This is a genomic window from Fibrobacter sp. UWT2 (assembly GCF_900142545.1).
Classification (GTDB): Bacteria; Fibrobacterota; Fibrobacteria; order Fibrobacterales; family Fibrobacteraceae; genus Fibrobacter.
The window spans coordinates 57,672-114,780 of the sequence record NZ_FRBF01000011.1 but is presented as its reverse complement, the minus strand read 5'-3'; the positions used below and the strand labels follow the sequence as shown (position 1 = coordinate 114,780).

The 57,109-nt window shown below is 50.4% G+C and carries 42 protein-coding genes (1 of these 42 running past the window's edge); 8 read left to right on the top strand and 34 right to left on the bottom strand.

Annotated elements, in window-relative coordinates; translation table 11 throughout:
• Nucleotides 1-323: 323 nt before the first annotated feature.
• Complete coding sequence (gene glmM, locus BUA40_RS09295) at nucleotides 324-1,664, bottom strand: phosphoglucosamine mutase (RefSeq protein ID WP_072800366.1); 1,341 nt, start codon at nucleotides 1,662-1,664, stop codon at nucleotides 324-326.
• Between the two features lie 116 nt (nucleotides 1,665-1,780).
• Here glmM and BUA40_RS09290 point away from each other — a divergent pair, with 116 nt between their 5' ends.
• Entirely contained in the window at nucleotides 1,781-2,932 is a 1,152-nt protein-coding gene (locus tag BUA40_RS09290) for a diguanylate cyclase domain-containing protein (RefSeq protein ID WP_072800365.1), read from the top strand.
• A 15-nt stretch (nucleotides 2,933-2,947) separates the two neighbouring features.
• On the opposite strand, the gene BUA40_RS09285 is transcribed toward BUA40_RS09290, so the two are convergent.
• The 12 genes from BUA40_RS09285 to BUA40_RS09230 all read right to left on the bottom strand — a co-directional run bounded on the left by BUA40_RS09285 (nucleotide 2,948) and on the right by BUA40_RS09230 (nucleotide 20,122).
• Complete coding sequence (locus tag BUA40_RS09285; RefSeq protein ID WP_072800364.1) at nucleotides 2,948-5,674, bottom strand: helicase C-terminal domain-containing protein; 2,727 nt, start codon at nucleotides 5,672-5,674, stop codon at nucleotides 2,948-2,950.
• Nucleotides 5,675-5,698: 24 nt separating this feature from the next.
• Entirely contained in the window at nucleotides 5,699-7,480 is a 1,782-nt protein-coding gene (locus BUA40_RS09280; protein WP_255369270.1) for an Ig-like domain-containing domain, read from the bottom strand.
• Nucleotides 7,480-8,883 carry a signal peptidase I gene (gene lepB / locus BUA40_RS09275; RefSeq protein ID WP_072800363.1) on the bottom strand — a complete coding sequence of 468 codons (1,404 nt, stop codon included), beginning with the start codon at nucleotides 8,881-8,883 and terminating at the stop codon, nucleotides 7,480-7,482. Before lepB ends, BUA40_RS09280 begins: the two co-directional genes overlap by 1 nt.
• 74 nt (nucleotides 8,884-8,957) lie before the next feature.
• Nucleotides 8,958-9,725, bottom strand: coding sequence for a LytR/AlgR family response regulator transcription factor (locus tag BUA40_RS09270; RefSeq protein WP_072800362.1), 768 nt, complete (start codon nucleotides 9,723-9,725; stop codon nucleotides 8,958-8,960).
• A gap of 3 nt (nucleotides 9,726-9,728) precedes the next feature.
• Entirely contained in the window at nucleotides 9,729-10,274 is a 546-nt protein-coding gene (locus BUA40_RS09265; RefSeq protein WP_083585349.1) for a copper resistance protein NlpE N-terminal domain-containing protein, read from the bottom strand.
• Nucleotides 10,275-10,308: 34 nt separating this feature from the next.
• Nucleotides 10,309-11,205: a formylglycine-generating enzyme family protein gene (locus BUA40_RS09260; protein ID WP_072800360.1), complete on the bottom strand. Its 897-nt coding sequence runs from the start codon at nucleotides 11,203-11,205 to the stop codon at nucleotides 10,309-10,311.
• Between the two features lies 1 nt (nucleotide 11,206).
• Entirely contained in the window at nucleotides 11,207-14,587 is a 3,381-nt protein-coding gene (locus tag BUA40_RS09255) for an FG-GAP-like repeat-containing protein (protein WP_255369269.1), read from the bottom strand.
• Between the two features lie 15 nt (nucleotides 14,588-14,602).
• The gene (locus BUA40_RS09250; protein ID WP_143149754.1) at nucleotides 14,603-15,319 is read right to left on the bottom strand and encodes a hypothetical protein; all 717 of its coding nucleotides are present in this window, start codon (nucleotides 15,317-15,319) and stop codon (nucleotides 14,603-14,605) included.
• A 67-nt stretch (nucleotides 15,320-15,386) separates the two neighbouring features.
• Nucleotides 15,387-17,303 carry a tetratricopeptide repeat protein gene (locus BUA40_RS09245; RefSeq protein WP_178299596.1) on the bottom strand — a complete coding sequence of 639 codons (1,917 nt, stop codon included), beginning with the start codon at nucleotides 17,301-17,303 and terminating at the stop codon, nucleotides 15,387-15,389.
• A 13-nt stretch (nucleotides 17,304-17,316) separates the two neighbouring features.
• Nucleotides 17,317-18,090 carry a PASTA domain-containing protein gene (locus tag BUA40_RS09240; RefSeq protein WP_072800357.1) on the bottom strand — a complete coding sequence of 258 codons (774 nt, stop codon included), beginning with the start codon at nucleotides 18,088-18,090 and terminating at the stop codon, nucleotides 17,317-17,319.
• Nucleotides 18,091-18,101: 11 nt separating this feature from the next.
• Nucleotides 18,102-18,812, bottom strand: coding sequence for a Crp/Fnr family transcriptional regulator (locus BUA40_RS09235; RefSeq protein ID WP_072800356.1), 711 nt, complete (start codon nucleotides 18,810-18,812; stop codon nucleotides 18,102-18,104).
• A 26-nt stretch (nucleotides 18,813-18,838) separates the two neighbouring features.
• Nucleotides 18,839-20,122 carry an adenylosuccinate synthase gene (locus BUA40_RS09230; protein WP_072800355.1) on the bottom strand — a complete coding sequence of 428 codons (1,284 nt, stop codon included), beginning with the start codon at nucleotides 20,120-20,122 and terminating at the stop codon, nucleotides 18,839-18,841.
• A 247-nt stretch (nucleotides 20,123-20,369) separates the two neighbouring features.
• Here BUA40_RS09230 and BUA40_RS14685 point away from each other — a divergent pair, with 247 nt between their 5' ends.
• On the top strand, nucleotides 20,370-23,213 hold the full coding sequence (locus BUA40_RS14685; RefSeq protein WP_072800354.1) for a hypothetical protein: 2,844 nt from the start codon (nucleotides 20,370-20,372) through the stop codon (nucleotides 23,211-23,213).
• Between the two features lie 91 nt (nucleotides 23,214-23,304).
• On the opposite strand, the gene BUA40_RS09220 is transcribed toward BUA40_RS14685, so the two are convergent.
• Entirely contained in the window at nucleotides 23,305-24,315 is a 1,011-nt protein-coding gene (locus BUA40_RS09220) for a hypothetical protein (RefSeq protein ID WP_143149752.1), read from the bottom strand.
• 177 nt (nucleotides 24,316-24,492) lie between these two features.
• Here BUA40_RS09220 and BUA40_RS09215 point away from each other — a divergent pair, with 177 nt between their 5' ends.
• On the top strand, nucleotides 24,493-25,923 hold the full coding sequence (locus BUA40_RS09215) for a hypothetical protein (protein ID WP_072800352.1): 1,431 nt from the start codon (nucleotides 24,493-24,495) through the stop codon (nucleotides 25,921-25,923).
• A 66-nt stretch (nucleotides 25,924-25,989) separates the two neighbouring features.
• Here BUA40_RS09215 and BUA40_RS09210 read toward each other — a convergent pair whose 3' ends face one another.
• From BUA40_RS09210 to BUA40_RS09195, 4 genes are all read right to left on the bottom strand, one after another.
• Nucleotides 25,990-26,973 carry an AAA family ATPase gene (locus tag BUA40_RS09210; RefSeq protein ID WP_072800351.1) on the bottom strand — a complete coding sequence of 328 codons (984 nt, stop codon included), beginning with the start codon at nucleotides 26,971-26,973 and terminating at the stop codon, nucleotides 25,990-25,992.
• Nucleotides 26,974-27,111: 138 nt separating this feature from the next.
• The gene (locus tag BUA40_RS09205) at nucleotides 27,112-28,170 is read right to left on the bottom strand and encodes an HNH endonuclease family protein (RefSeq protein ID WP_072800350.1); all 1,059 of its coding nucleotides are present in this window, start codon (nucleotides 28,168-28,170) and stop codon (nucleotides 27,112-27,114) included.
• Nucleotides 28,157-29,182 (bottom strand): adenine-specific methyltransferase EcoRI family protein, encoded by a 1,026-nt coding sequence (locus tag BUA40_RS09200; protein ID WP_072800349.1) that lies wholly within the window; start codon nucleotides 29,180-29,182, stop codon nucleotides 28,157-28,159. Before BUA40_RS09200 ends, BUA40_RS09205 begins: the two co-directional genes overlap by 14 nt.
• A gap of 428 nt (nucleotides 29,183-29,610) precedes the next feature.
• Entirely contained in the window at nucleotides 29,611-29,934 is a 324-nt protein-coding gene (locus BUA40_RS09195; RefSeq protein ID WP_072800348.1) for a TfoX/Sxy family protein, read from the bottom strand.
• A gap of 92 nt (nucleotides 29,935-30,026) precedes the next feature.
• Here BUA40_RS09195 and BUA40_RS09190 point away from each other — a divergent pair, with 92 nt between their 5' ends.
• Nucleotides 30,027-30,359: a DMT family transporter gene (locus BUA40_RS09190; RefSeq protein ID WP_072800347.1), complete on the top strand. Its 333-nt coding sequence runs from the start codon at nucleotides 30,027-30,029 to the stop codon at nucleotides 30,357-30,359.
• A 2-nt stretch (nucleotides 30,360-30,361) separates the two neighbouring features.
• On the opposite strand, the gene BUA40_RS09185 is transcribed toward BUA40_RS09190, so the two are convergent.
• The 4 genes from BUA40_RS09185 to BUA40_RS09170 form a co-directional block, all read right to left on the bottom strand.
• A complete protein-coding gene (locus BUA40_RS09185; RefSeq protein ID WP_072800346.1) occupies nucleotides 30,362-30,793 on the bottom strand; it encodes a GNAT family N-acetyltransferase in 432 nt (143 codons plus the stop codon).
• A gap of 12 nt (nucleotides 30,794-30,805) precedes the next feature.
• Nucleotides 30,806-31,690, bottom strand: coding sequence for a BatD family protein (locus tag BUA40_RS09180; protein WP_178299594.1), 885 nt, complete (start codon nucleotides 31,688-31,690; stop codon nucleotides 30,806-30,808).
• Between the two features lie 76 nt (nucleotides 31,691-31,766).
• The gene (locus BUA40_RS09175; protein ID WP_072800345.1) at nucleotides 31,767-33,269 is read right to left on the bottom strand and encodes a glycosyl hydrolase family 8; all 1,503 of its coding nucleotides are present in this window, start codon (nucleotides 33,267-33,269) and stop codon (nucleotides 31,767-31,769) included.
• Nucleotides 33,270-33,424: 155 nt separating this feature from the next.
• Nucleotides 33,425-34,333, bottom strand: a complete 909-nt coding sequence (locus BUA40_RS09170) for a T9SS type A sorting domain-containing protein (RefSeq protein ID WP_072800344.1) — start codon at nucleotides 34,331-34,333, stop codon at nucleotides 33,425-33,427.
• Nucleotides 34,334-34,727: 394 nt separating this feature from the next.
• Between BUA40_RS09170 and BUA40_RS09160 the strand changes: the two genes are divergently transcribed.
• Nucleotides 34,728-36,962, top strand: coding sequence for a cellulase family glycosylhydrolase (locus tag BUA40_RS09160; RefSeq protein WP_072800342.1), 2,235 nt, complete (start codon nucleotides 34,728-34,730; stop codon nucleotides 36,960-36,962).
• A 274-nt stretch (nucleotides 36,963-37,236) separates the two neighbouring features.
• Here BUA40_RS09160 and BUA40_RS09155 read toward each other — a convergent pair whose 3' ends face one another.
• From BUA40_RS09155 to BUA40_RS09130, 6 genes are read right to left on the bottom strand one after another with little or no spacing between them, the layout of a single operon-like run.
• Complete coding sequence (locus BUA40_RS09155) at nucleotides 37,237-38,292, bottom strand: glycoside hydrolase family 18 protein (protein ID WP_072800341.1); 1,056 nt, start codon at nucleotides 38,290-38,292, stop codon at nucleotides 37,237-37,239.
• A gap of 14 nt (nucleotides 38,293-38,306) precedes the next feature.
• A complete protein-coding gene (locus BUA40_RS09150; RefSeq protein WP_072800340.1) occupies nucleotides 38,307-39,272 on the bottom strand; it encodes a hypothetical protein in 966 nt (321 codons plus the stop codon).
• 11 nt (nucleotides 39,273-39,283) lie between these two features.
• Complete coding sequence (locus BUA40_RS09145; RefSeq protein WP_255369268.1) at nucleotides 39,284-41,464, bottom strand: hypothetical protein; 2,181 nt, start codon at nucleotides 41,462-41,464, stop codon at nucleotides 39,284-39,286.
• A gap of 15 nt (nucleotides 41,465-41,479) precedes the next feature.
• Complete coding sequence (locus BUA40_RS09140) at nucleotides 41,480-43,819, bottom strand: hypothetical protein (RefSeq protein WP_072800338.1); 2,340 nt, start codon at nucleotides 43,817-43,819, stop codon at nucleotides 41,480-41,482.
• Nucleotides 43,820-43,834: 15 nt separating this feature from the next.
• Nucleotides 43,835-46,444: a hypothetical protein gene (locus BUA40_RS09135; RefSeq protein ID WP_178299592.1), complete on the bottom strand. Its 2,610-nt coding sequence runs from the start codon at nucleotides 46,442-46,444 to the stop codon at nucleotides 43,835-43,837.
• Between the two features lie 9 nt (nucleotides 46,445-46,453).
• Entirely contained in the window at nucleotides 46,454-47,197 is a 744-nt protein-coding gene (locus BUA40_RS09130) for a CIA30 family protein (RefSeq protein ID WP_255369267.1), read from the bottom strand.
• 263 nt (nucleotides 47,198-47,460) lie between these two features.
• Between BUA40_RS09130 and BUA40_RS09125 the strand changes: the two genes are divergently transcribed.
• Entirely contained in the window at nucleotides 47,461-48,633 is a 1,173-nt protein-coding gene (locus tag BUA40_RS09125) for a glycoside hydrolase family 5 protein (protein WP_255369266.1), read from the top strand.
• Nucleotides 48,634-48,642: 9 nt separating this feature from the next.
• Here BUA40_RS09125 and lpxA read toward each other — a convergent pair whose 3' ends face one another.
• The gene (gene lpxA / locus BUA40_RS09120; RefSeq protein ID WP_072800369.1) at nucleotides 48,643-49,410 is read right to left on the bottom strand and encodes an acyl-ACP--UDP-N-acetylglucosamine O-acyltransferase; all 768 of its coding nucleotides are present in this window, start codon (nucleotides 49,408-49,410) and stop codon (nucleotides 48,643-48,645) included.
• Between the two features lie 34 nt (nucleotides 49,411-49,444).
• Between lpxA and BUA40_RS09115 the strand changes: the two genes are divergently transcribed.
• A complete protein-coding gene (locus tag BUA40_RS09115; protein ID WP_072800335.1) occupies nucleotides 49,445-50,548 on the top strand; it encodes a glycosyltransferase in 1,104 nt (367 codons plus the stop codon).
• Here the strand turns inward: BUA40_RS09115 and BUA40_RS09110 are convergent, their stop codons facing one another.
• Genes BUA40_RS09110 through BUA40_RS09095 form a run of 4 tightly spaced genes read right to left on the bottom strand, consistent with a single transcriptional unit; the run spans nucleotide 50,549 to nucleotide 55,085 of the window.
• Nucleotides 50,549-51,841, bottom strand: coding sequence for a CCA tRNA nucleotidyltransferase (locus tag BUA40_RS09110; protein ID WP_072800334.1), 1,293 nt, complete (start codon nucleotides 51,839-51,841; stop codon nucleotides 50,549-50,551).
• A gap of 14 nt (nucleotides 51,842-51,855) precedes the next feature.
• Complete coding sequence (locus tag BUA40_RS09105; RefSeq protein WP_072800333.1) at nucleotides 51,856-52,302, bottom strand: hypothetical protein; 447 nt, start codon at nucleotides 52,300-52,302, stop codon at nucleotides 51,856-51,858.
• Between the two features lie 14 nt (nucleotides 52,303-52,316).
• Entirely contained in the window at nucleotides 52,317-54,428 is a 2,112-nt protein-coding gene (locus tag BUA40_RS09100) for a T9SS type B sorting domain-containing protein (RefSeq protein ID WP_178299591.1), read from the bottom strand.
• 36 nt (nucleotides 54,429-54,464) lie between these two features.
• Nucleotides 54,465-55,085 carry an RNA polymerase sigma factor gene (locus tag BUA40_RS09095; RefSeq protein WP_072800331.1) on the bottom strand — a complete coding sequence of 207 codons (621 nt, stop codon included), beginning with the start codon at nucleotides 55,083-55,085 and terminating at the stop codon, nucleotides 54,465-54,467.
• 180 nt (nucleotides 55,086-55,265) lie between these two features.
• On the opposite strand from BUA40_RS09095, the gene BUA40_RS09090 reads away from it, so the two are divergent.
• Nucleotides 55,266-57,044 carry a protein-disulfide reductase DsbD family protein gene (locus BUA40_RS09090; RefSeq protein WP_072800330.1) on the top strand — a complete coding sequence of 593 codons (1,779 nt, stop codon included), beginning with the start codon at nucleotides 55,266-55,268 and terminating at the stop codon, nucleotides 57,042-57,044.
• A 1-nt stretch (nucleotide 57,045) separates the two neighbouring features.
• Here BUA40_RS09090 and glgA read toward each other — a convergent pair whose 3' ends face one another.
• On the bottom strand, nucleotides 57,046-57,109 hold the 3' end of the coding sequence (gene glgA, locus BUA40_RS09085; protein ID WP_072800329.1) for a glycogen synthase. Its footprint extends 1,166 nt past the window's final position; only the last 64 of its 1,230 coding nucleotides appear in the window; the start codon falls outside the window, past its right edge; the stop codon is at nucleotides 57,046-57,048.

Below are 57,109 nucleotides of genomic sequence, written 5' to 3'. Positions count from 1 at the left end.
TCATATTTTAGAAAACCTTGCAATATTTTCACAGGGTAGAAATCAGTTTTTCCCAATAGTTATGCGGGCTGGGCGGGATTTTAAGGGACGACTACGTACCCCGAGCGCTCGCTCTCGCCATCACGCCTCGTCAATACAAGGCGCTTATGGCTCACAGAAGACCGTTCGCGCCCAAACGCAAAAAAAAGCCCGCATAAAGCGGGCTCAAAATTATCATATACATGAATCAAAGAAAAACTTAGAGAGTCGAGCTAGGCAAGACGCGAGCCCCCGTAGCGTACTAAGTCGTACGTGAGGGGGCGAACAACGCCGCATAGCGAAGACTATATAAGTTTTTCGACTTTAGTGCAGAGGGCTTCGGCCTCTTCAGCTGTCGGAGCTTCGGCAATCACGCGGATAACCGGTTCCGTGTTGCTGGCGCGCACATGCACCCAGGACTTTTCGTGACCGAGCCACAGGCCGTCTCGTTCATCCATATCCCAGCCGGCAAATTCTGCCTTGACCTTAGGCAAGATGTCTGCAACCTTCTTGTCGCCAAGTTCAAACTTCTTCTTAGGCATAGCGTAAGACGGATTTTCGGCGACGAACTTTTCGGGGCCACCGTTATGGTGTGCCATCCAGCTGAGCACGAGAGCAGCAGCCACCAAGGAATCGCGGCCATAATGCAGAGCCGGGAGAATCACGCCTCCGTTACCTTCACCACCGATAACGCAGCCCTTTTCGATCATCTGCAGGCTCACATTGATTTCGCCGACCTTAGCGCGGCTAAATTCGCAGCCGTACTTTTCGGCGACATCCTGATTCATGCGGCTAGTAGAAAGGTTCACGCAAACGCCACCCTTCTTCTGGCTAAGCACTTCTTCGGTCGCAATGGCGAGCGTGTATTCTTCACCAATGCTCTGGCCAAGGCCATCGACGAGTGCGCAACGGTCTGCATCGGGATCGACTGCGAAACCGACAGCGCAGCCGTTATCCTTCACGGCCTTACGGAGGTCACCCAGGTTTTCAGGAATCGGTTCGGCACCGCGGGGGAACGTGCCATCGGGTTCGCAATGCACACGTACGACTTCACAGCCCAACTGTTCCAACAAACGGGGCACAATGTAAGACCCTGCGCCATTCACGGCATCCACAGCCACCTTGAAGTGCTTAGCCTTGATAGCTTCCACATCGACAAACGGAATCTTGAGTGTACCATCCACATGCACGCCGTCGGCATCCTTCATGAACTCGTACTTGCCCATGTTGCGGTAGTCGGGGTATTCAAAGTTGTCGGCATCGGCAAGTTCAAACAGTTTCTTCACGTCGGCGGGACCGAGGAAAAGGCCCTTGTTGTTCAAGAACTTGAGAGCGTTCCATTCAAGCGGATTGTGGCTTGCGGTAATGATGATACCTGCATCGGCCTTCAGTTCGGTCGTAAGGATTTCTACAGACGGAGTCGTAGAGAGGCCTACTTCTACCACGTCCACGCCGGAAAGGCGGCAAATACCCGCCACGAACTGGCTAATGGCATCGCCGGTGGGGCGGCTGTCGCGGCCAATCACCACGCGCTTGGCATTGGTAATCTGCAAAAAAGCGCTCACGTGGCTTTTGAGAACCTGGGGGGTAAGGGTATCACCCACGATACCGCGGATACCCGAAATAGAACGCATCAGTTTGGACATAAAAATCTCCGTTTTTTGCGCATAATTATAAAAAAATTTAGACCCACTTCTCCATTTTTGTACACAAATTATAAACTTTTTGCATTTTTTTAATTATATTAAGGAAGGGGATAATTATGGAACCGACTTTTGAACTGACAGCGGTTTATGCTACAAATATATTCGGCATAGTCCTGCTAGGCGTTTTGCTGGCAGGCAACATTTGGCGATTTAAAGAAAAAGGTTCAGAAAACGCCTATCTCCAATTGCTGTTACTTTTCACGTTCTGCACATGCGTACTGGACCCCATCGCATACACCGCTGACGGTCGCCCCGGAACGATTGCCCGCATATTCGTTTACGGAGGCAACGATCTCCTGTACCTCACCAATATGTTCAGCTGTTTCTTCTGGCTCATGTTCCTTGCCGAACACCTGAACTACCGATTTTCGACAGCCCACCGCAACACTCTCGGTTTCGCCATCGTTCTTGGGTTGGTACTTGTCATTCTCAACAATTTCATTCCGATCATATTCGATGTCTCTGCAAACAACGTCTATACCCGCAGATACTTCTGGATCTACACCATTATAGATTACGGGCTCTTGCTGGACAGCCTTATCATCTACTTCATCTGCAAGCACAAGGGTGGTCCTCTCAAGTCCTTCCCCATCTGGATTTTCTTTGCCCCGATTATCGCAGGCACTATCGCACAATCGCTTTTTTACGGCATCTCCGCCATTTCTTCGTGTACAGCAATCGCTATCGCGGGAGTATTCTCTTCGATCCACGGCGAACGCGTCTATAGAGACAAGCTCACCAACGTATACAACTTCGCCTACCTGGCAATCCTGGGGCGCGAATACAAGAAAAAGAAAGACCTGCATGTTACAGGCATTCTCGTAAACATCAACGGTTTCAAGAAAATCAACCAGGACTACGGCAGAGTCACGGGCAACAAGGTCCTTGTGCAAATGACCAAAATCCTGAACCGTGCTGTCGGCGGATTGGGACTCATCGTCCGCTATTCCAGTGACGAGTTTATCGCATTCATCAACACCACCAACGAAATGGCGGTGAGCATGTGCATTACCCGCATCCGGTCAAGCCTGAACGAACTCAACACCTTCAGCAATTCCTACAAGCTCACCACTTGCATTTGCAGTCAAAGTTTCGACCCCTCTAAAAGCATGGATGATTTCATTGACGAAATCACAAGATCCATGCAAGAAGAAAAGACCAGCTACTACACGCAGTTGCAATATAACCGTCGCGACGGCAATCTCTAATTTAAAGATTTGAGGCTACTTCAAGGCTGCCTTGATTTCTTCGATAGAATTTACCACAGTCTGCTTGTTGTTCCAGATACGGGCAAAGCTTTTGCCGTAGTGTTCAACTACGATGCGGTTGTCCAGAATCAATACCTTGCCGCAGTCTTCTTCGGAACGGATCAGGCGACCGAGTCCCTGGCGCAATTCCATGTAGGCTTCAGGAACGAAGTATTCCTTGAAAGCATTCTTGCCTTCGGCCTTCATCTTGTTGCTAATGCCAGCCACTAGCGGATCTACCGGGTTCGGGAACGGAAGCTTCGGGATCACCAGGAGCTTGAGAGCATCACCCGGGAAGTCCACGCCTTCCCACAGGCTCTGGCAACCCAGCAGGCACGCACCACGGGACTTGCGGAACATCGCCACGAGGCCATCCAAGGAACCGTCTACATGCTGACACAGAAGCAGCTTGTTCTTTTCGGCAAAGAGCGGAGCCAAGGCGGTCTGCGCCTTCATCATCGCAGAAATACTGGTAAAGAGCACCATGGTATTTTCTTCGACTTCGGGGAGTACCGCGCAAAGGGTTTCATTTACCGCATCGTTGTATTCCGGCAGCGAGGGCTTGGGCAGGTACTTTGCAAGAATGACCGAGCGACGATCATCCTTATTGGCAGACTCGGTATAGACTCTCAAGAAAGGCGCCTTCTTGCCGTCCAGGGAATCCATCCCCATCTTCTGTACAAAGTAATTCAAATCGCCTTGCACTGAAAGTGTTGCCGACGTAAACGTGGCCGACTTGATCCACGGATAAAATTTTTCTTTCCAAGTTGCGCTAGCATCGAGAGGCGAAGCATGCAACTTGATAGTATGGGGATTGAAGGGCTCTTCCATGTAGAAGGCCCAATCTTCACGGCCCGCCTTCACCACGAATTCAAAATCCTGCAAGAAGCGGGAAAGTTCCGTCATGCGGCCGTTAATATCACTCAGCAGTCCCGAAAGGCTCTTGTCGGCAGAAAGGGACGACGCCAGGTTTTCAGCCTGCTTAATAGCATTCAGGCCCTGGTCCATAAAGGTAGCCGGATCGGCTTCGTATTCGGCCATGATGCCCGAAGTGTAGGTAAAGCCGTTGCGGGCATTTTTCTGCTTGGCCAGTTTCTTGCCAATCTTCATGAAGAAACGGTGCAGCGCCTTTTCCGTTTCAGAAAGGGATTCCGTCAAGTTCACGCAGCTTGCATGGAGTTCCGTTTCTTCGACGGGGATACGCTTTTCCAATTCAGCCACAAGGCCGTCACGATTTTCCACTTCGTGGCCCTTAGAAGGAACCAGCGTCTTGATAATGTTGCGCAATGCAAAGAACGAAACGGTACGGCCAAAGGCTTGGCGACTCACCTGCGGAAGTCTATGGGCTTCGTCGAATACGATATGTTCGTACAACGGAAGCAGTGCAAAATCCAGAGCCATATCGGCCAGGAACAACGAATGGTTCACCAGCACCAAGTTGGAATTCATGGCGCGGCGCTTGGCGGCCAGCGCAGGGCACTTGGTGTAATGAGGGCACTTTTCGCCCAGGCAGGATTTTGCAGAACTTGCCAACTTGGACCAAAGTACACGATTGCGCCCCTGGCTAAAGGAATTGCATTCATTCACGTCGCCAGTTTCAGTGGTATACACCCAAGGGATAATCGCCATGAAAGAATCCCGCTCGTCGGCAAGCAAAAGGTTCTGCGGCGCCTTCAGGATTTCTTCGAACTTGCGCAAGCAAAGGTAATTTTCGCGCCCCTTGAGTACAGCGCTTTTCAACTTGCCATCGAACAGGCTTGCCACCAGCGGGATATCCTTGCCCCAGAGCTGTTCCTGCAATGCCCGAGTCGCGGTGCTTATCACCACGCGCTCCCCCGACACCGCCTTGCAGGCGGCCGACACCAGGTAGGCTAGCGATTTGCCGGAACCGGTAGGTGCTTCCAAAACGCAGAGGCCGCCCTTGTGCATGTTGCGTTCCACGACAGAGGCGTAATCCTGCTGGTTGTGGCGGGACTGGTAATTTTCCACCTTGGTAGAAAGGAGGCCGCCCTCTTTAAAGAACTCGCTTACGCGAGGAGCGCGGTCCTTCGCCGGGACATCTTCAAGAGGTACATCCGGCAAATTGAACGCCGGCAATTCGGAAGCAGCCTCCGACTCCTTCCAAAGCAGCGACCAATCCGAACCCCTGGCCACCTTCGCAAGGGCATCAACAAGCCACGGGTCCGAATTTGCAATCTTGTCCAGCGCCATGACAAACAGCTCGCCACACGCAATGGCATCCGGTAAAGCGCGATGCGCGCGGCTCCGCTCAATGCCCAACTCCTGCACCAAGGTATCGAGGCGATGGTTCGGCACATTCTGATAGGCAATGCGAGAAACCGTCAGGGAATCCCACACCGGATGATTCTCAAAAGAAATGCCGACCTTGGCAAAAGTCTGCTTCAAGAACTTGGAATCAAACATGGCGTTGTGCGCCACAATCGGCAAGTCGCCAATGAACGCATAAATCTTCTGAGCCACGGCCGCAAAGGGTTCCGCATTTTCCAAGTCAGCGTTGCTAATGCCCGTAAGGCTTTCGATAAAGGGGCGGAGCGTTACACTCGTCGGCTTCACCAAATAATCGACCGATTCACTTTCGACGCCGTTTTCAAAGCGTACCAGCGCCACCTCGATGATTTCGTCCTTTTCAAAATCGAGGCCCGTTGTTTCCAGGTCAATTGCAACAAATGATTTGTTTTCCATTTGATTCCTCGTAAAACTTGACCGCTACAGCGCAGGGATTTCTTTTACCAAACTATCCAACGCATTTTCGCCGTTCTTGACCTTGAGCGTATCGCTAATGGCACGCCAAGCCGATCCGTAACGCAGCGGTTCTACAGAGCCCGCATCGGGCAAATCCTTGCCTTCTTCGGGGAAGTAATAATCCATCAGGTAATTGCCTTCTACAAGGTCGCCAAAGCTAAAGCTTCCGTCAGCATTGCAGTATTGCTGATAATACTGATTCGTTTCAGCAGAAAGCAGGCGCACCATGGTTTTCGGATTCGCATTGGGAATTCTTCCCTTCAGCTTCGCGAGCTTGAGCTTGCTTACCGTTTCAAACTTTTGCAGTTTCGTGTACTTGAGTTCGATTACCGTATCGCGCTTTCCGTTGCTATCGGCAGCGGCCAGCGTCGTATCCATATAACCCATCAAGAAATTCACCGACATATCGGTTTGCCAAGGAGCGGTCTTTTCGACGGCAAAGCGTACCGGGTCAAGTTGCTTGACTTGCACCTGGGTCGTGTCCTTGTTGATGGCGATGTAGAAAGTCTCCGTCAGCGAATCCAGTTTCGGTTTGTTAAAGTACACGATCAAGGAATCATCCGGGAACAGCGACTTTGCCTTGGAATTTGTCTTTACGCCAGAAACTTTAGGCGGCAATGTATCGGCTTCCATCTTCTTCCATTCCCATTCCACTTCGTTGCGCAGAGTATCCAGCGGGCGGAACAGAGAGTCCTTTGCGGCGTCACACACGAACTTGTACAAGACTTCACTCTTGGGGGCCGGATCAAAGTAGAACTGCGGACGACTGGAACTTGCACCTAAGTAAACCAGCTTCGGATAAAGTTTCTTGTTTTCGGGAGAAGTCAAATGGCAGTTGGCCGTATCTGCAAAGGCAGAATCGAAATACACGCCACGGGTAAAGCTAGCTTCCAACACATTCGCAAAAGGCTGGTTCACCGATTCCAGTTCCAGCTTGGTGGTATCCATATCGGCGACGGCAATCCACAGCGTATCGGTCGTTTCGGCAGTCAGATTCAAGTCGCCCGTCCAGAGACCCACCTGTTCCGTGGAAAGTTCAATTTTCTGGTTTCCGTTACCATCTACAAAGGCGACCACGCGATAATGCCCCGCCTTAAGGCCCGTAAGCGTAAAGTGGCCAGCACTGTCGGCGCGAGTCACGTACAGCGGAGGCTCCTTCAGCAGCTGCGGTTCCTTGCTGATTTCCTTAGTCGTGGTGTCGCGATACTTTTCAAGGTAATGCTTAGAGGCTCGATCTTCGCCCAGCAAAAACAGGCCGATACTCGGGTATTCCTTTTTGCGGGCCATCGCCTGGTTCACCAGCACGCGGCCAGAAACCGTCAGCGAATCGATAATCGCACCCGTCGAGAACACCACCTGGAAAGGCTTCGCCAAGGCGTTGCCGTGCAAGTCCTTGATACCACCGGCAAAAGTAATCGTGTAAGTAGTACCCGTATCAAGTACCGCCCGCGACGAAAGCACGAGCGTTTTACCACTCACTTCAAAACGCAATTTCTTGTCGATAGGTGGCGAAATCGAAACTGCACTGCGAGGAATCGACGCATTAATCCACTCGTCGAATTCCAGCTTCACCATGAGTTCGTTCGGATGGTTCGTTGTATACGGCGCAGGGTAAACGCCCGCTACACGCGGCGGCAGCTTGTCTTCAGGGCCGCCACTAGGCGCCACCTGGGTGGCGCAGGCCACCAACAGAGCCGACACCAAGCCAGCAACAACGGCACCATATTTCAACAACGAAAACTTCATCAATCAATCATCTGGATAATCTTGCCGAGGCGTCCCCAACGAATGCGGAACGGGAGTCTCCACCACGTAAACGGATTCTTGAGGGCAAAGGCTTCATCATCGTTTTCAAACGAGAAATAAATCACGAACGCCTTCGCACGGATATTGCGGAGCGAAACAAAGCCCCAATAGCGGCTGTCGGCGGAATTGTCGCGGTTATCGCCCATCATAAAGAACTGGGGCGTCTTGACCACATAGCTTTCAATAGGCTTGCCACCTACGAGCAGCTGACGGCGGATTTCAAACTTGGACTTTGCAGGAGCATCAAGGGTATCGCCTGCAACACCTTCCACGGTCTTTGCTCCGTCTTGCGGAGCGTCAACATCTACAAGTTCCACGGTTCCGGCATTGTCTTCTTCAGCTTTGTTCAGCAAAGCTACGTTGCCTTCAAGGTCTCGCAGCAATGAGCCTTCAAACGCCATGTAGCTTACCGGACGCATGAATCCACCCTGAACATTCGGGTCAATCATCGGCAAGTACGCCATACGGGCCAGTTCCTTAAAGTAGTTGAACGACATCACGCCCGAAATCGTATCGCCTTGGGTAAGGCGTTGCTGCAGCACCATACGGTTCCTGCTAAAGAATTCATTCAAGGCTAAGCCGCGATCGTTTTCAACCGGAATCTTGAAGTTTTCAAAATCATAATTGTTGATTTCTACGGAATCCTTCCACAACGAAATATCCAGCGTCACCGTTTCGTCAGGATTTTCCTGAGCTACCAGGGAGCGCAGCCACCACAGCTTTTCCAGCGACATTTCGCTTACCGTAAAAGAATCACCCACGGACGGCACCACAAACTCTTCGCGTTCATCGCGGGGAGAGAAGGTTCGGGCCGAAGCCGTATACTTGCCACGACCCGGCAAAGAGATCTGCATTTCTCCATTCACAAAGAGACGGCCCTTGTGAACAGCAACCGTATCGCCACTCACCGCAACACAACGCTTGATGTAATCCTTCGGGCCATCGGCGTAGTGAATCAGGTGCGGTTGACCGGCACCGGGCTGATGGTCCCAATAAAGGTTGCCGAACATGAGCGCGTTAAACAAGTGCGTATAACGCTGCGGATTGCCATCAGGATATTCCGGCTCGCCCGGGTAGCGGAAAATCACCACGTCGCCCTTGGCAGGGTATGCATAGCCGGGGAACTTCTGGTTGCTGAACGGAATGGGCGAACCATAAGTGAACTTGAGGCCCAGCAAAAAATCACCCGTATGCAAAGTATCTTCCATAGACCCGCTAGGAATCTGGAAAGCCTGAATCACATACTGGATTACAATCAACGCAAGCGCCACCGGGACGATGATTTCCCGGAGCAGGCCCTTCAAAAATTTCTTCGCCGAAAACGGCTGTTTATCTTTTTCCATAAAATTCAACGTTAAAGACTAGAATTATAGAAGCAATTTAGAAAAATTGCCCCATCCACAACTTTTATCAAATTTTAAAGCGTTCTAATCTTCTTGACCAAGGAACGGCTAACCACCAACTGGGTGGCGGCCTTGTCGCGAAGCACCATCACCATACGGCCAGCGTCGCCTTTACGGCATTCGGCAATGTAGTCAATCGCCACGATATGGGAACGGTGAACGCGGGTAAAATGCTTCGGGTCCAGTTTCTTTTCCAGTTCCACCAGCGGCGTGTCAATCACGTACTGTCCGTTCACGGTGTAGACGGTCGTGTACTTTTCTTCGCTATGGAAACGAATCACTTCGTCAATGTTCACGAACACGATACGATCACCCACTTTCACCTGCAAACGCTGCAAGTAGAGACCGCTCATATCCACCAGGTTACGCAGCTTTTCCCAGTTCAAGTCGGCAGGAATCGTCGTGTCGTCGACCTGCGGAATTGCCTTGCGCAGCTTTTCAATAGCGGCAGCCAAACGTTCAGGAGCCACCGGCTTCAAAAGGTAATCCACCGTGTTTTCTTCGAAGGCCTTGAGCGCAAAGTTGTCGAAGGCCGTGGTAAAAATCACCAGGGGAACATCGTCACCCTGCAAGGAATGCAGCACTTCGAAAGCATCCATGTCCGGCATCTGGATATCCAGAAACACCACGTCAGGAATCATCTCATGAATCATCTTGACCGCCTGGGCGCCAGAACCTGCTTCGCCTAAAATTTCAATCTCAGAAGAATAAGGTTCCAAAAGCGAAATCATGCGCTTGCGGGCAAGCGGTTCGTCGTCAATGACAAGTGCTGTACACTGCATAAGTTACTCCTTGGGCTGTTCTTCCTTCTTCACCGTATCTGCGGCTGTAGAATCCGTTATCACTTCTTTAGCGGAATCCTTTGCAGCAGGCCTCGGCTTCACCTTAAAAATGCGAATCATTTCAGCCTTCATGCCGTCCTTGTCTTCGTAAACGGTACCGGCAGCCGTCATGTATTGCAAATTGCCAAACTTGGCACGCTTAAAATTCCAATGTCCCTTGTCACCTGCAAGAGTCACCTTGATGGTGCTATCGGAAACAGTGTACGTACCCTTCAGGGAATCCGTCTCCATGGTATCGCGCAACACCAGCTGGATCGCTTCTACGGTACTGTCTTCGCCCAGCGTCATACGCACCATACGGCTCGTACAGTCATCGCAGGGCAAGCTACCGGAATAAAGTCCCGGCACTTCTTTCGGAATTTCGATAGGCGGAAGATTCGGAAGCGGATCCGACTTTTCATCTTCTTCGCAGGCAGTCATTGCCAAGACAGCAAGAATCGGCAGCACCACTCTTGCAACAGGGGAAACCATAGATTTAAGCATCTTCATGGTTTACAATGTAGCAAAAACAAAAGAGTTTATATTAAATGCCTTCAGAATAGACAATTCTAAAGCCAATTGTCTGGCTATGGTGCTTAGGGGCTTTCTTATCGCGTTCTCCCGAGGCCAGCGCCGGAGCCTTGTCGGACCATCCCCCGCCACGAATCACCTTGTAGTCCCCCTCGGCAGGGCCCGCATAGTTTTCCTGCGACACCGTCGGGTAAGCGTAGTACCAGTCGTTCACCCATTCGGCCACGTTTCCCGCCATATCGTAAAGGCCTGCGGCGTTGGGAATGAATCCGCCCACTGCCACGGGGCCTTTACTTTGTGCATAATACGCATACTTGGAGGCCACATCGGTATCCCAATAATAGGTGGTCAGCGTTCCGGCACGAGCGGCAACTTCCCATTCCATTTCCGTCGGAAGTCGCACCGACTTGGCGGCATAATCGATAGACAACTTGTTCAGCTCCACACCGCCGACAATAGACTCGTACACATAAGCCGTATCTAGTCCTACCTTTTTAGAAAGGGCGTTGCAGAACAAAACCGCATCGTACCAGCTCACGTTAAAAATCGGGTAATCATCGCCTAAAGAATCATCTTTAGCCACAGAACCCATCACCTTACGGTACAAGCCCTGGGTCACTTCGGTCACGCTTATGGAATAGCTGCTCACCGTAAATGTCGCCTCGCCGCGGATAAAACTCATGGCCGGGATATTCGCCATTTCTACCAAATCAGACAAGTCTTCATTTTCTTGAGGGTCTTCAGACGAAGAACTAGAATTTTCCTTGTTGCCAGAATTCTTATTGCCGGAATTACCGCCATCAGAACCACCATCCAAATCAGAAGGCGAATCCTCTACGGAATCCCCCGTAGCCGTGCAAGCTACTAGAGAAAAGACAATAAGCAATGTTGCAAACAAACGGAACTTCATATTACTTCACCACACCGACGCGGTAGAGTTTCTGCTTGGTCTTGCCGCTTTCAAACTTAACCTTAAGGCGAGCCGTGTAAACGTCAGAACCAAGGTGCTTCAGGTCCAGTTTTTCAAACTGATTGCGTCCCTGTTTCACGTCACTCATCTTGGCCTTGAATACGCAAAGGCCCGTAATGTCGTAGAGTTCAAGTGTTGCATTCTTCGCTGCCGCACCGATTTCAAAGCGAGCCTTGGCGACACCGCCGCGAACCGGATTCGGGAACATAAAGAACTCCGAAATCTCATCCTTTGCAGATACCTTCTTCACGTCACCCAGCTTAGAAGCATCGAAGTAGCCCGTACGTTCGTTGCCTCCGGCCGGGAGCAGCCATGCCGCATTAGAGGAGGCAGCATCGGTTTTTGCATTGCGCAGGCGGAATGCAGTCAGGTTATTGCGATGCAAGGCGTAAAGTTCCGGACCAGCAGACTTCTTGTCAGACACGGCGTTCGCCACAAAGATGCTCATCGGCTGAATCACGTTTGTTGAATCCATGTCTTCGTAGCTGCCTGCCGCCATCGGGAAACCGTCGGTCAAGAGTTTACCATTGCCCGTAACGGCATACACCAAGCCTTCGCTACTCGGCACCAGAATTTCAGGAGTGTCATCGCCATTGACGTCTACGAGAATCGGGTCGCTAAAGAATCCGTAAACAGGTGCACCGCGACTAATCTTCACCGGGAAACCGGCAATCGGAAGTCCCGAACGGTCAAGAGCGTACACCAGGTTGTCACCGAGGAACACGATTTCAGGATAGCCGTCACCGTTAATGTCACCGATAGCAATGCCGGAGGTTTCATCCTTCAAGCCACTCGTGCCACCAGCGCCGCGCTTGTAGTTTTTACTCCATTTCAAGGTCATCACTGTTCCGCGACTGCCGACTGCGATCATTTCTTCCCTGCCGTCACGATTCAAATCGGTACAGGCAATGCGGAATTTTTCATCGCTGCGACTATTCAATTTCACTCCGATTCCACGTAAATACACCGAGCCATCCAAAGCCGCATAATAAGCAAAGGCAGGCTTACCATCTTCGGTTCCACAGTAAGCCAAATCGGTAATATTATAAAGACCGCCGTACGCACCTTTTTCAAGTTGAACAGTAGCCTTACCGTCTTTCATATTATAAGCAAAGGGTCCTTTTGTCGTCGTGTAGTAAACGTTTCCGTCAACAATAACGGGTCCAGCCAAGGCAGAATCAATAGCAATCGCTTCTTGCGTCGGCATTCCGCCCACAAAGCTCGTCTTCACAAGCTTATTCGTATGCAGACTATACACATCCTTGCCGTCGCTCGCCATGCCTACCAACGGACCGTAACTTGCACCCACACGGTACAGAGGCACCTCGCGTTCGACGCTGTTGCGGGTCAAAGTCTTCTGCTTGATGACCGTATCCGCCGGGAACAGTGTATCGCCCAAGGCATTGAACACCTGCAGCGTTCCATCCATGGCGCCCACCACCAAAAGCTTTTCGCCATCGTTTTCAGGGTCATCCACGAACACGGCGCCACGCACCGCAGAAGCAAGGCCAATATCGCGCGGGAACTGGGAGCCATCAATGCTTCCGTCATCAATGCTGATGGTCACGCTAATCTTTTGCGCACCAAAATTCACCACGCTATCGCCCATGAACGAATTCGATGTCTTTTCGATGCGGGCATCCTTCGGCACATTCACCGAAATCTTAATACCGGTATAGCCGCCCTGAGTCGTCTTAGTATTCGCATAACCGGTAGAACCGATCGTCTTGACCGTATCGAACTTCTGCTTGGAATCCTTGTCGGGCTTGCGCAAGTGCGGCAACAAGTCTGTACCCGAACCGTAATCGTAAGTATCTTCGCCAAGCGCATTCTTGAACGTCTTGCCGATACTCAAGATGCCGTCGGCTTCCACCATCGCGATACCGAACTGGTGGTCTCGCAAAGTGTCACCACCCCAGAAGTTTGCAATACCGTATTCCAGGGTTTCGCGCAAGTACCAGTCATTCACGCGCCACACGACAATGCCGCTAGCAGGAATTCCCGCATCAAAGCTGCTCACGTCCACAATAATGCCCGACGCCTTTTTACTATTCGACTTGCATTTCTTTTCGCAGCCGACACTATCTTCAAACACCAGGTTCAAGCTGTCTACTGGAACCGTCTTGACAATGGTATCGGAACTTTCGTCGGCTTCACCGAGCGACACGCTCACCTCGCCGTCCTTATTCCAACTACGTTGGCGGTTTTCGATCAGCAAATATTCACTGGCGGAGAGCGGGACCTTCACAATTTCCGTTCCACTGCCGGTTCCCGCCGCCGAAATTTCAACCGTCACAGGTTTGCCAGCCACAGGGCGCACTTCCTTCACGGCGCTCCAGCCCATGTAGGCTCGTTCCCACGCCGCAGGCATCGAAGGCAAGAAACCATTACCCGCATTGTAGCCCGCAAAATCCATTACATCGTAATAACCCAAGCGGCTAATTCCCTTCACCACATCATAGGTGTTCGGGAGTCCGAGTTCGCGGGCAATCTGATTCACCAGAATACCGTTCACGCCCCAATTCAAGCCATCCTGCGAAGCGGTTTCGCTAGTGACCATAATCGACTGCAGCGTATCGATGGTGGCACCTTCCAGCGAGAGACCTTCCACAACCGTAGAATCCTTGCCCGCAGAATTCTTGCCCACCTTGCGAACGATCGTACCATCAAGGGTATCCGGCAGATACTGCCAATAATCCTTCTCGATATAAACATCCATGAAGTCACCCGGCGTATCAGCGCCGCGGGTACCCATGCTACCGCCATCAACAAGGCGGCTCGCACCTGCGTGAATGATCATATAGGCGCGTTTCGTATTCGGATTTTTCGACAGCGGTTCACTAAAAGGCGACTCACCCGATTCATGGGCCGCCATCACCGCATCATAAACAAAGCGCAAATAATCGCGACTGCGGGCTTCATCAAACTCCGCCGTCTTTTCGCCTTTCATCTTGCTTGTGCGGTTATAGTCAATAATCTGCTTTTTAAGCTTATAGGCACTCGAGGACTTCGGGAAAATATGCGCATCAATCACCACTTTCCCGTTACTTGCCTTGTTAAAATAAGCGTTCACAAAATCAAAATGCTTTTTCCAGTAAGACACGCTGTTGCGCATGCCCGAAGGGTCCAACTTGTAGTCCCCCTTTTTCGACCTGTCAGAATCAAACAGACCTGTTCCAGTCGTCAAACTATTGTCCGGCTTTTCTTCCTCAAACTGCACGCGAATCGCATACACCTGCAACGTGTCTGCCGCAAATAACGGGGCACAACAGAATAGCCCAAAAACCAATGCAAAAATCTTAGCATTCAACTTCATAGCCATAATTTACAAATTTTACTATTCCCCGACGCGCTTGAAGCTCTTGGGAATGTTCAAGCGCCAGGTTCCCGAGCTGAATGACTTGTTGCGGGCAACTTTCTTGATGCGAATTTCAAGGAATTTCGCACCGTCCAGTTCGAATTCAATTCGGGACGGCGTTTCTACGCCTTCAAATTCCTTAAAGTCATAATAGCGGATGACTTCGGTCTTACCGCCACGACCCGCGCGCGAAAGCCAAGAAACATGGTCCCCGTCCTTTACAAAATGAAAGGAGCGACCCATTTTTTCACGGGCATAAACGGCGCCCGCCACCTTTGTCGAATCTTCGGGCGGAGCAACTTCTTCATAGCCTTCGGGCAACAGGCGACCATCAAAAATGTCCGCCACCTGGTGAATGTGCACCATCGGAAGCGCATCGTTATTCAAGAGTCCCACCATATAGCCCACACCCTTCATGTAAAGCTTTTCCGTGGGGAATGTCATCTGCCAGCCTTCTTCTTGCCACAGGAGCGAAGCCACGCCGATTCCCAGCGGACCCGTAAGTTCCATACGGTAACGCTTGCCCGGCACCGAGAAAAGTACGGCGTCCAGTTCCTGCGTTTTTCCCTCTTCATAAATCGTCAGTAAAAACTTGGCGCGCAAGCTATCGCGGGGAGTTTCTTTTTCAACAGTCGTGTCTGCAGAAACCGGCTCTACTACAGGCTTTTTACCTGCGCATCCGACAAGAATGCACATCGCAAACAAGACAAATATGGAACAGATAAACTTCAACGGCACCCTAACCACTGTCACTTCCTACCGTCTACTTCTTATAGAACTTCTTCACGGCGGGGTGATGCGGCTGCAGCTTTTTCAGTTTCTTGTAAGCGGCCTTGGTTTCGGCCTTCATGCCAAGCGCATCATAAATGGCAGCCATATGTTCCCAGTAAACGTAATCGTCGTCAAAGTGAGGGCTCTTGATGAGCTTCATTACCGTAAGTGCATCTTCAAATTTTCCCTTGCGGTAAAAGCCCCAGGCTCTCGAATCCAAATAAGCTTCCGACGGTTGGCCATTCTTTTCCATCAACAGGGCCTGATCGACCATGGCAATTCCCTTGTCCAATTCAGCGGCATTGCGGTTCAAGTCAATCAGCGTGTAGCCGTAATAGTTCAAGACCTCAGCGCGATCGATTGTAGCGTTTTTGATTTTCAGGATCTTTTCGAACAAGGCAAAAGCTTCTTCGTAGCGGTCCATGCGTTCCAAGTTCATGGCCATCAGTACCAGAACACCCGCATCTGAAGTATCCTTTGTGGCAAGTTCCTTGTAGAATCCATCAGCCTTTTCACGCAAGGCAAGCGCCTTTTTAATCCGGGCGGAATCCGCAATGTCCTTCTGCCAGACTTCCTGGGCTTCCACACATAAAATGCGGGCATACACGCTGCGGAACTGACGTCTGTTGCGTTCAACATCCACTTTCATCCGCTGAATCGAAGCGGAGTCGGCGATTCCTTCCATGGGCGTCCACTTGTCCCACACCGCAATCACCGAATCAAGCATCTTGTAAGCCTTGCTGTACAGCCCTGCCGTGCCGTAGGTCAAAGCGAGAGCAGCCTTGTCGCTACCCAGCGCCACAGAGTCCGCCTTTTCGGCATAGCGTACGGCATCCTTATTCTTCTTTTCTTTAAAGGCTATAGCCGAAAGCGCATGATAGGCATTGGTCGCATAAACCCGCTGGTCACCCAACTGTTCTGCGGCAATCTTCAAATGCTTCTTCGCACTGTCCAGGTCATCGAACATATGTTCGTAATGGCCCAAGAAATTCGCAAGCATCGGTGTACGCACCTGGTCCACGTAATACTTTTTCTTGAGCATGGCATAAGCCGAATCGCGACTTGTTTCAGCCAGTGCGCTCATCAAAAGCACAATCATGGATTCGTCATCTTGAGTTGATTCCGTAAGGGTGTCCACCACCGCCTTGGCTTCTTTCAAGCGCTGCTGGAACACGAGTCCCTGCACCATCTGCAAAAGCATTTTCTTGTCGCCGGTAGCTTCGTGACCTTTTTCGAAAAGTTCCACGACAGCGGAATCCTTGCCCTGGTCCAAAAGCAACTTGAGCTGACGCTGGAAAAGCGTCGGCATGTAATTCACCTGCGGTAAAAGCAGGTCATAGACTCGGGTCAGCTCCTTCGTGTCTTGAACCGCTTCCAGGAACAGGCTGTAATCGTACAGCAGCGTCATATCCTGATAGCGGGAGGTATCCAGAGCCGCATTGAAATACTTGCGGGCAGAATCGGCGCGGCCGTCTTTCACATACAAATGGGCAAGCATCCCCAGCTGGCTGGCCGTCGGGCGACCTTTCAACTTATGCGCACGCTGCGCCTGAATCAGGGCGAGAGAATCAGAGCCCTGCGACATCATGATTTCGGCAAGTTTAAAAGCCAGGTATCGGCTGTTGGGGTCCGATTCTGCAGCATGCTGCCAGAACACATTGGCCAACGCCTTCTCGCCACGCAATTCCATTTCCTGGGCACGAATAAAGGATTCATGGGCGGCATCCACATTCTGGGACAAATCTTCAGCCGCTCTCTGTATAGAATCCAACTTTGCATTCACCGCCATGGCAATCGCAGCAGAATCCGCTGCCGTCAGGGCACCACCCTTTTTCGACGAAGCGCACGCTCCGAGCGAAAGCGACATCGTAAAGAGAGTCGCCACCATTGCAAGTGAAACAAACAACACCCTCATGTGCATTTTAGTCCGCAATCACGAAATCGATCTTGGAATCAGGCGGCAGATAATCGCCATGTCTCGGAGATGTTTCAATGACGGTGCCAGGAGCACGGCCTTCTTCATCTTTCTTGCGCTTGACCTTTCCGACTCTAAAACCGAGAGCATCGATTTTGGCATACACATTATCGATCTGTTCGCCGCTAAAATCGGGAAGAAGCGTCTTGCCCTGAGTTGCGCCAGCCGAGATAACGACCTTCACCGTATCGCCGACACGAACCTTCTGGCCTGCAAACGGGATTGTGCGAATCACGACACCGCGGGGAATGCTCTGGTGAGCGCCCTTCACGATCGCGCCTTGCACAAGGCCTGCACGACTCAAAGAAATTGCGGCCTGTTTCTGGCTCTTACCACGCAAGTCGGGAATTTCCACTTCGCGAAGTCCCAAGCTCTTGGTGAGTTTGACGGTACGGCCAAGCTTTGCGGTACGGCCGGCTGCAGGCATCTGCACAAGCACCAACCCTTCCGGGATCTGGGCGTTATAGCGGCCTTCTGCAAGCCATTCATACTTAAAGCCCGCTTCGTCCAGCGCCTTTTCTGCCGCTTCCTGGGTCATACCTTCCAAATTCGGAACTTCACCCGTAGAGGCAAAATGGCCCGAGAAAATCGGCATCACCAACTTGTCCACCGCAAAAGCGAGAATAATCAAAAGGACGACCCAAATACCAATCGCCTTCACAACCGGCGCCGTCTTGAGCCAAGCCAGAACTTTGTTCGCAATATTCTTTACTTTATCCATATTAGGTAAAACTACCCTTTAGTTGCTTTTTCCTGCAAGGCGTTCTCGTCAAAGATAACGATATCCTTGCCGGTCATGGCAATTGCATTCGCCTTTACAAGCATGGAGCAAATGCGGCTCACGGTTTCGCGCGTGGTACCCGACATGTCCGCCAGCTGCTGTTGCGTCGGACGATTGTGAATCACCGTCACCATCTGGCCGTTGTCGGTGTGAATGCGCATACCGCGTTCTTCCATCAAGTTCAGGAGAGTGCCCGCCACGCGGCCGCTCACAGACATGGTGGAAAGGGAACCGATCTGCTTATTCGCCTTGCGGAGTCGCTTGCTCATTTCAGAAAGCAAGGACATTGCAATTTCAGGAGTCTGACGAATAAGAGTAAGGAACGGTTCCCGGTGAATGATCATCAACTGGGCGTCGGTCACGGTGCGCACCGAGGCGGACCTCGGTTCGCCGTCGATGAGCGACATTTCACCGAAGAAGTCTCCGCGTTCCAAGAAACTGAGGATCGTCTCGCGACCATCGACGCCGGTCATGTAGACCTGCACCGTTCCCGATGCAATCAGGTACAAGGCCTTCATCGAGCAGTCGCCTTCGAGCACCACCGTTTCGTCGCGGTTGAAGTCCTGGACAACAACCAAATTGGCAAGCAAGCCAAGTTGTTCTTCCGTCAATTCTGAGAAAAGGTCAACCCCTTTCAAGAGTCCACATACATTGCTGTCCATTTCCTTCTCCTTCTTCTTTTAGATTCCTAGTCCAAATCTACGATAATGCTCTGGTCGCGCTTAGCACCGATAGAGATCATACCGATCTTCACGCCAACAAGTTCTGCCATGCGGTTCAGGTACTTGCGGGCATTTTCCGGCAGTTCTTCAAGCTTGCGGCACTTGGTAGTATCGCACTTCCAGCCCGGCATTTCTTCGTAAACCGGCACGCAGCGGCCGACCTTGGAAAGCTGGTTCGGGAAGTTTTCGATCTTTTCGCCGTCGCATTCGTAGTGAGTGCAAATCTTGATAGAATCAAAGGTATCGAGCACGTCGAGCTTGGTGATGGCCAAGTGAGTGAGACCGTTCACCACGGCAGCCTTGCGGACCACCGGAGCGTCGAACCAACCGCAGCGGCGGTTACGGCCCGTGGTAGCACCGTATTCGTTACCAATCTTACGGAGCGTGTCGCCCGTTTCATCCAAAAGTTCAGTCGGGAACGGACCGTTACCCACGCGAGTCGTGTAAGCCTTCACCACACCCACCACCTGGTCAATGGCAGTCGGGCCAATGCCTGCGCCGCAGCTAGCATAGCCGGCAACGGTGTTGCTGGAGGTCACGAACGGGTAAGTACCCTGGTCCACGTCGAGAATGGTGCCCTGGGCGCCTTCGAACACCAAACGCTTGCCGGACTTCACGGCTTCATAGAGCATAGCGCTCACGTCGCGCACGAACGGCTTGATCTTCTGACCGAGTTCGAGGTAATCCTTGATGACCTGTTCCGGATCAATTTCGGGAACATCGTACATCACCTTGAATTCTTCGTTGTGGACCTTGGCCATCGCTTCGACACGGGGGCGCAGTTCACGTTCGTCCATGAGGTCACCCACGCGAACGCCGATACGGTTCACCTTGTCGCTATAGCAGGGGCCAATACCGCGGCCCGTTGTACCGATAGCGCCCTTGCCAGCCTTCTTTTCCTTGGCCTTGTCGAGGGTGGAGTGGTACGGAAGCACCACGTGTGCGTTGTCGGCAATGAACAGGCGACCTTCCGGGTTGATTCCCTTCGTGTGGAGGTCTGCAATTTCTGCAAGCGTCTGCACCGGGTCAAGCACCACGCCGTTACCGATCACGCAAATTTTGTCTTCGTGCATAATGCCCGAGGGAATCAAGTGGAACACGAACTTCTTGTCGCCCACTTCTACGGTATGGCCTGCGTTTGCGCCGCCCTGGAAACGCACGATGTAGTCTGCGTCCAGAGTCAGAAAATCAACAACCTTGGCCTTGCCTTCGTCACCCCATTGGGAACCGATCACAACACGATTTGCCATATATCCTTCGTTTTTTTAAGCTAGTTAAACACGAAAATAAGCTACCCAGGGAATTTCCCTGAGCCCTTTTTCGCCCTAAAGATAAAAAAGTGAATGGCAGACGACAGCCGACACTCCGCCACCAATTGCGGAAATCAGGTCAAAAAAGCCACAAAATGTTACAAAAATCTTACAGCTTTTATACAAACTACGTATTGGAATGTTTACACATATAAACTAAATTTGAGGCTCACTTCAAGGAGCTAATATGAATCATCAATTCACAAAGGTTGCCGTATTGGCGGCAATTCCCTTATTCATGTCAGTCATTCTTTCTGGTTGCGAGGACGAAACCCTCAGTGGCGTCCAAGGCGAACTGAGTTCCGGCGGTAGCGACGGCAAAGACGGCAAGGATGGTAAAGATGGAAAAGACGGCAAGGATGGTAAAGACGGAACCAGCTGCACCGTTGCCGACACGACTGGATTAAGCAACAGAACTGGCTACAAGCTCATTTGCGCCGACACGCTCAAAGGTGTCGTGTGGGACGGCTTGGATGGAGAAGATGGCGTCGATGGTAAAGACGGTATCGACGGCAAGGACGGCTCCAACGGTAAAGACGGTTCCTCCTGCACAGTGATTGAAAATCCCGACATCAACGGCTACGACATTCTTTGCGGCAGCAAGAAGGTCGGTGAACTCCGCAACGGCGAAAAGGGCGACACCGGCGACAAGGGTGCCGACGGCAAAGACGGTACCGATGGTAAGGACGGAAAAGACGGTATCGATGGTAAAGATGGTAAGGACGGCATCGACGGAAAGGATGGCACCAATGGTAAAGATGGTGTCGACGGTAAGGATGGTACTAACGGTACCGATGGTAAAGACGGTAAGGACGGTTCTTCTTGCCGCGTCGATGTCAACAAGGATATCAACGGCTACGACGTCATTTGCGACAACGTGAAAATCGGTGAACTCCGCAATGGCGAAAAGGGCGCCGACGGTAAAGACGGAAAGGATGGCAAAGACGGTATCGATGGTAAAGACGGCAAGGACGGCTCTTCCTGCACAGTCATCGCCAACAAGGATATCAACGGATTCGACGTTTACTGCGGCAGCGAAAAGGTCGGCGTACTGATGAACGGCGAAAAAGGCGCTGACGGTAAGGATGGTGTCGATGGTAAAGATGGTACCGATGGCAAGGATGGCAAGGACGGTAAAGATGGCAACGATGGTAAAGACGGGGCCTCTTGCACCGTAGCTGAAAACGACAACGGCTATGACGTCATCTGCGGCGGTAAAAAGGTCGGTGAACTCCGCAACGGCGAAAAGGGCGCTGACGGTAAGGATGGTGCCGACGGTAAAGATGGCGCTGATGGTAAAGACGGCGAAGACGGTAAGGACGGTAAAGACGGTACTTCTTGCTCTGTCGTAAAGAACGACAAGATTAACGGATACGAAGTCTACTGCGGCACCGAAAAGATTGGCGAACTTTACAACGGTAAAGACGGCAAGGATGGTGCCGACGGTAAGGATGGCAACGACGGCCATGACGGCAACAACGGTAAGGACGGTACTTCTTGCTCTGTCGTAAAGAACGACAAGATTAACGGATACGAAGTCTACTGCGGCACCGAAAAGATTGGCGAACTTTACAACGGTAAAGACGGCAAGGACGGCGCCGACGGTAAAGATGGTAACGACGGTCATGACGGCAACAACGGCATTGATGGTAAGGATGGTACATCTTGCCGCGTTGAAGCCAACGACGACATCAATGGTTACGACGTCTACTGCGGTAAAGAAAAGGTCGGCGAAATTCGCAATGGTGAAAAGGGTGCTGACGGCAAGGACGGTAAAGATGGTAAGGATGGCAACAACGGTAAGGACGGAACGTCTTGCCGCGTTGAAGCCAACGAAAACATCAACGGTTTCGATGTCTACTGCGGCGAGCTCAAAGTCGGCGAACTCCGCAACGGCGAAAAGGGCGCTGACGGTAAGGACGGTGTCGACGGTAAAGATGGCACTTCCTGCCGTATCGAAGAGAACCAGACCAACAACGGCTACGACATTTTCTGCGGCAACATCAAGGTCGGTGAACTCAAGAACGGTGAAAACGGCAAGGATGGTGCCGACGGTAAAGATGGTAACGACGGCAAGGATGGTGACAACGGTAAAGATGGAACCTCTTGCTATGTCGTAAAGAATGATGCCATCAACGGTTACGACATCTATTGCGGCACCGAAAAGATTGGCGAACTCAAGAACGGTGAAAACGGCAAGGATGGTAAGGACGGAAAAGACGGCGAAGACGCACCTGGCGTTCAGCCTCTCAGCGACGAATGCAAGGCTCTCCGCTCCACCACCGACCAGTTCTCTTCTATCTACGATGTATTCGGCTGCCTCCGCCCCACTGAAAAGGTGACCTTCATTCTCCGCCACGCCGCACGTCCCAGCGACAAGTACGGACCGAACGATCCGCTGAACGATACGGGCATACAACAGTGCGCCACCGTCGGCAACAGGCTTAAAGAAATGGGCCTCGACGACTTCTCTTACATGCACACCTATTATTTCCGTGCCAAGCAGTCCGCGTGGATTATCGGCAACAACAAGAGTCAGTACATGGGCGATAGCCTCACCTGGTTTAGCGAAACCGATAACAGCTTCCAGACCACAAACAATGACCTGCTAGAAAAGGTGTACGTCAAGAACGAAAGCAAGCGTAACTCCTGCAAATCCGGCTGGGGCGGATTCTCTAAAGCTGCCTACAGGGATTACAGCAACAGCACCGAAAAAAGCAACTGCGAAGCCGCCTTCTTCGATGTCGACAGCATCGTAGACGTAATCGTCCATAAGTACTTCACCTATGACAAGATGAAGCCGGGCGTCACCTTGGCCATTTCGCACGACCAATTCCTGGTTCCGTTCGTCATCTCCATCAGCAAGCGCCAAATCCATGGTGCAGACGGACGCGACTTGCGTTATCACAAGTATTCCTCCGATGACAAGCATTGGATCAACTACCTGACCGGTGTTGCCATCATCACAGATATGGCCGACAACATCAGAATCATCCCGGTCACGGCTATGGATCGCGGTTTCTTGAAGTAAGCAGCTACGAACCTATACAAAAAGAACGCTCCGAAAAGAGCGTTCTTTTTTTATATCCTTTTGAACGGACAATAAAGAACCATATTCTCTGTTAAGGTTCCTTCTGGAAAACGGCGAAGTAGTTTTCTCCGTAAATTGTCGCTACATACTTTCCATTGCCGTAAACAACCCGTTCAATATCTCTATACGCGACCCTGTCTTGTTGTACCCAGTCCTGGCCATTCTCAGAAACAAGCAAATACGAAGTTGAGCCGGCCATCATCCCGCCTCCATAGGCAAGAAAGATCCCTCCCCCAAAAATGACACCCTCGTAGAAAATAGAAGAAGGGTTGCTATTCATAAAATTCGCCCGGTGCCACTCAAGACCATCTCTCGACCACTGCAACGCATCGCCTCCATTATAGGTGCCCCTTACATAAACGCCATTACCAAAAGCAATCTTATATCCGTTAAGAGTACCACTCGTACTTGTAGAATCCCATATAATACCATCATCCGAATACTTAATTACACCACTTCCGCTCGACATTCTATAGCCAGGTTCACCCCAAGCCACATTGTTTCCACATGCAGATCCACCGTCACGCAGCTTCATCTCTTGCCACGTTTCCAAGTCAGATGACACATAACAAGGATCGACACCTGTCGCAAAGACTTTATTATTGGCCACATGGAAATCGGCCTTTTGCAGCACCTCATCTTTCAGAAATTCCGCAGGGAGCCCCACCACAGGAATAGAATCCCATTGGGAACCATCTTCCGAACTGAAAAAGAAGGTTGTTTCCTCATCTACATGAAATAAATAATAAAAACGACCATTCCATGTAAAAGCCGATGTTATATTGTCGTGGCGGTTACACCTTAGCGTATCCGTTTTTTCCCATGTAGCCATATCATCTTTGGACACGAAGAAAACGTAATAACTATCATATACAGGCACTCCATTTTCATTCAGTCCCAGCCTTTCTATTTCAAAACGGCCCATTACCCACTTTCCATCATTATACAGAGGAGGAGCAAGCTGCTCAATAATCGCATTAAAATCCGGATTGTATTCTCTACCCGATAATTTAGGGGGCTCAACATATTCCAAGGAATCCAAAGACGAACTACTTTCTCCTTCATATGACGAGGATGATATATCGTTATCTGCGCTAGAGTTTGCGGAACTATCATCACACGCGATAAACAGAAGCGTCATCACGAATAACATAAGAATATTTATCATAAGAATTTACCCCGTATTGCAACCAACAATATATATATTTATCTTTAGCTTATGACAAACAAGTTCTTTATTTTCACTCCTATTACTCTTTTTTTATTAGCAGCACTTGTCGCTTGTAGCGACAAGCCGTCTTCATCAAACAATCAAGAAGAGCAAATTATTTCCCAACCCCAATGGTGGGAACTACAAGACCAGACTAGATATATGTTCCAAAGCGGCTCCTTGATTTCATTTACCAAGGACAGCGATACTGGTTTAAGAATGTTTTTTTGGGATAATTTAAATTGGTTCGGTGACGCGTATAATATACTGGACACAACCTTCACTCTAAATGATTTCCGATACATCCTACTGGACTACACTATCGCAGACACGAGTTCTTGTACTGTAGATAAAATGAAGCTATACATGGATGACGAACCCATCGCCTTCAACTTGGACTCCACCCAAGAATCACCCCTAAAACATTTCCGAGGCACATTTGATTTTCCCGATTTCGTCAACGACCATGTTTTCAAAATTCATTTTGATTCAGAAGAATGTCGAAACGTCCTAATGACATTCAAAGCCTCCATGAGCAAAGAGCCCGGTACCTGCTGGATGGCTACGGACATTCAGTCAAATCCAAGAGAAAGAGGGGCTTTCAACAAAGGTGACCTCATTCTTGGATTCCAGCCGATACTTTGGTACACTTTCGGTGAATTTCTCATTCCCGACACAACCTACTCCCATTGCATCTTGGTAAAGGCCGGAATGCCCCCTGACACACTTCGGCTTCCACTCCAATTCACAGAGCCATCAGACCATGACATTCCCGAAGCTTACCTCAGTTACCACAACAGCGAAGAACTTTCCAGTTTTCTGGGAACAGATTCTGTAGCTCAACTTTCCTGCGCCCTTTTCTACCAAAAATGGCTTGTACCATCCACACCCAAAGACACAAATCATTATACTTTCTCAAAGAAATTGAATTTCTCCTCCCAAAGGACCGCTCCACCTGAACGAGAAATTGTAAAGCTGGATAGCGTCAAATTCCAAATTACTTCTGAAAGAAACTTAGGTTTCGACTATTTCATAGCGAAGTACAAATTGAAGGGAAACGACACCCTCTACTATCAAAAAGTCAAATCCGATAAATCAGGCTATAAACAAGATATACAAACCTTCTCTATTTCGCCATACGATGCTATTACAGCTCTCATTGACTCCGTCAGCATTCTTATGGTCAAAGATAGCGATGCAGAATCATACCTCATTTACAAAGACTTGATCTATTTGAAAAATAGCATTCCCGCTCCGTCCAATGAAGAACACCTTCCCATTGACAGCACAGGCATCATCACGGAGACTTTCAATCGCCTAGCAGAAACGCTTGTCAAAGATACGACCATAAAGTCCTACATGATACTCAACACGATTGTCGAAAGTCCTGTTGAAGAGCCCGTTTCGGATGAAACTATAGATGAAGTTATAGACGAATAAAAACGAAAACGCCCCTTCCGGGGCGTTCTTTTTTTTCAAATGATTTCTGCGCGACAACAGCGAAGGTTACGGCACTTCAACGCTGTCGAGAATCTTCTGCACGACGGTTTCGGCAGAAACTTCTTCCGCTTCGGCCTCGTAACTCAGGATAATGCGGTGGCGAAGCACTTCCATAGCGACAGCCTTCACGTCTTCCGGCGTCACGTAGGCGCGGCCCTGAATGAACGCATGGGCCTTCGAAGCCTGGGCAAGACCGATAGAAGCACGCGGAGAGGCGCCCACTTCCACAAAGCCCACCAAGTCGCTGCGCTTGATGCTGCCCGGATCGCGGGTTGCAAGCACCAGGTTCACGATGTATTCGCGCACGCGTTCGTCCACGTACACCTGCTTCACCAGCTGGCGGGCGGCCAGAATATCTTCCTTCGTGGCGACAGCCTGCGGCTGGCGCAGCCCCGCACCGGCAACGGCGTCGAGAATCTTCATTTCGTCGGCCTTGTTCGGGTAAGACACCTTCACCTTCAACAGGAAACGGTCCACCTGGGCTTCGGGCAGCGGGTAGGTACCTTCCTGCTCAATGGGGTTCTGCGTGGCAAGCACCAGGAACGGTTCGTCGAGCTTGAACGTCTCGTCACCAATCGTGATATGGCGTTCCTGCATCGCTTCGAGCAAGGCGCTCTGCACCTTCGAGGGAGCACGGTTGATTTCGTCGGCCAGCACCAGGTTCGTAAAGAGCGGGCCCTTGCGGGTCTCGAACTTCGCTTCCCTCGCGTTGTAAATCGTGGTACCCAGCAAGTCGGCCGGCAACAGGTCAGGAGTGAACTGGATGCGCTTGAAATCGAGCGACACGGCATCGGCAAAAGCCTTCACCGCAGTCGTCTTGGCAAGGCCCGGCAGGCCTTCCAACAGCACGTGACCGTCCGCCAGAATACCCGTCAGAATGCTTTCTACCAGAGCCTTCTGGCCAATCACCGTACCTTCCACTTCACGCAGCAAGTTCATGCAAAAAGCACTCTGCTGTCTAACCTTTTCCGAAAGTTCCTGAATATCCATTTAGTTAACCTCTTCTGTTTTCGCGAATTAAGATACAAAATTCCACGAAAAAAGGCAAATGGGACTGGAAAGTGGTTAGTGATTGGTGGTTAGGAAAAGGGGCTCAGCCCCCTAACACCCCGAAAAAAGAATTCGAAGCTAAATATTCCCTTTCTTCCTATTGCAGGGACCACAAAGTAACTGAGCATTTGACAAAACGGTTCGACCGCCTTTAGACCAAGGTTCTATATGATCCACTTGTAGTTCTTCTTTATAAAACCATTTTTTGCAACATTCACACTGATACTTATTTTCTTGACATTCTTTTTGAGCAAGCAGTTCCCGTTTATCATCCACAGTAAACAACCTTTTGTCATCGACACTAATGCCTTGAACAATTGCCTGGATAATATTCTCTATTTCAACAGCCTTGTCCGTAAATTTCGCATCGTCACTTTTTAAATAACGCTTTATGCGTATATTTATATCTGATTTGTGTTCTTTCCAAATAGTCAGATCTTTTGCGTATTTTATTGATAGATTGAAAAGGATGTCCAAGTATCCATAATCGTCAAAGACTTCCCGAATAAATTTGAGATTTTTCATTATCAGTCTTTGGTCATCAGCAAAAGATTTGCTCTGGTTCGTTTTTACATAATCATCTAGTTCCTTAACATTGCGAAGATTGCAAATGTATTTTAGAACCTTCATTTGGTTCTTTCCTCGGTTATTAGGTCCGAGTACTTTAAGAGCATCTTTGTCTTGACTTATATAACTCGTTACACCTCGTAAATACTCTCCATTATACAGCCCATTCAACACCTCATAAGGACTAAGCGGAACACCTAAAGTATTTATGCGATTAAATATCTTTCTTTTAAGATCTTCTGAACCCGAACAAACAATCACACTAAGTTCTGTGGAATTAAATTTATCCTGCGTTTCACGATCCGTCTGCTTCCAAATTTTATCATTATACATCAAATCATTTTCTATAAACTTCTTTATTGATTCGATTCTCTGCTTGCCGTCCAACACCTCTAACTTTTCATCTTCGTTTTTCCAAAGATAAAAAGCAGGAAGCGGCACTTGATTTAAGATGCTATCAATTACAAGTTGTTGTTTTTCCGTGTTATAGATGATTTCGCGTTGCAAATCAATATCACTGATGATGATTCCATCGCGAATTTTCTCGTAAAGTTCTTTAATCTTCATCATGACGAACCTTCTTATTTTTCACGACAATTCTTGGAAATTCTCGATGGTATTTATACTTTCCATCCGGACACAATCTGTAAAAAGCCGCCCCTCCTTGCTGATATTCCCCTTTTTCAGCAATTTCTCTCATCGGTTTTGCCAATGTACCACTACAGCCTAGTATTTCAAATTGTTCAGGATTATATTTCTGAAGAAATGTAATAGGAACGCTCATTTCATCTGGATAATCGTACGGAATAAGATTAGTCTCTTTCACATGAATAGCATCATAGTTGACATACTTTGGATACCTTTCAGGAGAATATTCTTCCGTCAAAATCATTTCATCATGTCTTAAAGAAACTTCCATATTTGTAAACCAGCAACAAGACCGAACTTTATTATCGTTTTTAGGAATATGTGTTCCATCAGGACGGTCAAACCCTGTCATATGGAAATGATAACCTATCCACATTTTATTTTCATAAATGTATTTGAAACATTCTTTATATGTAATTGCGTTTTGCGGTCCTATTACAAGAAACTGCATCTTATTTTTAAACATTGTGTCAATAAATTCCCGAAATTGAGAAAAAGGAGGATTCGTAATAACCACATCATAATTTGAATAATCGATATCTTGAAAGCGAATGCCCTTTTGCATTGCAGGATTAAAACCGCTAACAGATATAGACTTTATTTTATATGCATCAGCATGAGACACCAAAAATTTTATGAAATTGCATTTTATTAAATCAATTTTTTTCTCAAAGGACTTTCGTGTTTCATCGATATTGATATCTTTGACAAAATTTAAGTTGTTGAACAAATCGGGCGAGCGGACCTCACTTCCGTCACTATAGACAATTTGCTGTTCAAAAGACTCATCCCAATCGCAAGGGCATAAAACACGTTTCCCCTTTAATTGAGCCCTATAATTCGGCAGTTCTGCAGCAATATCTGCATATATCGTATAGAATTCATCTTCTGCATTTCTTTTTGATTTTTGAATACGCTCAATTCTTGTCGGCATATTTCTGCATCCTCATCTGCGAGATAAGTTCTTATTGGATGCTTTTGTACTCAATGCCAAACAAAAAAGGCGTGGAGCCGAATGAGCCTACCACGACTGAGGGCTACCACACCCTTTTCTACGATAAGCACAAACGACCCACGCCCCAGATGGGACGTGAGCGTTCGTCTTATTCCCGTAGAATTTGAAAGTGGTAGTTTCAGTCGTGAGAATAAGAGACGAATCTCAAAAATTCCGGTCGCTCCGAACCATTCGGTACGGGGCTATGTCAATGGGAAATATAAATAAATATGCCTGTCAGAGACTGCCACGGCCCTAAAAGGGCCTCGCAATGACATGTAAAAAAAGAAATGCCCGGTCAAGCCGGGAATAATATTTAGGGCAAAAAACAAACCATATTCCCCACGCGGGGAAAATGGTCCGCACTATTACTTTTTCTTTTTCGCAGGGGCTGGCAACTCAAGGAGCATCGCGTCAAGCAAACGAACTAAGAGACCGTTGTCTTCAATCTGTTCGTTGGTCACGCGGAGCATGGGTTTCGCGCCATCGTATGGCAGTTGTTTCTTTGCGCCGGGGAGCATCGCCACCGCGGCAGACACGGGCTTCACCAGCAGGCGATCATCGTATATTCCGCCGAAGATTTTTCCGTCGGCATACAAGATGTACTCGCCCATCATCTTGCGGGTCGTTACACGCAATTCTCCCTTGAACTGCTGCAAAACATGGTCACGAAACTTTTCAGAACTCGGCATATAAAAAACCTTAATGGATTGCTTTGGCCCCTTGTTGGGGCCTCACAATGACGTCTTTTCATAATATACAAATTATTTTGTATATTACTCCCATGCTCAACTACGTATTCCTTATCCTTGCCATTGTCGCAGAAGCCGCCGGCACCACACTCCTCAAGATGTCGGAACAGTTCACCAAACTCGTTCCTTCCATTGCCTCGCTCGTTTGCTACGTGGCATCACTCTATCTGTTGAGCCTTTGCTTGCGCACCATTCCCATCGGCATTGCGTATGCCACCTGGTCGGCACTCGGCATCGCCCTCATCACAATCAGCGGCATCTTCTTTTTCAAGCAGATGCCCGACCTAGGCGCCATCATCGGACTCATCCTGATTATTTCCGGCGTCGCCGTACTGAATCTATTTTCGAAGATGGATATTCACTAGGTTCAGAGAACCTTTTCCATAAATACGCATTCAAATGTGTCATGATGGGCTTTACCACTTTCGTTGAAGTGATAGCCCATTTTTTCATAGAAGTCCGCGACATTCACGCGGCTCGAGATTTCGACTTTCTTGACGCCAACTTCGTGCATCCACTTTTCAGCCTCGGCAACAACCGCCTGGCCTAAATGCTTGCCACGATATTCCGGCAGCACCACGACGCGCCCGATTTCGGCAACGCCCTCGCGAACTTCAAACCAGCGGCAAGTGGCAACCGGGTAAATATCATCCAGCGCCAAAATGTAATGACAGTTTTCACCATCATGCGCATCGATTTCAGCATCCAGCGGAATCTGGTACTTGCGCATCATCGCAGCCATGCGCACGTAGTAGGCGCCAGCGCGTTCGCTTTCTTTTGTAACGCGAATAATTTTCATGAAAACGACCGATTAGTCTTCTTCAGAAATTCCCATAAGGGTCATGGCACCTTTCCAGGTTTCCTTGTTTTCGAAACCATCGCGCTTGCCGCCGCCGTAGCGGGCATGCGCGAATTCTTCTACAAGCGATTCCCAGCCTTCGAGGTTGCCATCTTTCACAAGGTTGTCGAGGTTGACCGCGGAGGCGGCCATTCCGAATTTTTCCGCCACGTATTCCTTGCAAATGCTTTCAAGTTCCAAGAGCCATTCGCGACTATCTGCCGTATTCACGCGCTGCTTGAGGACCATCATGCGTTCACGCAAGGCATCTTCTGCGGCGTTTTTAGCCGCGGCAGCCTCTCGCACGGCAGCACGGCGTTTCACTCGCCACAGGCCCGCTAAAAGCACACAAATCGCCACTACAAGCCCCACCGCAAACGGAAGCGGGTTAAACGGTTCATTCACGCGCACATCCACGCTTTCGCTCCGCAAATCGAGCGGTTGCCCCATTTGCGTCGGAATTTCAAACCGCATCGCCGGAATATGCAAGTTGCCCGTATCGGCAGCCAAAATCTTGTAGGTAAACGTAATCGAGGCAACTTCCTTGCCATCTTTCACAGAGCGCGCCGATTCCTGCGACATGCCTACCTGAGTCAGGCCCTTCGCATTCGCCGTGCCCGTCGGCACCACCAAAAGCGCACTCCCTTGCACGCCCCAAGAAACAGTCACCGGAAATTCAAACGTGTCGCCCACGGTCACCGCGGGCATTCCACCTTGCGGCCCCGCGGAAATCGAAATTCCAAGCTGTTCCGGCGTCGGCATTTCGATCTCCGGCGCCGCGACAACGCTATCTCCAACGCCAGCAGACTGCACCGAATCCGTCACCACATTTTCCACATTCAAAGAATCATTTTCCATACACGTAGAATATACAAAAAGAAGCCCTTGACGTTTTGTCAAGGGCTTCTATGCCTGCGAGGGGCAAGCCCCCTATTTAAAACGGTCTTACAAAGCCACCATTCAGCAAGGAACTATAAATACCCATCAAGATATCGGTGAAGTAGCTAGAGCCCGTATTAGCCGGAGTTCTGGTATTGAACAAATCCGTACAAGCGGTTACCCAAGTCGGATTGGAGCCAAAACCAGTTACGCACCAAGCACCAAGCCAATGAGACGGAATAGCCGTACCAGTGCTTGCAGCATCGCTCTTTGCCGGATCCCATGAGTAGTTGACCATCAACGCATTCGAAGACGGATCGCCTCCAGACTTTCCAGAAATAAAGGTGTTCAGCTTCGTCAAGATAGCCAAGGCGCGTTCATCCTGGAACCAGTAGTAATCCCATGCAATACGCCACGGAATACGCACTGATTCCTTGTTGAATGTCCAGTAAGTCTTGTCTGCAGAGCCGTTATCCGGTTTTGCAGCCACGCCAGCAGCGTCACTCCAGTCGGGGAACACGCCCGTACCGGCATTCTGCACCATAGCCATATAAGTATACATAGCATCCAATACGCCCAGCCAGTTATGAGTCGGATCGGTATCGACCATTGCAAACAAGCGGAGAGCCACCGGGGAGAAATAGCTGAGGTTATAAACTGCGCCATCTCCATGCCAGACATCATCATCACCCGAATAAATCAGCAAGTTTGTCGGGTTGATTTCCAATTCCCAAATGGCCTTCATAATGTTCAAAGCATCTGCAAGATAGTCGGCTGAGCCGGTCTTGTAATACATCAAGATAAGAGCCGTTGCAATGTCCAGGTCAGCGTCGGTAGCACTAGTGTAATCCACCTTCTTGGCAAAGCTGAAGGTAATCCACGGAGTAAGGTTAACGTCATAATAAGCGCGGAACGCCCTAGAATAATTCCAGATGCGTACAAATGCATCGGCATCGCCGTTAAAGTAAGTAAGCAACATGCCGTAGCCAACGCCTTCGGACACGGTGCAGCCACGATACTTCATGCTCGCAACATCGGAATCCTTGTTCAAGCAAGACGATTTGTAGTAACCCGTATTCTGGTTAGACCAAAGCACACGACCGGCCGGCAAATACTGCGCCGGGAAGAGGTCAGCAAACTCATCCGCATAAGAGGCATAATAGACCTGTTCCTCTTCAAGTGTCGCAAAATGAGCGGGCTTCCAAAGGGCATAAACATTGGCAGGATAAGCCGGGTTGGCAGAAGCGGCCAAAGCCACCGGCGACGTCCAAGCAGTTCCCGGATTGGTAACCGGCGTAGTGGTACCCGGATCAGTAGGAGTTGTCGTACCAGGATCAACAGGAACGGTCGAACCCGGATCCGTCGGAGTCGTGGTACCCGGATCAGTAGGAACAGTTGTACCGGGGTCGGTCGGAATTGTCGTACCCGGATCAAGAGTCGGATCCACAACAGGGTCAGGAGTACCCGACGAAGAATCATCGCCACATGCAGCAAGGCCAAAAGCCAAGCTCAAGGCCAAAGGAGCCATCATGGGAGTCAAAAATTTCTTGAAATGCATAACAACCTCGTTTTGCGTTTTCCTCAAATATATATTTTATTCCCTCTTTTCAAAGAAAGAACAAGAAAAAATAATCTCCAGTGTAATCTACATCATATAAAAAAAGAAGGATTGCGGAACCCGCAACCCTTCCTTAAGATTTTACCGAAGTAAGATTACTTCAGCATGATCTGCTGAGAGAGACCCATAGCGCGAACCATGTAGACACCAGCCTGGAGCTTGGAGAGATCCATGGTCTTCACAGAGGAGGCAGCCATAACAACCTGACCCTGGAGGTTCACAATTTCAGCCTTGGCAACAGACTTGCCGAAGGAAAGGGTACGGCCAGCGAGCTGAGCCTTCAGAGAAGACTGGATAGCCTTGGCACCGATAGCGACTTCACCGCACTTGCCGTTTTCGCCAACCTGAGTAATGTTGAACTGACCTGCAGAACCGGTCTTGGCCTGCACCTTCATCTTGATAGAAGCGACAGTAGCGAGAGCTTCGTCGATGGAGATGGACTGGTCAGCCTTTGCCCAGCTCGGCTGAGCGAACTTGGACCAAGGAACGTTTACAGTCTTAACGGCGGTAGCAGACTTACCCAGGTCATAAGCCGGGTTTGCGTAACCGATCTTAGCGTCGGTAGCGTCACCGAGGCCAAGTTCGAGGGTAGCAGCATGATCCACAGAGAAGGAAATGCAAACACCGCTCAAAGAGGAAACGTCAACCGGGATTGCCTTACCAGCAGCGTCGGCACCACCAACGTTGAAGCCGATACCGATGAACGGGTCATAGTCCAAGGTACCCTTATCGAGGGTGTAAGTACCGCAGATACCATTGCCGCAAGCTTCGAGAACAGGTTCCAATCCACCGTATTCTTCGTCCGGATCAGCAGCCCACTGCACGACAGAAGCGCCACCATCGGCGCCATCGGCGTAGAAGTACCAGTAACCAGAGTTGTCTTCACCAGCGTCGAGACCGGTGTCAACACGTGCAATACCATCAGCACCATTCCAGGTTTCGAAACCGAAAGAAAGGGCAGCTGCTGCCAAAACGGCAGAAATGCTAAGAATTTTCTTGTTCATAATTCTCTCTCTTTTTTTAAAGTTATGCCCACAAAGGGCGGTTCGCACCCTAATATATCTTTTTTTTTCGCAACCTGTCAAATATTTTTTCCTTTTTTTCGCTAAAAAACGGATACCACTTGCACAAACCTTTAAATCTTCAAAAAAACGCAAGAACGATAACAAAAATTTACTTACCCCCTTAAATTCCGCCATTTTTGCGAATGTAAGCGGCATCACACCTGTTATGAGCATTCCTTTTTTATTTCTTGCAGATATGGGAAAAAGGAACAAAAAATATATTTTTCCCCGTATTCACAAGTAAACATTATTTTAGGGGTAGAACCCTCCAAATATTCCATAATTAAGGTATCTTTACCCTCGATGGGAAATGGGATTATCTAAGGGAATCATTATGAAGATCAAAAAACTTATCCCCTGCCTGCTCGCACTCGCTGCGGTGCCGGCACTCGCGGCTGCATCCACTGCCACCCCCAAACGCATTGGCCCTGTCAGCTATTACGGTGCACTCCATACCGACGGCGGTAAAATCGTCGGTGCCAAGAACGGCCAAGAAGCCATGATTCGTGGTATGAGCCTTTTCTGGTCCGATGCAACAGGTATGCCGTACTACAACAAGAACGTTATCTCCTGGGCAGCCGAAAACCTGCCGATGGACGTTTTCCGTTTTGCCATGGGCATTACTTACTACGATAGCGATGGCGGTACCAGCAACGCCCTCGACGAAGCCTATTCCTATGCCGGCGCACCCGATGGCTACATGGGCATTATCGACCAGATGGTCGAAGCCGCTATCGAAAACGACATCTATATCATTATTGACTGGCACAGCCACCGCGCCACCAACGAACAGAATATTGCAAAGACCTTCTTTGAACAGGTTGCCAAGAAGTACAAGGACGTTCCTAACGTCATTTATGAAATCTTCAACGAACCCGTAAGCCAGAGCTGGGATCAAGTGAAGGGCTACGCCAACAACATTGTTCCGCTCATCCGCAACAGCACCGATAACCTGGTTCTGGTCGGTACACCGAGCTGGTCCCAGATGACCCAATACGGTGGCGTAAACGGCAAGAACGTGGGTTACGTTCTCCACTTCTATGCAGGCACCCATGGCGTAGGCACCTACGGTGGCCGCGCCACCCAGGCAAAGAGCAGCGGCAACGCCGTGTTCATTACCGAATGGGGTACCACCAATGCCGACGGTGCAGGCAGCCCGAGCAGCGGCAGCACCCAGGAATGGATGAGCTTCATGGAAACGAACAAGATCAGTAACTGTAACTGGAGTCTGCGTGCTGTCGGAAGTAAATACGCCGTCAACAACAAGCAAGAAACTTCCGCCATGTTCAGCGGCAGCGATGACTTGAACACGATTGGTAAGCTCAACGGCGCAAGCTACAGCGAATCCGGCAAGCTCGTTAAGGATTACCTTTCGAAGAATGCAACCGATTGGCCCAGTTTGTTTGCCAAGTCCCTGAAATCAGGTTCTTGCTCCTTTAACGCCACGACGGTTAAGGAATCTGCCGGCAGCGTTGCAAGCTCTCTCAAGTCTGGCTGTACTTACACATCCAGCAACGAAAACGTCGTGACCTCTACGGGCGATATCAAGAAAGCTGGCTACGTTATCATGACCGGTAATGACGGCTCTCAGTCCCTGGTTATCGTTAGCGCCGAAGCTAAGCAGACTATTGCAGGTTTTGTTGATCTCAAGTGCTACAACAACGGCGACTGCACCAACAACAGAACTCAGAAGTACTCTGGTGGCCAGAATATGGAATGGGTCGTCTCCGCGGCTAACACCACTGATGAAGGCGCCAAGTTCACCTTGACCTCCCTTGACCCGAGCATCGTCTCCGTCAAGACGGCCACCTGTTCCGACGCCTCCTGTTCTTCTCTCCAGAGGGGCAAGCAGGTTATCATGTATGAATTCAAGGGTTACGGTACCGCAAAGGTCGTGGCCACTGCCCCCGCAGCAGCCGGCTTCCCCGCCCTGCAGGATACTGTTGAAGTTTCCTACCTCAAGGCTATCAACAAGATTCACAGTAACTTCGGTAAGGGAGCCGACAAGCAAGGGAACCTGACCCTCGCCTTTGGCGACACTAAGGCCAAGTTCTTCCCGGACACCGCCATTTACGAAAAGGCCAAGGTTACTTATACCTTTAACGGCAAGGAATCTTCTGATTACCTGACCAAGAACGGCAACGACCTCGTTGCAGGCAACCAGAACGCCATCGTGATTGTTACCGGCCACGCCGACGAAACGGCGAACTACGGCGAAGTAACCCGTTCTTATACGGTTATCATTGGTGACGGTGCCTCTGCAGTGAACTTGGAAGAATACTACACCGAACTAATGAAGCAACAAGGCCAGCAGCCGGAAGTCGGAATCTTCAAGACGAAGCCGACACTTCCGCTCCGCGCCACCATTGCTAACGCTCAGTTGCATGTCAACTCCAAGGAATCTGGTGACATTTACGTAGACGTGTTCTCTATCATGGGTCAGAAGGTGCTCTCTAAAACCATGAGCAACAACACCGCCCTGTCCCTCGAAAACATTCCTACAGGCGCTTACCTGATCACCGTAAGACAGGGCGTCAAGCAGCTGAATATCAGGTGGACCAAGAAGTAATCTAGACCACAAGAAATTCCCTTAAAGAAAGCCGGGCGATATGTCCGGCTTTCTTTTTCATCCAACCATATTTCTAGAACATTCCAAAGGCGCCAAACATTATCTTAGATAATCCATAATCATCCAGAAAAGCCATCTATAACGGCATATAAAGAATCCTTTAGAACACTACAGCAAGGACACAGCCTCTATAAATTGCACCGGCATACAAAATGGAATAAAAAAGAATCCCGGCGATAGCCGGGATCCTTTAAGAGCTTTATTCTAAAGAGAATTACTTCTTCTTGGCCTTGTAATTGACTTCAGGACGGAGCTGCAAGCCGATAGTCACGAGGAGCGAGACAATCGGTTCGTGATGGTCTTGGGAGAGGTCGTAGACCGCAACGCCAGCCATGCCATCGCTCTTGACCTGTTCGGCAACCGCCTTCACAGAAGGAATGCCCATGAACACGATGGTTTCGGCATCGCTCACGGCCACTTCGGACTTAGAAGAAGCATCAAAGGTCACCTTGTATTCCGGAGAATCAAACTTGCCCATCAGTTCGGCGTAGGACACGTAACCTTCGTTACCGCTACCCGTACCCTGGTGAGACGTTCCGAGACCCTTAGCGCCGCTCCAGGTTTTGCCATAAAGGAAGATCACCGGCACGAGCAGGTCGCCGTTCACGCCGGCGCCCTTCACTGCGTCCAGGGTTTCTTCAACAGATTTGGCACTCTGGTTCGGAACCACGGAGGAATTGTCTTCGGTCATCTGGTCAGCCATGAACACGTCTACGTAAGCGAGGCGGTTCAGAGCGTCAGCCTTGTAAGCATCCATGCCGGCAGCCGGATAAATCACGGCGGTCACCGGAGCACCCGAAAGGCCATCAACCAAGGCGTTCAGCAACTTGGCGTAATCTTCGGCATCTTCAGCCGTGAGGTTCTGCCAGTCCACTTCCACACCGTCGCCGCCGTTTGCAGAAAGCCAGCTGGAGACATTCGAAACGAAAGTCGGCAAAAGTTCTTCGGAAGAAGCGATTGCCTTCAAGTTGCCTTCGTTTTCGATACCGCCCACAGAGACAATCAACTTTACGTTGTTGTCCTTGGACATCTGCACGAGCGTCTTGAAGTTTTCAGCATCGTTTTCGTCAGCAAAGGCGACCGAGCCGTCTTCACCGGCAGCGAGACCGACATAGTGAATGTCCGTCACGAAGTTATAGCGGATATCTTTCGGATAAAACTGAGAATACTGGCTCCAGTAGGGGTAAAAGCCAACTACCTTGTCGGCAGCAGCCTGGGCTGTAACAGCAGCCCCAAGAGCAAGAGACAAAAGAATCGGTTTAATATTCATAAATTCACCTCTTCCTAATTAAGTTCGCGGGGTTCGCCGTTATCGTCGCAATAGAGCTTGGTCATCGGATATTCAGCCGTCGCAATGTACGTGGCTGTAACCGGATCAAGTTCGTAAAGCTTTTGGCCGAGGTTGTCACCTTCCTTGCAGCGTCTGTAGGCCCAGCCATGATCCTGTCCATAAACAGAATACTGGTAGCTAATGGCAAACAGATCCAGCGGAATGGTGGCAATCAATTCCCAATCGTTCAGGGCATCGACAAAGTTATACTCCTTTGCGGCCTTCACGAGGCTCGGGTTCACCATGCCTTCGACAGGAACCGGAACCACACCGACAGAGTCCTTGTTTTCACGGATCTTCAAGCCCGCTTCAGCAGGCTTATCGGTCTTAGTGTTGAATTCGTAGTCGGCAGCGGCATAATCTGTAGCAGTTCCCGTGCAAGTAGAATCAGCAAAGGCACTTACTGCAGAAATGGCAGCATCGGCATCCAAAGTAATGGAACCACCATTGGCGCTATCAGGGCAGAACCAGACCTTGGCAAACTTGGCATCTGCTTCGGTCTTGGACTTTACACCAACAGCAAGGGTATCCGTAGTAGTTTCATAAATAATCGAATCCTTACTGGAGCCCTGCAGAGTGAGATTCCAGTCGTCATCGGAATAGCCGGCATAGGTCGTCACGATTTTATGGATCGTAGCAGTATCCTGTTCAAAAGCAGTTTCGTCAGCAGTCTTGGCTGCTTTGAATTCCGTATAAATACCTGCGCTACGAGCTGCGGCTTCGGCATTCGAATTATGGATAGAGATAAAGTCCTTAATCTGAATGCGCTTCAATTCCGGATGGAGTTCTATATATTCGTTGACATCGAAGTCCGCCGGAAGGTTTCCTTCCAGAGCTTCAGCTTCGTCAACAGACATAGAGGAGCAGCCTACAAAAGCCGAGGCAACAGCAATCGAGAATAAGATTTTAAAGTTTTTCATTGCAATACCTCTTAGAAATTCACCGTCACATCGGCAATAATTACACTCTTGTCAATCGCCAGTTCTGCAGGAGTCATCTGGACAGCGGCTTCGCCGGTCAGAGGATCCAGAACAGGGGCGCCGGTTTCGTCGAGCATCGCGCTAGCCGAATTGAAGGAAATCTTGTCCGTGAGGAGTCCGTACTGTACCGACAGGTAGGAATGCGGAGCAATCTTGACCTTCGGACCCACAAGAAGCATCGATTCTTCGGCCTTAGTGACAGAAGCGAGATTAGAAACAAACAGCGGAACGCCGAATTCACGAGTCGACATCTGGTAGCCGGCCAAGAGGGACACCGGGCCAATCACGTCGATGTTTGCGCCCGCCATGATGCGGTCGTTCTTACGCTGGTAGCCCTTGTCTTCTTCGGCATGGTCATAAGAGCCCTGGAGCTTGATCTTGCGATCCAGTCCGAAGAGGCGACCGAAATCAACGCCAAGGCCAGCAGCATAGCGAGTGAACTTGATTTCTTCGATATCGGAGTTCACCGTCGAAATCATGCCAAAGAGAGCGTTCAGTTCAACAGCGCCATTCCAAGAGAGGTCCAGGTTCACGTTCAAGCCCTTGCGGTCGCCAGTAGCAACACCGAACGGGAGAGCCATATCGTTTGCCGGATCCAGATAGAGGAGTTCCGCCTGAATTTCGCGAGCCTTCTTGACATCGGCATTGTAGCCGTTGCGGTAGAAGTGGGCGTTCTTGTAGTTGTTGTACAAGCGGTAATACATGTTACCCGATTCAGCCTGATCCGTGAGGGCGTTCTTGGAATTGGACGTCATCAAGTTGCCGGCATAAAGCGGATTGGAGTTGTACACCGTCATGTACATGTTTTCGAGGCTAGACATGCCGAAGCCGTCGATCAGGTCTTCGTAACCGGCATTGTCGCTGAACAAGGCGTTAGCGTTCAACACCGTAGCACCGCCACGATAAACCGGGCTAGAAGCCATTTCGCTCCAGAACTTTTCGTCGTTCTGCAAGTACATCACCTTAAGGGAACCTTCGATACCGGCCATGTCGATGTTTACATAAGGTTCAACATAGAAACCAGTGCCATCGATAGTGCCCAAGTCTTCGGATACGTCCTTCACATCGGACTTTTCATTCACCTTGACATAGATGAAAGAAGTATCGCGACGGTTCGTCAAAGCCGGATCCAAAACAACCATGAATTCGTTCAATTCATAGTACTGCACATTCTCGCTCACCACATAGTCACGAGAATTTTCCAACGAAGTCATACCGAATTCGCCGTTCAAACCGAAGCTGACCGGCAGATCCTTAAGAAGTTCCTTGGAATCGAAACCTGCTTCGATAGAAAGCACGGAGTTGTCTTCGTAATACACCGTGTCGGTAGTAGCGGTCTTACGAGCGCGACGGCCCTTGATACGGTCGAACACGTCGGTGTAGTTCACACCCAAGTGAGCGCCAAAGGCATCGGCACCGAGACGCAGGCCGTAGAAGTAGCGGTCGGTCCAGTCAAAGTCAAAGAACACCTGGTCGGTCTTCTTGGCAGCATCACGCATGCGAGCACCAGTGACCTGGGCGTGAATGTCGCTCAAGGGACCCACAGCTCCGCTATGGAAGTCTGCGTTAAGACCCTGCATCAAGCGACGGCTCGTGGTATCCAGATTGCGCTGGGCCAAAGCTTCAACACGCTTTTCTGCAAAGATTTCAGGTTCCTGGAGCAGCTTCTGCTGCGGGGTGTAAAGAGTGTAAGGCGTATAGCCAACACGCATATAACCCAAGTTGAAATCCAAGTGCTTGTTCAGGATTTTACCATCGTAGCTGAACCAGTGACCAATGACGGGATTGTTGTTTTCGTCAAAGGCACTCTGCCAGTCCTTATGCAAACGGAGCTGGATGGTAGCCTGAGTTTCAGCACTCGGATGACCCGTGAGCACCAAGTTAGCGTCAGTGTAAGCCTGGTTTTCTTGCGTCGGAGACTTGTCGCTAAACTGATCGGACTTGGCCATGGAAGTAAGTCCACCGGCCTTGATCGTTCCATTAAACTTGAGACCCAAAACAGATGCGCTCAAGGAATCAAGTTTCTGCAAAAGCGAAGTCTGCTGGGCTTCGACACTTTCGCCTTCAGCAAAAGCCGTTGCCGCAGAGAACAAGATGGCAGAGGTAAGAGCAATTTTCTTAGTAAGCATCATTTTCATACCCTCCCATTAAAATTCCACGTTAATGGAGGCTTCAAGAACCATCTGAGAGAATTCACTCTTGAACACTCCAGAGACGTCCTTTGTAACATCATAGTAGTCCGGAATGTTCACAGCACCGTCGGAAGAACCCTGCTGAACAAGATTCATGGTGTTGTATTCATTCGAGACATTGATCATACCGAAGTTAATCGCAAGCCATGCGTCAGGAGCGATGTTGTAGTCGAGACCGACCATCCACTGCATCTGTTCGCCCTTCATCAAAGGAGCGATTGCAGAGTAGGGGTTGTTGTCGATGTTTTCGTATTCGGTATTAATCATCTGGAAACCAGCATTAAAGCCGAGGCGCGGCAGGTACTGCACGTAGAGGCCAGCGTTAATGAAGTCGGACTTGAGAGAAGTCTTCTTGTCAGCCTTGCCCAAAGCAGCCCAACCATCGGTATCCATGGTGCGTTCGGAATGCTTGTAGGAACCGGAAATTTCGAGAGGTTTGCTGAAACCGAGCATCTTGAAGATGTCGATCTTTGCGCCACCGCCGAATTCCGTATACTGGGCAGCTTTGTAAGTCAGCACTTCAGGAACCGCGACATCGTTCACGACATTGTAATGCGTGAAGGACTGACCCTTGACCTGGTTGAACATGCTGAAGAGACCCTGGACTTCAACGAATTCCTTGAAGTTAGCCACCAGGTTCACGCGGGCACCCACGCGGTTTGCCGTAGCGAGACCGTACGGGAGAGCCATCTGCAGAGCCGGATCCAAGAGGTATTCCATCAGAGCCAGCTGATTGCGAGTATAGACGTTCGTGGTCCAAGAATTCTTGTTGTAGTTTGCGATGTTGTAGCTGTTAACTTCGCTACCCTTGAAAGCGTCGTCATTGGTGTTGAGTGTCGTCGCCACCGGGCTGAACTTGGGAGTGAAGTTATAAAGAGCGTCAAAAGAAGAATACAGCGGAGAGTTCACGCCATACTTGACCGTCTGACCATCCTTATCGGAGTTCTGGACGCGCTGGGCGAAGAATCTCGGAGACTGGGCGAGGTTGTTGAACCAAGCGCTGTCGTTCATAATGAAGTCAACGGCAAGGCGAGCACCCCAGAGGTCCGTCTTGTAACCCAAATTGGCGTTCACCAAGAGAGCGATGCCGGTTTCCTTTTCGTTATGGAATCCTGCAGAGTCCACATAGAGTTCATCATCGTCGTTTCTCTTGTAAGCGATCATCGGCACGCCAGTAAAGGTTGCCGGATCTTCAATTTCATCACCATTTTCGTCGACCAGGACCGGAGAACCGTCGGCGTTCTTTTCATAAGCCAGAGCAGAGTCCGGATAGTAGACCTTGTCGTTAGACATTGCGAATTCGCCCGTCACGTCAAGAATCAAGTTCTTGTTGTTCATGAGGGAAGCAACATCGGCACCGATACGGCCACTGACGATGAAGGTTTCCTGCGGGTTGGGTTCGAAGGGGTTGATCGAAACCGTGTCGTAAGGAGCGTTCACGTCGTTCTTCGGATGACGATAAGCGTAGGTGTAACTGTCTTCGTTATCGAAGATGTACATCGGCGTCACGCCCAAGTACAAGGAACGATTGAGCGGCAACATTTCAAAGTTACCGGCTGCAACGAACTTGTCCATATTGGCAGACTGGGAAGCACCCCAGACGGCATCGTTAGGCAAGATGTTGCCTTCGGCACCGGAAAGGTCAATCACAGCCGTGCGGTTGATTCGTGCGAACAAACCTTCTGCACGAACTTCACCGAGAGCAGAACCCAGATCGGCACGGAACTGGAGGTTTGCACCCTGCAAGTTGCGCTGATTGCCTTCGAGGAACTGTTCATGTTCGGCCATGTAACGCTTGCGAGCGAAAATCTGCGGTTCGTACATGATGTCGAGGCTCGGCAAGAACAAGGTCAGCGGAGAGTATTCCTGGCGGAAGTCACCCACGACCCAGTAGAAGTTGTTGCCAAGGTTGCCTTCGGCATTGATCCATGCCACAGAAATCGACTTGGCGGCAGAGGCAAAGTATTCCTGCATACCGGCTTCAAGACGGAGAGTTGCGTTGGCGCGAACGTTTTCCCAGGGGCGGAAACCAAAGTTCAAGTCGGCCGTAACGAATTCGTCCTTTTCCACATTCGGCATGTGGTTGAGGCCCGTCGGATCGTTATCGGTACTGAATCTGGACGTCTGGGCTACTGCCCTAATGCTACCGGTGATTTCAACGCCACGCTTTGCGTTAGCGGAATCAACCTTGCTCTCAATCAATTCCTGATTTTCTACAACCGAGGCTGCAGAAGCGGCCATAGAGGCAGCGAGGATAGCGGCAAAAGTCTTTTTCATATTCATAGTCTTTTTCATGTTCAGCACCCCCTATTAGAACCAAGCCTTAGCTTCGGCTGAAATGTAGTGGGAATGCCAGTCATTCGTAGAAATCGTTTCGTCGGAATGAGTCATCCATTTGTAACGCACATGCAGGCCGACGCGGTCAGCAAAGTCCCAGTCGAAGCCGACACCAAGTGCGGTTTCCAGGTAGTTGATAGGAGCCTTCTTGTAGTAGAAGTAGTTCACCTGGTTCATGAGGCTCGAGCCCTTAAGAGCGGCCTTGTAACCGACAGAGGTGTAAGCACGGTCGGAACGGAAGGTTTCGAGACCGAGGACACCCACCATGTGGAAGGTCGGGGTCACGGCGACAGAAGGCTCAAACTGACCGTAGAAGCTCCACAGGAGCATGTCCTTCTGAGATTCGCTGTAAGCGATCGGAGCGATCGTCGTAGAAATACCCGAAAGTGCTGCGTAGCCAGTCATCATAATCGTGCGGTCCGTACCGAACCAGCCGCCGATATCGTAGCCACCCATGAAGGACATGTAAGAAGACCACTTGACGTGAGACGGAGCTTCGCCAGTCTGTTCAGCCTTCTTGGCCTGTTCAGCATCGTCGTAAGCAACGAAGGATTCCCAGAGTTCCCAGGTTCCACCGTAAAGGCCACCCTGCTGACGGTACTGCTTGACACCCTTTTCAGAGTTGCTGTAGATACCGGTGCGGGCAATATAGCCAGCGTTATCAGCGTTACCGGAGTCAGCAATAAAGAGCGGCTTGTGCTTGGTCCAGGAATTGGTGGATTCCCACATGTTACGACCGTTCAAGCGGTAGTTGAAGAAGATCACGTCCTGGCCTTCTTCGATCTGGCGATGCAAGCCGTACTGGAAATCGAAGTAGCCACGGTTGAAGGTCGGTTCCAACTTGAAGTTGACACCAGTCATGTTCGGGCTGTAACGCATGGAACCGCCGTTCAAGTAGGCTTCATCCTTACGCCAGCTGTTGAAGCGAGACGGGTTGCTCAAAGAATACGGAGAGTAGAAATCCTTCGGGAGGAAGACTGCTTCCACCGTCATGGGCCAGCCTTCAAGATACTTGGACTGAGCCTTGACATACACACCCACCTGCGGGGTGTTCATCTTGGATTCATAAGAGTCCGGGAGATAACCGGTAATAGAGCTCGTTGCCTTATAGTCGGCGGCATCGGTGGTACGGATGAACTTGACCGAATCAGTCATGCTCATACCCACATCAGCCATCAAGTAGAGCTTCGGGGTCACGTTACCTCTGATGTCAATAGATGCCACATGGTTGTTCAGAATCGGCGGACAAGGCACCTGGATGCTCGGGTCGGCAGGATCAGAGCAAGTGTTGGTGAAGTACTTCATCTGAGTCAAGTATTCGCCTTCGTAAACGATATCGTTATCGAAAATGACGCCCATGTAGTTCACGCCGAGCGTGAGGTTATCGGCAATCTTTTCCTTGGCGAGACGTGCATGATAAATGGAGCCGCGGAAGTCGTAACCACCGGACATTTCAAGTTCACCCGGCTGGCCACCGTACATACGCAGACCGTCGCGGGTACCGATATCGGCATCAGCCGGCTGGGACACGAGGAACTGAGCCTTCATGTCGAACGGGAGCTGGTAGAAGTTGGCAAACACACCACCGAAGCTACGGTTGGTCCAGAATGCACGGCCACCTTCCTTAACCGGCTTGAACACCTTTTCCTTATAGTAGGTAGAAACAGTCTTTTCATCTTCGAACAGTTCGTACTGCCAAGCAAAGCGCGGGTTGGTTTCACGTTCCCACATGGTCAACGGAGAAGCGTTTGCCCAAATCACACCACCTGCAGTCACGTAGGCGCCAAAGACACCCGCGCGAATATCCACACCGAAGTTCATTTCTTCGTTGATGGTTGCAGAGTAGAAGTCCGTAGAGTGGTCGTACATCACGCGCTGGTCCTTGGTCGGCACCTGCGTCGGCTGGCTACCCAAGTAGTTGGAGTACGTACCGGAGAGGGCGAACGGGAAGCTCATGTTCGTCCACAGGGTCATGTAGGAGTTCGGCATGGCCACGATGTTCATGTTGAGCACAGCGTCCACAGACGTACGAGCCAGGTCGTTACGGGCCCAGGGGCTCGGTTCGGAATAGTGGAAGTTCTTCAAGCGGAAGGCCAAGTAACCGGAAACTGCCAGGGGAAGATCGTCCTTGCCCATGAGGGTAGATTCCATGTTGTTGGAAAGCGTATCCAGGCCTTCTTCCACGTTAGCAATCTGAACCTTGGGGTCAAGCTTCGAGGAAGCGTTCACCACCAGCGGCTGGTAAGGAACCGTTTCGGCAGTCTTGGAACGGTCCACGGCGGGAGCGGCCGGTTCTTCTTCGACAGGGGCTTCCGCAACCGTTTCTTCTACAGGAGCGGGTTCTTCATAAGAGCTTTCCTCGGCTGCCGGTTCGGCTTCAGTGGCTTCTGCAACAGATTCTTCAGGTTCAGAAGCTTCTTCGGCAGATTCCTCAGCGGGGGCTTCGGGAGCCTCGGGAGCAGATTCTTCTACGGCCGGAGCAGATTCTTCGAATTCTTCAGAGGACACATCTTCGTCCATCTGAGCAAGGGCCAAAGACGTGCAGCAAAGCAGAGTCGTAAATAGTGTAGGTAATTTGCGCATAAAATCCTCTTAAATCTCGTTGCGGAACGGATAGTTCATCGGACCTTCGTAAGCCTTGCCATGCTTCTTGATCACGATATCGTCAATCCAGACCTTGAAGGACTCGTTTTCATCTTTACGGACTTCAAGACGGAAGCCCTTGAAGTTTGCCCAGCTGAAGGGCAGCATAACTTCGCGGGTGTTCTTGGCATCCCAGTACACACCGGTCGTACCGAACAGCTTGAGGGGAATACTGAAGTGTTTCCATTCGGTGGTGATTTCACCGAGGCTCTTGGAACGGAGCTTCACCTGCAAGGATTCGCCACCGCTCTTCACACCGTCGTCCACCAACACGAACAAGGCGTTTTCGCCACCCTGGGCACCCTTGATCCAGAACTCGAGGACGCCTTCTTCAAAGTACGGAGTCAGGTCGACAGAACCGGCAATACAAATAGCCACACCGGAATAGTCGCTGGCGATAAGTTCAATTTCCATGGAAAGAGCGCCTTCCATGGCATACTTGTCCGTAAGTACCGGTTCGGGGTTTTCACGGGGGTACTGGTAGGTATATCCACCACCACGCGGAATAGCTTCGCGCATCACAACAGACACGACATCTTTGTCGGGCCTAAAAGGCTTCGCTTGCTTAGTGACAAAACGGGACTGGTCGCGGTCGCGGTAATCGCTAAAACCATAACCAGCAAAAGAGAAAGACGCTAAAAGGAGAACGCCCAAGGCGCACGCCCAACTTGCTTTATGCGGTTTTACGTTCATAATATCTAAAAATCTCCAGATACGGACCACTACAATATAACTTGTTTTTTGAGCACTCAGAGGGCATCAAAAACAAAACACGTGGCAATTAGGAACATATCACCCCGAAAACCCTTGATTTTATGCGATTTTGGCGTTTTCAAAGGTAAACATAATTTTTTATTAAAGCTTTCCTTACGCACCAAAAAAGTGTAAATTTGTAATTAACAAACCACTACTCATTCTGTGAGGAGACCATGATCCATTTACGTTCTTTTTTACCTTTGGCAATTGCGCTAGGCTTCATGCTTGGCGCATGTTCTAGCGAAGGCAATCCGCACACTGCAGCAACGGTCACCCCCAAGGAATCCGACACGACAAAAAAAGAAACTCGCGTTATCGTCCCTGTTGACTATAGCCTTGGCCGCGCCATGAACGCCCGTATCGGCAAGGGCATCAACCTTGGCAACTCCTGGGATTCCGATGGCAACAGGCTTGATAGCAGCTGGGGCAACCCCATTCGCGATTACGACTTTCCGTTTATCAAAAAAGCCGGTTTCAATTCCGTGCGTATTCCTGTACGCTGGCAGAGAAATTCCGACTACGACAATCACACTGTAGACCCCAAAAGACTCGCCGGTGTTAAAGAAGATGTCCAGTTGGCCCTCGCCCAAGGACTTGTAGTCATTGTGAATTTCCACCACTATGTACAGCTGAACTGCGCAGGTGGCGGCGGACAGGGTTGCACCTACGATTCCACCGCTTACGAAGCAGAAAAAGCCCACTTCCTCGGCATGTGGGCACAGGTCGCAAGCGAATTTAACGCCCCCGAATTCCCCGATGACATGGTTGTACTCGAAATCTTGAACGAGCCCACCATTCCTAACGCCGAACGCGTAGACAACCTGATGAACGAGGCTTACCAGGTCATTCGTGCGGCAGCCCCGGGTAAAACTATCATGTTCGAATCTTACCATTCAGCCAAATTTGAAGACTTGAACATTTTGCACCTACCCGCCGACGGAAATATCATCTATTCCGGCCACTATTATGAACCTTACGGATTCAGCCACCAGGGACATAGCTACAGCTGCAAGGGCGACGCCGCATACAACAATACGGCATTCACCGACCTCGATTTGTACGCGAAGCAGGCCAAGGCTCTTTACCCCGACGTAGACGGCGTGAACAGCATTCCTTTGAACATGGGTGAATTTGGCATTTCTGGTGGAACGGAATACGCAAACAAGAACACCTGTAAAGACGGAGAATCGCTCCCCTCAGCCAAGATGAAGGCCCAATGGGCATCGCTCTCGATCAAGGCTGCAGAAACCTACGGCATGTCTTGGAACTACTGGGGATTTACGAGCGTCGGCGGTTTCGAAGCCGCACACCACAACGCCATGGATGAAAACATCGAATGGTACGAAGGATTCCCCGCCGCATTCGGACTTTAATTAAACTTTCTATGGGCGCACAAGCGTGCCGCCCCAATGCTCGTCGAAAAAGGCTTGGAACAGAGGTTCCGGGCCTTTTTTCAGTTCTTCGATGACTTCGGCTACAGGGCGACCGCTGCGATAAAGTTCGCGGTAAGCGCGCTGCAAATTTTGGACACGTTCTTCGGGGAATTTTTCGGGATGCAGGCGCAAGGCGTGCAGGTTCAAGGCGCCGTAGCGGATGGGATTCCCCGATGCCTTGGCACACGGGGGAACATCGCGATCCACCTTGTGGGTGCCACCCACAAAAGCGTAGGCGCCGACCTGATTGCGCTGCTGAATGGCGGTAACGCCGCCAATAGTCGCATATTCGCCGATGCGCACATGGCCGCCGAGCTGGCAGCTGTTCGCGATGACGACACCCTCACGGATATCGCAGTCATGGGCGATATGCGAATAGGCCATCACAAGCACCTTGTTTGCCACATGGGTGCAGCAGCCGCCCTGTACCGTGCCACGGTTAAGCGTGCAATATTCGCGAATTATGCAATTTTCGCCAATTTCGAGTCGAGTCGGCTCGCCCGCATACTTCAAATCCTGCGGAGGGCCTCCCAGAATGGCTCCATCGTAAACATGGGTATTTTTCCCGACAGAAACCCCGCCATAGACATGCACGCGGGACTCCAAAAGGACTCCTTCGGCGATTTCGGCACCGGCATCTACCAAACACCACGGGCCAATAACGGCAGAATCGTGAACTTTGGCTTGCGGGTGAACAAATGCGGAAGGATGAATCATGGCACCAAAGATAGTTTTTTCTAAATTTCTAGACATGGGTGGTATTATCATTGCATGCCTTACTGCGCTGTACGTATTGTTGTTCCTATTTTTCATAATAGGAGTTATTCGTACGCATCGATACAGAGGTCCCAAGGCCACCCCGAGCGTCACCGTCGTCGTGCCCATGCGCAACGAAGAAGAATTCGCGCAGCGCACGTTGGAAGCCCTCGCTGAACAAGATTACGTAGGCGAATGGGAAGTGATTTGCGTGGACGACCGCTCGACAGATTCCACCCGCGAAATTCTCGAAAAGTTTGCAGCCACGCATCCGAAATTCAGGGTGCTCAGCCTCTCGCCGGATTTGCCGCAGATTGCAAGCCCCAAGAAGCGCGCCCTGGAAAGCGCCTTTAAGATTGCAAAGTACGAAGTGCTTTTGACCATGGACGCCGACTGCATCCCTCGCAAGAGCTGGATTACCGCCATGGCCGGCCGATTCACCGACGGCATTTGCATTGTACAAGGCCCGAAGCAAAATAACGGTAGCCGCACGATGCCGCACCTGTACCAGAAACTGGAAACACTCGGCTACACCGCTATGGAAGCCGCCGGTTTCAGCTGGGGTCACCCGATCGTGGCAAGCGCCGCCTGCCTCGCCTACAAGAAGGACCTGTTCTTTGCCGTGGGCGGATTCGGCGATCTGGTGAACCTTTCGAGCGGCGATGACGACATGCTCATCCACAAGATGATGAAAATCCCGGGCACTAAAGTCTGCTATAACCTGGACAAGGATGCCGTGATTGAAACCGCCCCGGTGCATACCTGGAAGCAGCTCTTTAACCAGCGCGCCCGCTGGAGCAGCAACGGCACCAACTACGAAAGCAAGGCGTACATCCTGATGCTCACGCTGATTTACACCTACTACATCTGGATGTTCATTAGCCCCTGGTGCGTGCTCTTTTTGGATTGCCCGTGGCAGTGGTGCGTTTTCAGCATTCTGCCCAAGATTCTGGTGGACTTTGTATTCCTGATGATCGCTTCTTGGAAGCTGCATGCAAAGCGCAAGATGCTTGCGTTCTTGCCCACCGAAATCATTCAGGTTCCGATGATTGTCTTTGCTGTGCCCGCTGGCATTACGGGCATGTTCCGGTGGAAATAATTACGACAGGCAGGATTTTGCCCAGGCGACAGCTTCTTCGGCGTTGTTGATTTTGTCGTCAAGCTGCAACTCGAAACTCTTCTTGATGATTTCGCCCATTTGCTTACCCGGCTTGACACCCATATCCATAAGCATTTTGCCCATCAGGTAAGGCCGCGGGGCTGCATCCATCAAATTCAGTTCACTGGCGGCGTTCCATAATTTTTCGGCGAAGTTTTCACCTTCTGCAGAATCGGCAAAGAATTCACCGGGGGTGCATCTTACGAGCAGACACAGAAGCTTCAAGCCGTCGAGCTTTACCGCAAGACGGCGAAGTGACGGAGCATCGTTCACGATGGCCGTATCCAATTCCTGATACGCCTTCAGCAACAGCGGAACTACCTTAAGCAAATGCGTTTCGTTGGTAATACGTTCCAGGAACTTCAGCGCTGTTTCTGCACTGCCGCAAAGGAGCGCGGCAAAAGCGAATTCCATCACGCGCGCTTCCGGAAGACCGGAGCTGTCACGCAGAGGCGCCATATTGTCAAGAATCGTTCCGAGAGTTTCCCAAGAATTCTTGAACGGGTGTATCTCCGGGAAATATTCGTCAAGCTTGATATCCAAAAAAGCCTTAAGGCCAAGCGAAGGTTTCCCCGGTTTCAGGAGCCACTTCTTGAATTCTTCGAACAGGCGTTCCACCGACAAGTCGTCAAGCGAAAGCGTACGGCAGAGTTCCACCGTCGAAGGCGCCAATGTGCAACCAAAACGGCTCGCAAACTGCACCCCGCGCAGAATGCGCAGAGAATCTTCTGCAAAGGCAGGGCCCACATGGCGCAGCGTATGCGTCTTTAAATCGTCAATTCCGCCGTAAGGATCACAGAGCGTAAGCTCCGGCAGTTCCATGCCCATGGCGTTGATCGTAAAGTCACGACGAAGAGCGGCTTCCTTGAAGCTGAGCTTTTCGTCCGTATGCACCACAAAACCGCGGTGGCCATAGCCGACCTTGCTTTCGGTGCGCGGGAACGAGAAATCAAGCGACAGCCCCTTCATGGCCAGGTGAATGACGCCGAAAGCCTTGCCCACCAAATTCGTGCGGCCATACTTCGAAAGAATCGGCACCAAGGCATCCTGAGCCATGTCATAAACTTCGACGTCATAGTCGCGGCAGGACTTGCCTAAAAGAGCGTCGCGAACCCAGCCACCCACCAAAAAGGCGCGGCCACCCGCTTCGCGGATATCGCCCGCAATTTTGAGAAGGCGCCCCGGCAAATCCGGTTCAAACCATTCTCCTGAAAGTGTCTGAATCTTCGCCATTTACAATCGCCGCCTTACTGGAAACTTCCTGCATCCGCAGCAGAAGTATCAGCCGGAGCCTCGGCAGGCGCCGACACTTCTTCTTGCGCAGGTTCAACAGTCTTGTAGCGGTCATAAATACTGGTAGTTTCCACCCCCGAAGAATCCTTCAGGGCCTCGGAAACAGAAACATCCTTGTCGGCAGACTCCCCATCCGAAGACTCCTTTTTTGAGCCCCCGTTGGAAGTCGCGTAACGGTCATAAATGCTCTGGCGAGTTGCCGCGCCCTCGGCCTTTTTCTTGGATTCCTCTTCGCGGCAGACACGCAATTCTTCTTCAGCGTAAGCGCGCTGGTCCGGAGAATAAGTCATGGTGTTCAAGCGATATTCCATTTCGTCGCATACGAAACCCTGACGTTCGCCGGCGCAACCGGCCAGCCAAACAACAACGCCCAAAAACAACCACACCGCAATACGATTCATAAAGCCTCAGCTTTTTAATGAATGATTATGAACTTACCCTTCTTGACCTTGGAGCCGCTTTTCACCACATAGTAGTAGACTCCCGGAGCCACGACACCGGACTTGTCCATGCCATCCCATTCAACCTTTCCACCCAGCACATCCTTGCCGCGGAAGGACTTTATCAAGGCGCCACCACGGTTGTAGATAGCTACCGTCGAGTTGTCGGCAATGCCGTCAATAGTAAACAACGCATGAAGCCCAGGTCTGAAAGGAACAGGGTATGCATAGACATCTATCTTGGCAGAATCGGTCATGTCCTTACGGGCGTCTCGGAGATCGTTACGGACATAAAAGCTCACGCCTTTTTCATGCGCAAACCAAGCGACACCAAGCACCGGATCAATGGCAACATCGGCAACATTGTTGTCGAGCAAACCGTCTTTCGTAGTAAAGTGTTCTACCTGCAGCACATCCGGGTCGCCCTTCTTAGGAGTCAAGCGGAAGACGCCCTGGTTAGACGTTCCTACCCACAGGTTTCCGCGAACGTCCATGTCGATAGAAGTGAATTCTACGCCAAGCATGCCATTTGTTGAAGAAGGAATCAGCAAGGTATCTTCTTCAGCATCAAGGTAGGCGATGTTTGACATCGACACGACCCACAGGCGGTTATTCAGGGAATCGTAAACCATGTCGATGGGCGACGGAGTGATTCCGCGATAAGTCTTGAGAGTCGGATTCACCAGTTCACCGCCATTGGCCTTGGGCGCAGGGAACTTGATCAGATCCAGTCCACCCTCGCTAGCGAGAACGTTTCCGTTTCTGCTCGCTACATAAATCAGCCAATTACCATCGTCATCCAATTTCGAATACATGACACCCGGCACCCACTGTTCACCCACTCGGTTGGCGCAGTGAATTTCGCCGTCTTTGGTAACATAGATGACTCCGTACCCGTTCTTCGATGCAGCGGTCGTCAAGAAGCCGGAATTATCAGGAGCAGGAGTCGATCCGACGGAAACCGCGTAATTTTCCAGATAGTTTTCGAAGCAGTAGCCATCGGTCGCACGGAAATAATATTCGATATCCGGGCCCCAATTGGAAAGTACCAGATAGACAAAGCCCCAAATATGATAGAACACTCGTTCATCGGGCAAGATCGACAAAGTCTTCATTCTAATCTGGTAGGCATTGAACTCGTTACCCAAGGTTCCATAAAGATATTGAGGCTCACCCCAGCCGTTAACGCTACCATGGCTCAACTTGCCATCCACCGTTGCAGCAAGAACACCGCCGACCGGTGTAGCGCGCAATTCGTACACTTCGCCAGGAGTATTCCCATCAACTTCGGTCAAGTCCAGAATTTTCTTGTCTGCCCTTTTGTGGAAGAAAATATATTCGGACCCGATCAAGTAAGTTCCTTCTTTGGATTCGATTTGCCACTTGACCTTACTAGACCCGTCTTCATGGAAAAGAATAGGGTCAGTCAACACTTCCGAATTCACCACAATTTGCGTAAACGGCTTTTCGAAGCCCTCTACTGAAACATCAGACGGCAGGAGAGACCATAAAGTGGGGTCACTCAAGCGTTTGTCGGTGGGCACATTCGCCCAATCCATCTTACGCACATAAACGCCTTCATCGAGTCGAACATAGAGGGAATCCCCATGCGCCACCATTTCGCGAATCGGCGTTATGGAAAGGGGTCTGGTCGCGACTCGTTCAATCGTCAATATGGACAGGTTCTTTGACAAGTCAAAGAACGCGATACGGTCTTCAAAGGCAATCACCAACACGTTGCCAACAGCCACGGAGCCATGAGGTACCGTGCGGGCGCCGTTTTTCACATAAGAACGGCTGAGAACCGTCCAAGGCTTAACGCCCTGTTGGAATTGTGCAATCAAACCGTATTCAGAGATTGCATAAGTTCCAAGTTCCGTAGTGACCACCGCATTAAAGCGGGATGTTTCTAGCCCATTCTCGGAATGGAATATAGCCTCTTCAATCGGAGTGCGGTAACGGATGCCGCCATCGGTAGCGAGAATCACACCATATTCACCAAAAGGGGCCGCATCACGAATAGGGAACGGATCCGAGAACGCCCCCCATTTATCGGTAGCGCCTGCACAAACTGCCAACAGCAGCAAACAAAAAACAAGAAATTTGAACTTCACCCCCTAAAATTACGAAAATTCACTTGCCCGCGTTAGCAAATCGTCCAATTTCAAGCAAGAACTTTCATTATTTTTAAATTTTGATATATAAATGTCCTTCTTTTTACGCATCTTTCTCAAGGCGACCTTTTTTCTGCTTAGAAAAGTCCCTCGGTTGACGCCGCAATAAAGACAGGCATCCGCAACACGGATTTCCCCGACACAATGGATTTCCACAGCCATCCGTTCGGCAGCCGTAAGGTCTTCCATCAGGTAATCCAACTCACGGCGGACAAAGAGCCACTTGCGCCGTTCACGCAATTCTTGCATAACGTCCTTGTTAGCGGTGATATCGTAAGGCACGTAAATATCCGACAGCTGCGAAAAGGGGATAACGGGCAACATCCTCCGATTCATATCGAAAAACGTGTTATGAACTACCGTCCGTAACCAAGGATATATCGGCTTTTTCAGGTCCAGTGTGCCTGCAGACCGGCATAATCGGAGCGCAACCTCTTGAAAAAGGTCTTTTGCGCTATCGTCGTCGCTACTCTGTGCCTGACATAGTTTGTAAATTTGTGAAGCGTTCTTGCGCCACACTTTTTCAACCCATTCGGGAGGTTCTTCTGTTAAAATTCTTGACTTTGACATATTGCAAACAGGAATTTTGACAGCGAACTTTCAGTTGTGATAAAATTTATGAAAATAAAAACGAAAAAACGAATTTTTGAGAATTTTGCAAATAGTTGTTTGCAACTATCAACAGCTTTTTTTAGTTTGGCCTTATTTTTGGTAGTTTATCCACAATCTGTAAACGCGCAAGAGTTCAACATGAATTCCATGCCGCCTCCCGAAATGCAGATGCAGTACAGCGCAGGCGCACTGAAAGACGGCGGAAAACTGACCGTATGGGTAACCGTTCCTGAAAAATGGCACGTGAACGCCAACGAAGTCACCGATGAATTCCTGAAGCCTTCTTCAATCGAGGTGAAAGCCGAAGGAATTGAATTCGGCGATGTCGTATGGCCCGCACCGATCAAGGAATACAACGAAGCGTTGGAACTTGAAATTCTCACCTTCCGCGGAGAATTCAAGATTGAAATTCCGGTGAAAAGCGTTGGTGAAAAATACGACAGCCTTGGAACGGAAGCAACCTTCCATTACCAAGCCTGCGACAATTCCATTTGCCTTGCGCCTGCGAGCAAGACGATCTCGCTCAGCGGAAATGCGGCTAGCGCAAAATCCAGCAATGTAAATAGCAGCGCAAAAAAAAACGACTTCGAAAATGAAGTAACCGCCAACACAAGCAACAATGAAAACTTGGAAACGAGCGATGCAGGCGCCACCGCTTCGGCAGGAATCATCGCGCTATTGTTTTTCGCATTTCTCGGCGGAATTATTCTGAACTTGATGCCGTGCGTGCTGCCGGTGCTTTCGCTCAAGCTTTTTAGCTTAATTAAGCAGGCCGGTGAAAGTCGCGGACGGCTCCTCGCGTTGGGAGGAGCCACAACGGCGGGCATTCTGGCAAGTTTCTGGGCGCTGGCCGCCGTTGTCGCCGCCGTCAAGGCCGGCGGCGGGTCCGCGGGCTGGGGCATGCAATTCCAGAGTGCAGGATTCATCGCCTTTATGGTCGTGATTCTGACTGCATTCGCCATGAGCTTTTTCGGCGTATTCGAAGTGTGGCTCCCGTGGGGCGCCACCACCAAGATGGATGAAGCCGGCCATAAGGCGGGCTTCGCAGGCGCCTTCTTTACTGGAGCGCTTCTTGTTCTTTTAAGCACGCCGTGCTCGGCCCCCTTCCTCGGCACCGCCATGGGATTCGCCTTTGCGCAGACGACGCCAGTACTCTTCTTGTTCTTTACGGCGGCAGGGCTCGGCCTTGCCCTCCCCTACATGCTCGTAAGCGCCTTCCCGAAAGTCCTGAAGGTATTCCCGAAACCGGGTCCGTGGATGGTGAAGCTCCAGAAGGTGATGGGCGTATTGCTCCTCGCGACCGTCGCATGGCTCTTGTGGATTGTGAATGAACAAGCCGGCACCGCTGGCGTCGGGATGTTCTCTATCATCGTGGTAGCAAGCGTTGCCTGTAGCGTACTGCTCGGCAAATTCGCGCCGCCGGGAGTTGCCTTCGGGCGCGAAGTCGCAGGATTCGGATTAAGCATAGTCTTTCTCGTATCAATCTGGTTCGCTGCAATCGTTCCTGAATACGAACGTGCTGCCAGCGAAAAGTTCAACGCCCGCATGCAAGAGCAGATGACAGCCGACGGCTGGTACCGTTACAGCCCCGCCTTAATCGAAGAATTCGCAAAAGCAAACCGCACCGTATTCATCGATGCTACTGCCGACTGGTGTCTCACTTGCAAAACGAACGAAGCCGCAGTCCTCAACCGCGACGAATTCCGCCGCGCCATGGACAGTTTGAATGTGGCGCTGGTAAAGGCCGACTGGACACGCGAAACACCCGAAGTGAATGCACTCTTAAAGAGCATGCACAAGTCGGGCGTGCCCGCCTATGCGATTTACCCGGCAGGGGATGCATCTAAACAAATCGTGCTGCCGGAATTACTCACGACAGCAGCGATTGTAGAGAATATTGTAGGAAGTAGGAAGTAGGCTATCTCTTGCCTTCTTTTTTATAGCGGTCAATACATTCCTGGTAGAAGTCGTATGTCTGCTTA

Excerpts from the sequence above, each read along its gene's own strand:
- glmM (WP_072800366.1), bottom strand. The coding sequence starts at position 1,664 with ATGTCCAAACTGATGCGTTCTATTTCGGGTATCCGCGGTATCGTGGGT.
- BUA40_RS09290 (WP_072800365.1), top strand. The coding sequence starts at position 1,781 with ATGGAACCGACTTTTGAACTGACAGCGGTTTATGCTACAAATATATTC.
- BUA40_RS09285 (WP_072800364.1), bottom strand. The coding sequence starts at position 5,674 with ATGGAAAACAAATCATTTGTTGCAATTGACCTGGAAACAACGGGCCTC.
- BUA40_RS09280 (WP_255369270.1), bottom strand. The coding sequence starts at position 7,480 with ATGAAGTTTTCGTTGTTGAAATATGGTGCCGTTGTTGCTGGCTTGGTG.
- lepB (WP_072800363.1), bottom strand. The coding sequence starts at position 8,883 with ATGGAAAAAGATAAACAGCCGTTTTCGGCGAAGAAATTTTTGAAGGGC.
- BUA40_RS09270 (WP_072800362.1), bottom strand. The coding sequence starts at position 9,725 with ATGCAGTGTACAGCACTTGTCATTGACGACGAACCGCTTGCCCGCAAG.
- BUA40_RS09265 (WP_083585349.1), bottom strand. The coding sequence starts at position 10,274 with ATGAAGATGCTTAAATCTATGGTTTCCCCTGTTGCAAGAGTGGTGCTG.
- BUA40_RS09260 (WP_072800360.1), bottom strand. The coding sequence starts at position 11,205 with ATGAAGTTCCGTTTGTTTGCAACATTGCTTATTGTCTTTTCTCTAGTA.
- BUA40_RS09255 (WP_255369269.1), bottom strand. The coding sequence starts at position 14,587 with ATGGCTATGAAGTTGAATGCTAAGATTTTTGCATTGGTTTTTGGGCTA.
- BUA40_RS09250 (WP_143149754.1), bottom strand. The coding sequence starts at position 15,319 with ATGTGCATTCTTGTCGGATGCGCAGGTAAAAAGCCTGTAGTAGAGCCG.
- BUA40_RS09240 (WP_072800357.1), bottom strand. The coding sequence starts at position 18,090 with ATGGATAAAGTAAAGAATATTGCGAACAAAGTTCTGGCTTGGCTCAAG.
- BUA40_RS09235 (WP_072800356.1), bottom strand. The coding sequence starts at position 18,812 with ATGGACAGCAATGTATGTGGACTCTTGAAAGGGGTTGACCTTTTCTCA.
- BUA40_RS09230 (WP_072800355.1), bottom strand. The coding sequence starts at position 20,122 with ATGGCAAATCGTGTTGTGATCGGTTCCCAATGGGGTGACGAAGGCAAG.
- BUA40_RS14685 (WP_072800354.1), top strand. The coding sequence starts at position 20,370 with ATGAATCATCAATTCACAAAGGTTGCCGTATTGGCGGCAATTCCCTTA.
- BUA40_RS09215 (WP_072800352.1), top strand. The coding sequence starts at position 24,493 with ATGACAAACAAGTTCTTTATTTTCACTCCTATTACTCTTTTTTTATTA.
- BUA40_RS09210 (WP_072800351.1), bottom strand. The coding sequence starts at position 26,973 with ATGGATATTCAGGAACTTTCGGAAAAGGTTAGACAGCAGAGTGCTTTT.
- BUA40_RS09205 (WP_072800350.1), bottom strand. The coding sequence starts at position 28,170 with ATGATGAAGATTAAAGAACTTTACGAGAAAATTCGCGATGGAATCATC.
- BUA40_RS09200 (WP_072800349.1), bottom strand. The coding sequence starts at position 29,182 with ATGCCGACAAGAATTGAGCGTATTCAAAAATCAAAAAGAAATGCAGAA.
- BUA40_RS09195 (WP_072800348.1), bottom strand. The coding sequence starts at position 29,934 with ATGCCGAGTTCTGAAAAGTTTCGTGACCATGTTTTGCAGCAGTTCAAG.
- BUA40_RS09190 (WP_072800347.1), top strand. The coding sequence starts at position 30,027 with ATGCTCAACTACGTATTCCTTATCCTTGCCATTGTCGCAGAAGCCGCC.
- BUA40_RS09185 (WP_072800346.1), bottom strand. The coding sequence starts at position 30,793 with ATGAAAATTATTCGCGTTACAAAAGAAAGCGAACGCGCTGGCGCCTAC.
- BUA40_RS09180 (WP_178299594.1), bottom strand. The coding sequence starts at position 31,690 with ATGGAAAATGATTCTTTGAATGTGGAAAATGTGGTGACGGATTCGGTG.
- BUA40_RS09175 (WP_072800345.1), bottom strand. The coding sequence starts at position 33,269 with ATGCATTTCAAGAAATTTTTGACTCCCATGATGGCTCCTTTGGCCTTG.
- BUA40_RS09170 (WP_072800344.1), bottom strand. The coding sequence starts at position 34,333 with ATGAACAAGAAAATTCTTAGCATTTCTGCCGTTTTGGCAGCAGCTGCC.
- BUA40_RS09160 (WP_072800342.1), top strand. The coding sequence starts at position 34,728 with ATGAAGATCAAAAAACTTATCCCCTGCCTGCTCGCACTCGCTGCGGTG.
- BUA40_RS09155 (WP_072800341.1), bottom strand. The coding sequence starts at position 38,292 with ATGAATATTAAACCGATTCTTTTGTCTCTTGCTCTTGGGGCTGCTGTT.
- BUA40_RS09150 (WP_072800340.1), bottom strand. The coding sequence starts at position 39,272 with ATGAAAAACTTTAAAATCTTATTCTCGATTGCTGTTGCCTCGGCTTTT.
- BUA40_RS09145 (WP_255369268.1), bottom strand. The coding sequence starts at position 41,464 with ATGATGCTTACTAAGAAAATTGCTCTTACCTCTGCCATCTTGTTCTCT.
- BUA40_RS09140 (WP_072800338.1), bottom strand. The coding sequence starts at position 43,819 with ATGAAAAAGACTATGAATATGAAAAAGACTTTTGCCGCTATCCTCGCT.
- BUA40_RS09135 (WP_178299592.1), bottom strand. The coding sequence starts at position 46,444 with ATGCGCAAATTACCTACACTATTTACGACTCTGCTTTGCTGCACGTCT.
- BUA40_RS09130 (WP_255369267.1), bottom strand. The coding sequence starts at position 47,197 with ATGAACGTAAAACCGCATAAAGCAAGTTGGGCGTGCGCCTTGGGCGTT.
- lpxA (WP_072800369.1), bottom strand. The coding sequence starts at position 49,410 with ATGATTCATCCTTCCGCATTTGTTCACCCGCAAGCCAAAGTTCACGAT.
- BUA40_RS09115 (WP_072800335.1), top strand. The coding sequence starts at position 49,445 with ATGGGTGGTATTATCATTGCATGCCTTACTGCGCTGTACGTATTGTTG.
- BUA40_RS09110 (WP_072800334.1), bottom strand. The coding sequence starts at position 51,841 with ATGGCGAAGATTCAGACACTTTCAGGAGAATGGTTTGAACCGGATTTG.
- BUA40_RS09105 (WP_072800333.1), bottom strand. The coding sequence starts at position 52,302 with ATGAATCGTATTGCGGTGTGGTTGTTTTTGGGCGTTGTTGTTTGGCTG.
- BUA40_RS09095 (WP_072800331.1), bottom strand. The coding sequence starts at position 55,085 with ATGTCAAAGTCAAGAATTTTAACAGAAGAACCTCCCGAATGGGTTGAA.
- BUA40_RS09090 (WP_072800330.1), top strand. The coding sequence starts at position 55,266 with ATGAATTCCATGCCGCCTCCCGAAATGCAGATGCAGTACAGCGCAGGC.